At 63.3% G+C, this 57436-nt stretch carries 52 protein-coding genes and 9 tRNA genes (1 of these 61 only partly in view); 15 read left to right on the forward strand and 46 right to left on the reverse strand.

Annotation, left to right across the window (positions count from 1 at the left end; all coding sequences use genetic code 11):
• Window positions 1-66: 66 nt before the first annotated feature.
• Complete coding sequence (locus OU994_RS23405; protein ID WP_281607911.1) at window positions 67-1209, forward strand: class I SAM-dependent methyltransferase; 1143 nt, start codon at window positions 67-69, stop codon at window positions 1207-1209.
• Between the two features lie 263 nt (window positions 1210-1472).
• Window positions 1473-1549: transfer RNA gene (locus OU994_RS23410), tRNA-Met, on the forward strand.
• A 165-nt stretch (window positions 1550-1714) separates the two neighbouring features.
• Here the strand turns inward: OU994_RS23410 and OU994_RS23415 are convergent.
• From OU994_RS23415 to OU994_RS23450, 8 genes are all read right to left on the reverse strand, one after another.
• On the reverse strand, window positions 1715-2506 hold the full coding sequence (locus OU994_RS23415) for a hypothetical protein (RefSeq protein WP_281607912.1): 792 nt from the start codon (window positions 2504-2506) through the stop codon (window positions 1715-1717).
• Window positions 2507-2563: 57 nt separating this feature from the next.
• Window positions 2564-3352, reverse strand: a complete 789-nt coding sequence (locus OU994_RS23420) for a hypothetical protein (RefSeq protein ID WP_281607913.1) — start codon at window positions 3350-3352, stop codon at window positions 2564-2566.
• A gap of 208 nt (window positions 3353-3560) precedes the next feature.
• Entirely contained in the window at window positions 3561-4346 is a 786-nt protein-coding gene (locus OU994_RS23425) for a hypothetical protein (RefSeq protein WP_281607914.1), read from the reverse strand.
• 97 nt (window positions 4347-4443) lie between these two features.
• On the reverse strand, window positions 4444-5232 hold the full coding sequence (locus OU994_RS23430) for a hypothetical protein (protein ID WP_281607915.1): 789 nt from the start codon (window positions 5230-5232) through the stop codon (window positions 4444-4446).
• Window positions 5233-5383: 151 nt separating this feature from the next.
• Window positions 5384-6172 carry a hypothetical protein gene (locus OU994_RS23435; protein WP_281607916.1) on the reverse strand — a complete coding sequence of 263 codons (789 nt, stop codon included), beginning with the start codon at window positions 6170-6172 and terminating at the stop codon, window positions 5384-5386.
• 2 nt (window positions 6173-6174) lie between these two features.
• Entirely contained in the window at window positions 6175-9036 is a 2862-nt protein-coding gene (locus OU994_RS23440) for a T6SS effector BTH_I2691 family protein (RefSeq protein ID WP_281607917.1), read from the reverse strand.
• A gap of 49 nt (window positions 9037-9085) precedes the next feature.
• A complete protein-coding gene (locus OU994_RS23445; protein ID WP_281607918.1) occupies window positions 9086-9967 on the reverse strand; it encodes a DUF4123 domain-containing protein in 882 nt (293 codons plus the stop codon).
• Entirely contained in the window at window positions 9967-12789 is a 2823-nt protein-coding gene (locus OU994_RS23450; protein ID WP_281607919.1) for a type VI secretion system Vgr family protein, read from the reverse strand. The genes OU994_RS23445 and OU994_RS23450 overlap by 1 nt, the downstream gene beginning before the upstream one ends.
• Window positions 12790-13061: 272 nt before the next feature.
• Between OU994_RS23450 and OU994_RS23455 the strand changes: the two genes are divergently transcribed.
• Both OU994_RS23455 and dbpA read left to right on the forward strand, forming a co-directional pair.
• Window positions 13062-13286, forward strand: a complete 225-nt coding sequence (locus tag OU994_RS23455) for a hypothetical protein (RefSeq protein ID WP_131144837.1) — start codon at window positions 13062-13064, stop codon at window positions 13284-13286.
• A 74-nt stretch (window positions 13287-13360) separates the two neighbouring features.
• Window positions 13361-14767, forward strand: a complete 1407-nt coding sequence (dbpA, locus tag OU994_RS23460; RefSeq protein ID WP_131144836.1) for an ATP-dependent RNA helicase DbpA — start codon at window positions 13361-13363, stop codon at window positions 14765-14767.
• 10 nt (window positions 14768-14777) lie between these two features.
• Here dbpA and OU994_RS23465 read toward each other — a convergent pair whose 3' ends face one another.
• A complete protein-coding gene (locus OU994_RS23465) occupies window positions 14778-15923 on the reverse strand; it encodes an MFS transporter (RefSeq protein ID WP_281611698.1) in 1146 nt (381 codons plus the stop codon).
• 227 nt (window positions 15924-16150) lie between these two features.
• On the opposite strand from OU994_RS23465, the gene OU994_RS23470 reads away from it, so the two are divergent.
• Window positions 16151-16945, forward strand: a complete 795-nt coding sequence (locus OU994_RS23470) for a helix-turn-helix transcriptional regulator (RefSeq protein ID WP_281607920.1) — start codon at window positions 16151-16153, stop codon at window positions 16943-16945.
• Window positions 16946-17299: 354 nt separating this feature from the next.
• Here the strand turns inward: OU994_RS23470 and OU994_RS23475 are convergent, their stop codons facing one another.
• From OU994_RS23475 to gltX, 17 genes are all read right to left on the reverse strand, one after another.
• A complete protein-coding gene (locus tag OU994_RS23475) occupies window positions 17300-17875 on the reverse strand; it encodes an elongation factor P (protein ID WP_130188430.1) in 576 nt (191 codons plus the stop codon).
• A 67-nt stretch (window positions 17876-17942) separates the two neighbouring features.
• Window positions 17943-19139: an elongation factor P maturation arginine rhamnosyltransferase EarP gene (earP, locus tag OU994_RS23480; RefSeq protein WP_281607921.1), complete on the reverse strand. Its 1197-nt coding sequence runs from the start codon at window positions 19137-19139 to the stop codon at window positions 17943-17945.
• Window positions 19140-19212: 73 nt separating this feature from the next.
• Window positions 19213-19288 (reverse strand) — tRNA-Glu (locus tag OU994_RS23485).
• Between the two features lie 71 nt (window positions 19289-19359).
• A tRNA-Glu gene (locus OU994_RS23490) sits at window positions 19360-19435 on the reverse strand.
• Between the two features lie 96 nt (window positions 19436-19531).
• Window positions 19532-19837 carry a cytochrome C oxidase subunit IV family protein gene (locus tag OU994_RS23495; protein ID WP_281607922.1) on the reverse strand — a complete coding sequence of 102 codons (306 nt, stop codon included), beginning with the start codon at window positions 19835-19837 and terminating at the stop codon, window positions 19532-19534.
• Between the two features lie 9 nt (window positions 19838-19846).
• Entirely contained in the window at window positions 19847-20548 is a 702-nt protein-coding gene (locus OU994_RS23500) for a heme-copper oxidase subunit III family protein (RefSeq protein WP_281607923.1), read from the reverse strand.
• An 11-nt stretch (window positions 20549-20559) separates the two neighbouring features.
• On the reverse strand, window positions 20560-21225 hold the full coding sequence (locus OU994_RS23505) for a bb3-type cytochrome oxidase subunit III (protein WP_281607924.1): 666 nt from the start codon (window positions 21223-21225) through the stop codon (window positions 20560-20562).
• Window positions 21222-23108 (reverse strand): cytochrome c oxidase subunit I, encoded by a 1887-nt coding sequence (ctaD, locus tag OU994_RS23510; RefSeq protein WP_281607925.1) that lies wholly within the window; start codon window positions 23106-23108, stop codon window positions 21222-21224. Before ctaD ends, OU994_RS23505 begins: the two co-directional genes overlap by 4 nt.
• Before the next feature lie 136 nt (window positions 23109-23244).
• The gene (locus OU994_RS23515) at window positions 23245-24384 is read right to left on the reverse strand and encodes a cytochrome c oxidase subunit II (protein WP_281611699.1); all 1140 of its coding nucleotides are present in this window, start codon (window positions 24382-24384) and stop codon (window positions 23245-23247) included.
• 13 nt (window positions 24385-24397) lie between these two features.
• Complete coding sequence (locus OU994_RS23520) at window positions 24398-24931, reverse strand: hypothetical protein (protein WP_229420738.1); 534 nt, start codon at window positions 24929-24931, stop codon at window positions 24398-24400.
• Between the two features lie 193 nt (window positions 24932-25124).
• Window positions 25125-25200, reverse strand: a tRNA-Glu gene (locus OU994_RS23525).
• Window positions 25201-25232: 32 nt separating this feature from the next.
• Window positions 25233-25308: transfer RNA gene (locus OU994_RS23530), tRNA-Ala, on the reverse strand.
• Between the two features lie 60 nt (window positions 25309-25368).
• Window positions 25369-25444 (reverse strand) — tRNA-Glu (locus OU994_RS23535).
• A 44-nt stretch (window positions 25445-25488) separates the two neighbouring features.
• Window positions 25489-25564: transfer RNA gene (locus tag OU994_RS23540), tRNA-Ala, on the reverse strand.
• 146 nt (window positions 25565-25710) lie between these two features.
• Window positions 25711-25786: transfer RNA gene (locus OU994_RS23545), tRNA-Glu, on the reverse strand.
• Window positions 25787-25856: 70 nt separating this feature from the next.
• Window positions 25857-25932 (reverse strand) — tRNA-Ala (locus OU994_RS23550).
• 76 nt (window positions 25933-26008) lie between these two features.
• Complete coding sequence (gene gltX / locus OU994_RS23555; protein WP_281607926.1) at window positions 26009-27442, reverse strand: glutamate--tRNA ligase; 1434 nt, start codon at window positions 27440-27442, stop codon at window positions 26009-26011.
• Window positions 27443-27528: 86 nt separating this feature from the next.
• Here gltX and OU994_RS23560 point away from each other — a divergent pair, with 86 nt between their 5' ends.
• Window positions 27529-28977, forward strand: coding sequence for a serine hydrolase (locus OU994_RS23560; RefSeq protein WP_281607927.1), 1449 nt, complete (start codon window positions 27529-27531; stop codon window positions 28975-28977).
• A 73-nt stretch (window positions 28978-29050) separates the two neighbouring features.
• Here OU994_RS23560 and OU994_RS23565 read toward each other — a convergent pair whose 3' ends face one another.
• Both OU994_RS23565 and apbC read right to left on the reverse strand, forming a co-directional pair.
• The gene (locus OU994_RS23565) at window positions 29051-30103 is read right to left on the reverse strand and encodes a hypothetical protein (RefSeq protein WP_281607928.1); all 1053 of its coding nucleotides are present in this window, start codon (window positions 30101-30103) and stop codon (window positions 29051-29053) included.
• A 4-nt stretch (window positions 30104-30107) separates the two neighbouring features.
• Window positions 30108-31190 carry an iron-sulfur cluster carrier protein ApbC gene (gene apbC / locus OU994_RS23570; RefSeq protein WP_281607929.1) on the reverse strand — a complete coding sequence of 361 codons (1083 nt, stop codon included), beginning with the start codon at window positions 31188-31190 and terminating at the stop codon, window positions 30108-30110.
• 125 nt (window positions 31191-31315) lie between these two features.
• On the opposite strand from apbC, the gene metG reads away from it, so the two are divergent.
• Both metG and OU994_RS23580 read left to right on the forward strand, forming a co-directional pair.
• Entirely contained in the window at window positions 31316-33484 is a 2169-nt protein-coding gene (metG, locus tag OU994_RS23575; RefSeq protein WP_281607930.1) for a methionine--tRNA ligase, read from the forward strand.
• Between the two features lie 18 nt (window positions 33485-33502).
• Window positions 33503-33979, forward strand: a complete 477-nt coding sequence (locus OU994_RS23580; protein ID WP_281607931.1) for a GNAT family N-acetyltransferase — start codon at window positions 33503-33505, stop codon at window positions 33977-33979.
• Between the two features lie 307 nt (window positions 33980-34286).
• On the opposite strand, the gene OU994_RS23585 is transcribed toward OU994_RS23580, so the two are convergent.
• Together OU994_RS23585 and OU994_RS23590 are read right to left on the reverse strand one after the other, a co-directional pair.
• Window positions 34287-34421 carry a hypothetical protein gene (locus OU994_RS23585; protein ID WP_259772419.1) on the reverse strand — a complete coding sequence of 45 codons (135 nt, stop codon included), beginning with the start codon at window positions 34419-34421 and terminating at the stop codon, window positions 34287-34289.
• A 61-nt stretch (window positions 34422-34482) separates the two neighbouring features.
• Window positions 34483-35388, reverse strand: coding sequence for a DMT family transporter (locus tag OU994_RS23590; RefSeq protein ID WP_281611700.1), 906 nt, complete (start codon window positions 35386-35388; stop codon window positions 34483-34485).
• Between the two features lie 132 nt (window positions 35389-35520).
• Here OU994_RS23590 and OU994_RS23595 point away from each other — a divergent pair, with 132 nt between their 5' ends.
• The 3 genes from OU994_RS23595 (at window position 35521) to panC (ending at window position 37544) form a co-directional block, all read left to right on the forward strand.
• Entirely contained in the window at window positions 35521-35733 is a 213-nt protein-coding gene (locus OU994_RS23595) for a DUF3460 family protein (protein ID WP_131144823.1), read from the forward strand.
• 18 nt (window positions 35734-35751) lie between these two features.
• Entirely contained in the window at window positions 35752-36642 is an 891-nt protein-coding gene (locus tag OU994_RS23600; RefSeq protein ID WP_281607932.1) for a ScpA family protein, read from the forward strand.
• Window positions 36643-36704: 62 nt separating this feature from the next.
• Window positions 36705-37544, forward strand: coding sequence for a pantoate--beta-alanine ligase (gene panC, locus OU994_RS23605; RefSeq protein WP_131144821.1), 840 nt, complete (start codon window positions 36705-36707; stop codon window positions 37542-37544).
• 252 nt (window positions 37545-37796) lie between these two features.
• Here the strand turns inward: panC and OU994_RS23610 are convergent, their stop codons facing one another.
• The 16 genes from OU994_RS23610 to flhD form a co-directional block, all read right to left on the reverse strand.
• Entirely contained in the window at window positions 37797-39005 is a 1209-nt protein-coding gene (locus tag OU994_RS23610; RefSeq protein WP_281607933.1) for an EAL and HDOD domain-containing protein, read from the reverse strand.
• Window positions 39006-39043: 38 nt separating this feature from the next.
• Window positions 39044-39700 carry a protein phosphatase CheZ gene (gene cheZ / locus OU994_RS23615; RefSeq protein ID WP_131144819.1) on the reverse strand — a complete coding sequence of 219 codons (657 nt, stop codon included), beginning with the start codon at window positions 39698-39700 and terminating at the stop codon, window positions 39044-39046.
• 3 nt (window positions 39701-39703) lie between these two features.
• The gene (gene cheY, locus OU994_RS23620; RefSeq protein WP_131144818.1) at window positions 39704-40093 is read right to left on the reverse strand and encodes a chemotaxis response regulator CheY; all 390 of its coding nucleotides are present in this window, start codon (window positions 40091-40093) and stop codon (window positions 39704-39706) included.
• A gap of 347 nt (window positions 40094-40440) precedes the next feature.
• Window positions 40441-41511 (reverse strand): chemotaxis response regulator protein-glutamate methylesterase, encoded by a 1071-nt coding sequence (locus tag OU994_RS23625; RefSeq protein WP_131144817.1) that lies wholly within the window; start codon window positions 41509-41511, stop codon window positions 40441-40443.
• Between the two features lie 107 nt (window positions 41512-41618).
• Complete coding sequence (gene cheD / locus OU994_RS23630) at window positions 41619-42218, reverse strand: chemoreceptor glutamine deamidase CheD (RefSeq protein WP_131148944.1); 600 nt, start codon at window positions 42216-42218, stop codon at window positions 41619-41621.
• A 28-nt stretch (window positions 42219-42246) separates the two neighbouring features.
• Window positions 42247-43107, reverse strand: coding sequence for a CheR family methyltransferase (locus OU994_RS23635; protein WP_131144816.1), 861 nt, complete (start codon window positions 43105-43107; stop codon window positions 42247-42249).
• Window positions 43108-43120: 13 nt separating this feature from the next.
• Window positions 43121-44848 (reverse strand): methyl-accepting chemotaxis protein, encoded by a 1728-nt coding sequence (locus tag OU994_RS23640; RefSeq protein ID WP_281607934.1) that lies wholly within the window; start codon window positions 44846-44848, stop codon window positions 43121-43123.
• A 72-nt stretch (window positions 44849-44920) separates the two neighbouring features.
• Entirely contained in the window at window positions 44921-45403 is a 483-nt protein-coding gene (locus tag OU994_RS23645) for a chemotaxis protein CheW (protein WP_137313842.1), read from the reverse strand.
• A 143-nt stretch (window positions 45404-45546) separates the two neighbouring features.
• On the reverse strand, window positions 45547-47766 hold the full coding sequence (gene cheA / locus OU994_RS23650; RefSeq protein WP_281607935.1) for a chemotaxis protein CheA: 2220 nt from the start codon (window positions 47764-47766) through the stop codon (window positions 45547-45549).
• A 46-nt stretch (window positions 47767-47812) separates the two neighbouring features.
• Window positions 47813-48178, reverse strand: coding sequence for a response regulator (locus tag OU994_RS23655; RefSeq protein WP_131144812.1), 366 nt, complete (start codon window positions 48176-48178; stop codon window positions 47813-47815).
• An 83-nt stretch (window positions 48179-48261) separates the two neighbouring features.
• Window positions 48262-48810 (reverse strand): chemotaxis protein, encoded by a 549-nt coding sequence (locus tag OU994_RS23660; protein ID WP_131144811.1) that lies wholly within the window; start codon window positions 48808-48810, stop codon window positions 48262-48264.
• A gap of 38 nt (window positions 48811-48848) precedes the next feature.
• Window positions 48849-49799, reverse strand: a complete 951-nt coding sequence (gene motB / locus OU994_RS23665) for a flagellar motor protein MotB (protein WP_281607936.1) — start codon at window positions 49797-49799, stop codon at window positions 48849-48851.
• Window positions 49800-49970: 171 nt separating this feature from the next.
• Window positions 49971-50831: a flagellar motor stator protein MotA gene (gene motA, locus OU994_RS23670; RefSeq protein WP_281607937.1), complete on the reverse strand. Its 861-nt coding sequence runs from the start codon at window positions 50829-50831 to the stop codon at window positions 49971-49973.
• A gap of 122 nt (window positions 50832-50953) precedes the next feature.
• Window positions 50954-51631, reverse strand: coding sequence for a cyclopropane-fatty-acyl-phospholipid synthase family protein (locus OU994_RS23675; RefSeq protein WP_281607938.1), 678 nt, complete (start codon window positions 51629-51631; stop codon window positions 50954-50956).
• A 142-nt stretch (window positions 51632-51773) separates the two neighbouring features.
• Window positions 51774-52325 carry a flagellar transcriptional regulator FlhC gene (gene flhC, locus OU994_RS23680; protein ID WP_281607939.1) on the reverse strand — a complete coding sequence of 184 codons (552 nt, stop codon included), beginning with the start codon at window positions 52323-52325 and terminating at the stop codon, window positions 51774-51776.
• A 33-nt stretch (window positions 52326-52358) separates the two neighbouring features.
• On the reverse strand, window positions 52359-52676 hold the full coding sequence (gene flhD / locus OU994_RS23685; RefSeq protein ID WP_131144806.1) for a flagellar transcriptional regulator FlhD: 318 nt from the start codon (window positions 52674-52676) through the stop codon (window positions 52359-52361).
• Window positions 52677-53386: 710 nt separating this feature from the next.
• On the opposite strand from flhD, the gene kynU reads away from it, so the two are divergent.
• The 4 genes from kynU to OU994_RS23705 form a co-directional block, all read left to right on the forward strand.
• Complete coding sequence (gene kynU / locus OU994_RS23690) at window positions 53387-54631, forward strand: kynureninase (RefSeq protein WP_281607940.1); 1245 nt, start codon at window positions 53387-53389, stop codon at window positions 54629-54631.
• A gap of 11 nt (window positions 54632-54642) precedes the next feature.
• Entirely contained in the window at window positions 54643-55482 is an 840-nt protein-coding gene (kynA, locus tag OU994_RS23695) for a tryptophan 2,3-dioxygenase (RefSeq protein WP_131144804.1), read from the forward strand.
• Between the two features lie 62 nt (window positions 55483-55544).
• The gene (locus tag OU994_RS23700) at window positions 55545-56213 is read left to right on the forward strand and encodes a ribonuclease T2 (protein WP_281607941.1); all 669 of its coding nucleotides are present in this window, start codon (window positions 55545-55547) and stop codon (window positions 56211-56213) included.
• A 58-nt stretch (window positions 56214-56271) separates the two neighbouring features.
• On the forward strand, window positions 56272-57436 hold the 5' portion of the coding sequence (locus OU994_RS23705) for an ATP-binding protein (protein ID WP_281607942.1). 1070 nt of this gene lie beyond the right edge of the window; 1165 of the gene's 2235 nt are visible here — the first part of the coding sequence; it begins with the start codon at window positions 56272-56274; the stop codon falls past the right edge of the window.

The raw sequence follows: 57436 nt of genomic DNA on the forward strand, positions 1-57436 counted from the left end.
CGAAACCGCCGTGCAGGCGGTTTCGCCGTTTACCACCCAGCAGCACCTTTGCAGAACCGGACGCACATGGACAACTCCCTCCTCCACTGGACCGAACAAGGAACCGACCGTTCCGCCCGCTGGCATTCGGAGGCGGGCATGCCGCCGCCGAAGCGCGTGGTGGTTGCCGACGACACGCTGAACGCCGATACCGCCTTCCGCCTGGCCTGCGAAGGCACGGCGCTGCTGTGGCGCGGCGACTTCCAGAATGCCCGGCAACTGCTGCAGGCGCTGGCGCGCCGCGCCGATGGCAAGCAGGGCAAGCCGAAACGCAAGGCCGCCAAGGTCCCTGCCACGCCGACCGAAGCTTTCCACCTGCACCGCCAGGCGCAATCGCAGCGGGCCCGCACGCTGGCCATGCTGCTGATCCCGTTCGAACCCGGCTACACGATCCCGCTGCGCCGCGCACCGGACGTGAAACTGGCCTGCAACGAAGCCTACGGCCGCAGCGAGGATGCGTTCGTGATCTCGCTGCGCGAGCTGCTCGGCGTGATCGGGGCGCATGAATGGCGCAAGACGGGCGTGGAGATCCCGGCGATCGATGCGCGCATCCACCCGCACTACGGCGTGTTCTCGCCGGTGCGCGGCGAATACGTGCAGCTGGTGGCGGAAACCCCGTTGCCGAAGAAGACCACGGTGGCCTTCGACATCGGCGCCGGTACCGGCGTGCTGAGTGCCGTGCTGGCGCGGCGCGGCGTGCCGCGCGTGGTTGCCACCGACATGGACCGCCGCGCCCTCTCCTGCGCGCGTGACAACCTTCACAGGCTCGAACTGGACGAGCAGGTCGAACTGCTGGAAGCGGACCTGTTCCCGCCGGGCCGCGCGCCGCTGGTCGTCTGTAACCCGCCATGGCTGCCGGCACGTCCCAGCTCGTCGATCGAACACGCGCTGTATGACCTCGACAGCCGCATGCTGAAGGGTTTCCTGGGCGGCTTGAAGGATCACCTGACCGAAGGCGGCGAAGGCTGGCTGATCCTGTCCGACCTGGCTGAACACCTGGGCCTGCGGCCCCGTGAACAGCTGCTCGAGTGGATCTCGGCAGCCGGCCTGGTCGTGCTGGGCCGGCAAGACGTGAAGCCCGTGCACCCGAAGGCCGGCGACGCCGAAGACCCGCTGCACGCCGCCCGTTCGGCCGAGGTGACGTCGCTGTGGCGGCTGGGCGCGGCCTGATCCTGTTGTTTTACAACCAGCCCAGCAGCACTCCCCAGCTGCCAAGTGCTTGATTTAACTGATGTTGCCAAAATTCGGGGACAGTCCCCGAACTTAGTGCCCGAACTTAAGCAACAGTTGCGATCCAAAAAAATATTGGCGACTGCCGGAGCGCGGTACCGCCCCGTTTCCTGGCAATAATCGCATTCCTGGCCTGGCTGTTTCGGCATCGTAAAACGTGCCTTGCACAATGGGAAGTGAAGGTATATAATCCTTGCCTCAGACGCGGGGTGGAGCAGTCTGGCAGCTCGTCGGGCTCATAACCCGAAGGTCACAGGTTCAAATCCTGTCCCCGCAACCAGAATTCAGAAAAGCCTTTGATTCGTTCGCGAATCAAAGGCTTTTTGTTTTATGTGGCCATGTTGTCCGCTGCGTTATTGTCGAGCCACCTCGGCCGGGTCGTCCGCGCGGCCTGCCCGGGCGCCGGTGCGGTGTCTTCGGGGAGATTGGCTGAGTCGATGGGCGATCAACGCTCCGCCGGATCCGCCAGCTTCAGCTTGCCATCCTTCACGGCTTGCTGGTAGCAGTAGACATCGTTCAGGTTGCAAAACTGTTCGACGCCGTGCATTACTTCATGAAAATTCCGGTATTTGTAGAGGTAGCCACCGAGGTTCACGTGCTCCGGATCGGCAAAACCCAACTGGCGCAGGATTTCAGTGGTCTCATCGGCGATGCCATTCAAGTTGATACTGTCCCATATCGCGAACCATAAACACAGCGCTCCCGTCGCCAGCGTCCCCCAGCCCAGCACCCGGAGCTTTCCGATTCCGAAATCCACGTCCTGCAGGAGCACGAACGGAATCTCGAAGACCATGGCGCAGCAGAACCACCACCAGGCAACCTTGAAATTGTTCTTTCGTTCGGCTGTGCCGCCACGCACGTGGCGCAGCCACGCCAGGCCCGTGTCTTCGCTGATCATGCCGCGCGCGACCAGTACATCGTCGTGCTCCTCGACCACGGCCTTGATGTTTTTACCGACCGGCAGTTTATTGGCACCGCTGATTCCCCCCCACAGCACTTGCTGGCCCACCAGGCAGACAAAGTAATCGTCGTATTCGCCGCATCCCATGATGCCCGGCGCAGGGGGAATCGGGCCATACGATCCGGCCTGCATCGCATCGCCGCCGGCTGCCGCCGTACCGACCCGGCAATGCTTGCTGATCTTGTCGAGCAAATCGTCCCATTCGCTTGCTACAAGCAGGTCCGTGACGATACCTTCGATCACACGGGTTTCGTTATCGGACAGTTCGGTTTTCACTGTTTATGGAAGTGATGACGCTGGCAGTTCATGTTCATTGGATCGTTGCGGCCACGATCAGCGCGCAAGCTCAAGCTTGCCATCCTCGATGGCCTTCTTATAGCAGTGGATATTGGAATAGTTTGCACTTGAATCAGAACTGTTCGCTACTTTGTTGAAGTTCACGATGTCGTATTGGTAGCTGCTCAGGTTGATACATTCTGGATCAGCAAATCCCAGCTTTCGAAAAACGTCAGTCGCAGGGTTTGCCAGAGCGTTCATCGTCCCACTGGACCATAACGCGTTGCCGAAACAAAGCACGCCTGCTATAACCGTGCCCGATGCCAGGGTTTCAAGTTCGCTCATCCAAGGATTCACACCGAGGAAATATATACAGGCTGCCTCGCAGATCATGGCGAAGCAAAAGGCCCCCCAAGCCATCTTGAAATTGGCCTTGCGTTCGGCTTTGCTGCCCCATGCATGACGCACCCAGACCAAGCCCATATCCTCGCTGAGAATGCCGTGCGCAATCAGCACGTCGCCGTCCCTGGAAACAACCGCCTTGACCTTCTTGCCCACTGGAAGTTTGCTGGCGCCACCGAATGTGCCGCACATGACCTGCTTGCCAATTAGGCAGACGAAGCTCTCCGTATCTTCACCATCGTACATGGCGACCGGCGCGGCTGCCGCTAGTTGGCCATGAAATCTGTTCATCGCAGCACCGACTCCGTCCGCCGCGCTTCGCCTCCGGTGCCGGGAGTCGATCTGCGCGAGCAGATTTTCCCTGCCGAGCGCAACGTGCAGTTCGGTGAGAACTTCCTCAATGGCATACGTCCCGCTGGCAGGTACAGAAACAGGATTTTTCATGACTCGCAGCAGGTTAGGAAGATGACAGCGCTACCGTATTGCGAACCGTAGTGTTTCGCTTCACATCAATCGCTCTCGACGCCTTTCAAGGTTTTATAAATTGTTGTCGTTGGCGCGGATTGCACTTCGAAACTCCGACAACTGCGCACACATGTCGAAAAGTTCGTCAGATGGTTAAGCGAACGCACGGGCAGGCGACTCAGGCCTACTACGCAAACTTCAGCTTCCCATCTTCAATTGCCTTTTTATAGCAATGGATACTGGCATAGTTGGCGCGCATATCCGTACTATGCGTCACTTTATAACTATGTACGATGCAGTATTGATAGCTATTCAGGTTCACATGCTCAGGGTCGGCGAAACCCAGTTTGCGGAAGACTTCAGTGGCTGGATCGGCCAGCGCATTCATCGTACCGCTCGACAATAACGCGTTACCAAAGCACAGTACAGCAGCAGCAGCCGCTCCCAGAGCAATGGTTTCAAGTTCGCTGAACCCCGGATACACGTTAAGGAAGAACGTGAAGGCGGTGACCATAAGCATTACGCCGCAGAAGCAAAAAAACGCCAGCTTGAAGTTGGCCATACGCTCGGCTTTTCTACCCCACGCATGGCCGACCCAGACCAAGCCTGTGTCTTCATTGAGGATTCCGTGTGCAACCAGCACATCCCCGCGCTTCGAGACCACGGCCTTTACCTTTTTACCGACTGGCAGCTTGCTGGCGCCGCCGAATGTGCCGCACATGACTTCCTCGCCGATCAGGCATGCGAAATTCTCCGTATCTTCGCCGTCGTACATGGCGACCGACGCGGCTGCCGCGACTTGTCCATGGAATCCCCCCAGCGCGGTACCCAGTCCTGCCGCCGCGCTGCCAGCCCGGTAATGCGGGTTGATCTGCGCAAGCAGATTCTCCCTGCCGAGGGCGACGTGCAGATCGGTGAGAACTTCTTCGATGACATACGTGTCACTGGCAGGTGCAGATACAGGATTTCCCATGACTCGCCGGACGTTGTAACAGATGAAAGCGCAACCGCATTAAAGAACTCTAGCCATACAATTCTCGTGTCCGAGTTTCAGGCTTAGAGAATAAAGGTTAGGCCTGAAACTTCAATTTTCCATCCTTCAGTGCCGCCCCAAAACTGTAAATATTGGAGTGATTAGCTTCCGCATCACCAGGAAGCAAAAGCTCATCGTGCACAGTTGAATATCGGTAGCGGTTCAGATTCACGCTTTCTGGATTAGCAAAACCCAGCTCACTAAAAATCTGCGTTGCTGGATGGGCAAGCGCATTCATTGTCGAGCTATTCCAAAGTACCATGACAAGCAAGATCAGACCCATGCCGAAAAAGCTGATCGTCATCAGTTCCCAAAATTTCTCTGTCCCAAAGCCAGCAACTGCCCATCCGACGATAAACATGCACAGGAACTGGAACCAGAACCCCCACCATGCAATTTTAAGGTTGGCATTCCGCTCAGCTTTACAGCCCAATGGGTAAGTAATCCATAGCAGGCCATCGCTTTCGTACATGATTGCCCGCGCCACCCACAAGTCATCCCGCTTCTCCACAACTGCCTTGACCACCTTACCAACCGGCAATTTACTAGCGCCACCAAATGTCCCACACATCACTTGATCATTGAAGAGGCAAAGGAAGTTTTCGGTATCGTCGCCGTCGTACATGACCAGCGATGCAGCGCCGGCAACTTGCCCGTACAGATCACCCAGAGAAGCGCCGAGCCCTGTTACCACACTATGCGCTTGGAAGTTCCTGGAGACCTTTTGTAACAGATTCTCTTTTCCAATCGAAACGTGAAGGTCTGAAATTACACCTTCCACGATAAATAATTTGCCATCTTCCTCATGCGCTTCAATTTGAAACACGTTTCGTTCCACCCTCGTCGCCCTGCACATTCCTTGGCTTTTATACCTGTTCGTTGGTGCGGCTGGCACTTCGAAAATCCGCCAACAGAGCAGACCCGCTGAAAAATTCGCGGATGATTAATCGAACCAACGGGCACACGAACCAGACCTGCTACGCAAGCTTCAGCTTCCCATCTTCAATTGCCTTTTTATAACAATGGATATTGGCATAGTTGGCGCGCATATCCGGGCTATGTATTACTTTAAAGCGATGCACGATGCCGTATTGGTAGCTGTTCAAGTTCACACGCTCAGGATCGGCGAAACCTAGTTTCCGGAAGACATCAGTCGCAGGATCAGCCAGCGCGTTCATGGTGCTACTGGACCATAACGCGTTGCCAAAGCACAGTACAGCTGCCGCAACCGCTCCCAGAGCGATGGTTTCAAGCTCGCTCAGTCCGGGATAGACGTTAAGAAAGAACGTAAAGCCGGTGATACAAAGCACGACAAAGCAGAAGCACCAAAAAGCAAGCTTGAGGTTGGCCATGCGCTCGGCTTTGCTGCCCCAGGCGTGGCCGACCCAGACCAGACCTGTGTCCTCGCTGAGAATCCCGTGCGCAACGAGTACATCTCCACGCTTCGATACCACGGCCTTCACTTGCTTACCGACCGGCAGCTTGCTGGCGCCGCCGAACGTGCCACACATGACTTCCTGGCCGATCAGGCATGCGAAGTTCTCCGTATCTTCGCCGTCGTACATGGCGACAGACGCGGCTGCCGCGACTTGTCCATGGAATCCCGCCAGCGCGGTACCAAGTCCGGCCGCCGCGCTGCCAGCCCGGTAATGCGGGCTGATCTGCGCGAGCAGATTCTCTCTGCCGAGGGCGACGTGCAGATCGCTGAGAACGCCTTCGATGACGAAGGTTTCATCAGTATCGTATTGTGCGATCGGTTCCTTCATCGTTATCCTCCTGCGGCGATGGCGCGCGATGCTTTATCGAGTTCTTCGAGTTCAGCCGTGGCATTCGCAAAATTCTCATTGATGGACGTTTCCCCAAGCCAACCAGTGGTCTTTTTTTGCCGCCGAAACACCGATTTTTCGCACCAGTTTTGCAAGTCGTCGTCCTTCAAGAGGAGATAGCCTATTTCTACTGCAGTAAGCGCCAAGCCAAACCAGTTAAGGCGGGCAATATATACCAGCAGGCGTACCCGTAAAGCGGCTTTGCCGGCCAGTGACGCGGTAGCTTCCAGCATTTTGTAGCGCAGCTGGTTTTCCGCATACCTTTTGCTCACATGGTTGAGGAGCGGTTCCAGATATGAAAATGCCGCTATGAGCGTCATGAATACACTAGCGGTGCCTGTTAAAGCCCGCAAAAAGTAGATGGTGCGCATGACTGGATCTTTCTCTTTATCCATTTTACCCCAGTCGAGAATCGCACCAAAGAAACTCGCTCCAGCAGAAAGAACTCCTGCACCCAGCTTGAATCCGCCGCGTACGATGTCGGCAGACTTGTTGATCGCAGAGATGCTCTTGTATGGTTCGATCTCGCGGATAGATTTTGCGCCCGCGTAGAACATGTCGAGTACGACACTACCAACGGCCATCGCTGAACCAGCGATACCCATCAGGCTATCCGAGTCCCACTTGTTATGGGAGAGTTTCTCGCCAAGGCCGATCATTTCGATACACGCCAACACTGCGCCTATCCGCACATGGTGGTAATTGTTGGTGGGAGGATTGTTATTTCCAACTAGCTCATCCAACCTGATGTTGGCTTTGTTTTTTTCCTGTGCATCAGCTACCAGGTCACCCAGCGACGGCGCCAGCTCCTTCGGTATCGCTGCGGCGGCCTTGCCTTGTACTCTGCGCCTGGCCAGTTCCGCATTACGTTCGGCGCTCCGTCCTTTGTACCCATCTGCCAGTTTGCTTTTGTCAATCGCCAGCATCAGATCGTCGTACCGGAGTTTCTCCGCGACACTACCGAGGCGCGCATATAAAATTCCGCTCAGCCGCGCGACCAGAACTTTGTCGACAGATGTTCCTAAGCCTTTGCGGAAGACTGTGCGGGTAATCTCTGTTACTTTGTGAAAGAGAATCAGCTCGATACCATATTTCTGCCCCAATGCCTTGCTCGCGTGCTTTGGCTTATGCCAGTCCCTTATGAAGGGTGAGTCTGTCGCTTTTTTCTGGTTCCGAACCCATTCATCGAACGCCGAATCAGTACTCTTGAAGGCACTCACCAGCCCCTTAGTTGCCTTGATCATCGTGGCAGCGGTGATCTCGGACGCCGCCGTCACCTTCGTGGCTTCGACCTGGATATCCTTGTACGCCTGCCTGGCCGCATCGATGAGCTCGCGCTGGTTTTGATAGTAGCCACGCATGTACAGGTTTTTGCGATCGATGACCTTCGCCTGGACCCACTCATCGATTTTCGCTTCGCCGGCTCTGCATCCGGACAGCCCAAAACTGCAGACTGCTGACTCCATCGCGAAATCGAATCCGGAACTCTGGTTTTTTTGATCATACGCATCGAACGCATCGAGCAGGCGCTCGGCCAGGAACCACTTGAGATGATCGGGCGCCCGCTTGTTGGCTTTCTCGAACGCCGCCGTGGTGTGACTGTTCAACTTGTCCCTGAACGCCTTCATCTCGTTGGTATCAAGGCGCGATTCATATTTACTGCGCCATTTTTCGGCTCCGTTGACCTTGCCCTCTTCGATCGCCTTGCGGTAATTGACCGCGCGCGCCTTCAGGCTTTCGTCGACACTTTTTTCCACAGCCTCGGCGTCGGCGATGCGGCCTTGTGCACGCAAGGTGCGGGCTACATTACGCTGCCGCTGGAAATATTGATCGCTGCCGTGCTGATGCTGGTCGATAAAGCTCTTCGTGCTCTGCACGATGCCTTGCTCGAAGCCTGTCCTGATTTCTTCGATCGCTTCATAGACCTGCAGACGGTGCTCGTTGGTAGCACCATATTGGTCGGTCGCCCCGAGATAGTTCTGCACCCCCTCCAGCGGAGCATTACGGAAATCATTCAGTTCCTGCGTAACACCGATGTGATCCCATAAAACCAGCGTCGCAAAGCCGCTCTTCTTGATGTAGTTGAACAGCGAACCGAGGCGACCATAGTATTCACCCTTGGCGTTCGGAGGGGCGCCGGCATAAGCGTCCCGGCTGGCGGGGAACAATTGCTTCTCCATGGCGACACCGAGCGGATCGGTGAGCGCAGCGCCGCCCTTGGCGAACAGCAGATACTCGACCACTTTCTTGAACAGCTCGGGCGCCAGCAGGCTGTGCGGCTGGTCGGTCGTGCCATCGAGCCAGCCGGCCGGATTGAAGGTCTGCATCTTGCCGTCGGCGGCATAGGCGTCGGCGTTGCCCTTGTACTCGGCCAGCTTGGCCTTGGTCATGGCCGATGGCGTGAACAGCGACCAGATCCTGGTGACTTCCCGGGCATTGGGGATCGCCACCATGCTTGCGTTGACACCGCAGACGGAGCGGTCGCAACTGAATTCGGGCGTGACCTGGGGCGGCTGCTCGGGCTCGAACTGGTACAGGAATGCATCCTGGAGCACCTGGTAGGCGGTCCAGTACTTGATGCCCTGTCGTTCGATCAGCACATACAGGTAACCGGGCCGCAACAGGCGCACGCCATACTTGGCCTCGGTCAGCGCCAGGTCCGTCACACCCTTGCCGAGCGTTCCGCCCAGGGCCGGCAGCGAAGCGAGATCGCCCGGTTTGTCCGCCACGACGGCGCTGTAGCGCAGCGGGAGCCACAGCAGCCCTTTTTTGTCGCAGAACTTGCAGTCTTTCTTGTTAATCATTCAGGTACCCGCTGTCCATCATGGAACGAAGAGTGAATCGAGGGAGCAGTCACAGGGAGCGCCCGATGTGCTGCTCCAGCACGTCGGCGAGCGGAATGCCGTTGTCGACCGCGGTGCCGATGCTCGCCGCCAGGCCGGGCCGCGACCGGAAGGCATCGCCATGCGCGACGCTCCAGGCTGCGTAGGTCGCCTGGTCGGCGCTGGACGCCAGGCCGGCCGCCTGCGCAGCCTGCAATGCACGGTGGATGTCCTGCTCTGTGCCATCGTCCAGTGAATGGCCGGCTTGCCGCAGCAGGCGCACCGCCAGGTTGAAGGCTTCGATGCGGGCCAGTTCCCGCCATTGCGCGGCCGTCAGCGTTGGTGCAAACAGGCCAGGCGGGGCGGCCGCGTGATCGGCGATCCGCAAGCGGCCCGCGGGATCGACGTAGGCCCAGTGCCGTATGCCTGGAAAGATGCCGGCCAGCTGTTCGGGCGTCAGGATGCGCGCCAGGTGATGGGCGACGCGCGGATCGAAGAAGCGGAAGTAGATGTTCCCCTGCCCTTCCACGCGCAGGTTCATCGACCTGGTCAGGTGCGCCGCCAGCCTGTCCAGGGCGAGCTGGCTGAACACGAAGGCGCAGATGGGCCGGGTCTGGACGGCGGGACTACCCGCATCGGCAAGGGCCTGGGCCAGGATTTGTTCGATCAACGCGATCTCGCCAACGGGCAGGCGCACCAGCAACGGCGCCTGGTCGGGCGACTCCTCGAAGATGGGATCGGCCAGCGCGCAGCGCGGCGCCACGCTGTCGGCCAGCGCCTCGATCTCGTCCTGGAACGGAAAGCCGGCCATCCGGTCGACCAGCACGTCGCAATACTGCTGGTCGCGCAGGGTCCGGTACAGGAGTTCGTGCGGTGAACTTGGCTCGCGCATGGCGCCGGTGACAGGCGCCATCAGCGTGCCACTCCCGCCGCGCCGGACTGGGTGGCATCGGCCAGTTTCAGCGCGCATCCCTTCAATTCGCCGACCTTGAATTGCGGCGGCGCGGCCGAGGCGCTTTGCGGCCCGGCCAGCTCCTTCTTGCTGGCCATGAAGGACATCGTTCCAGGCCCATGGAGCATGATGTTGCCGCCCTCGATTTTCAGGTAGGCGCCCTGCGCCGTCAGCATCACATGCCTGGGCGCGCTGATCGCCACGCTCTTGGCGATGCTGGCAACCGTGATCAGCTTGTCGGCCGTGATGCGCGTGGCGTCCGACTGGCTTTGCGTGCTGACCTTGCCGCTGGCCGCGTGCAGCCGGATGCCGGTTTCCTGGTTCGGCTTGTCCGCGGCGCTGGCTTTGCCATAGGTGAACAGGCTGATGCCGCGCGCGACCTGGTGGAAGCTGTTGGCCTGCGATGCGAAGTTGATGTCCTGCCCCGCGGCCAGGCCGGTGGTGGCGCCGGCGGCGACGATGGCGCTGGCCGGCGTGAGCGCCGCGATGCCGGCCGGGCTGGACAGTTGCAGTTGCGGCTGGCCGTAGGCGGTCGCTTCGCCGCCGCCGCCGTGGTCGCCACCGCCGCTGCCGCTGGCGCGCTCCGCCAGCATCTTGCCCGCATGCTCGAGCTGTTCGATGGCGGGCAGCCTCGCCGGCTCGGGCTCGTCCTTCAGTTTGGCATTGTGCTTTTGCGCCGTTTCCGCCAGGGCCGTCTGCAGCGACAGGCTGGCATCGAGCTGCGTTACCGCTTCGCTCGCGTCGATATGGCTGGCGCCGCCGTGCCGGGCATCGGTCGACAGCAGCAGCCCCTGCCCGGCCCTGAGCGCGGCACTGTGTTCGGTCTTGAGCTCCGCGCCGAACCCGGCGGGATCGAGCCGCTGGTTGTCCGCCTGGTGGCGCAGGTGCCCGAGGTTCAGTTCATCCGTGCCTTCGTGCGCGGCCGCGTGGCGTTGCAGCGCGACGCGCGGTTCACCCCGGGTATCGTCGAACACCAGCTGGTTGTAGGCCCCGCCGCCGCTCTGGCTGGCGGCCATCGCCTGGGTCTTCAGGCCCGACAGCACCGCCGCATGCGCGTGCGGGCCCGCCTGGCCGGGGAACCAGGTGGGGGCATTGCCCGTCGCGGCGCCCGCGCCGGCGCCCACCCGAATGTTCTGGGCATCCGTTTCGCCGCCACCGTTGTACAGGCTGCCGATCACCACGGGGCGGTCGATATTGCCGTCGATGAAGTCGACCAGTACTTCCTGGCCGACGCGGGGCAAACCGTGGCCGCCCCAGTTGGCGCCGGCTACCGGTGCCAGCGGCGTTACCACCCGCACCCAGGTGCCCGCCAGGTCGTCGGCCGGTGCGCCGGTGTGGCCGTCCGGTGCCGGGTGCGCCAGGCGGCTGTGGCTCTGGTTGCCGCGCTGCCAGTGGAACTGCACCTTGATGCGATGGTCGCGGTCGGTATAAACCGGTGCGCCGGACGGGCCGACCACGATGGCCGTCTGCTGGCCGGCCACCTTCGGACGCGAGTGCAGCAGCGCGCCGCGCCCGTCGACCCATGGGCTGCGGTAGGGCGTGCTGGCCCGGATCGCGTCGATCCGGTTGCGGTACACCGGCCGCTCGCCCTCGGCGCGCCCCGTGGCATGCAGGCTGGTCGCCAGATCGGCCAGGCTGGCTTGCCTGACCGGGCAGGCGCCGAGCAGGCGCTCGAGCGCGTTGCTGGTGTCGGCATTCAGGTTGTTGTGGGCCAGGTGGCGCACCCGCACCACGGCGAAGCGGGCATCGTCGCCGCCATCGAACTTGCTGTGCTCGTGCAAGGTGAATGTGGTGCCGGGCGCCATGCCGCGCACGGTGCCCGCACCGACATAGGTTTCCCGGCTTGCCTGCAGCGCTTCGAGCTGGCGCGCGGCGATGCGGTCGCCGTGGGCGCTGGAAGGATAGGCGTAAGCGCCCGGCATGTCGCGGCTGGCCAGCTGCACCGGCGACGCCGCCGTGGCCGACACCGGCCGCGTGCCCAGCGTTCGGTAGTCCCAGCTGGCCACCTCGACCGCGCTGGCCTGCAGCCGCATTTCCGTGCGCCAGCGGTCCATGCTGTTGTCGCGCATCACCGCGCCGGGCTGGGTGAAGCGCACGGCGGCCTGGGCATTGGGCTGGAAGGCCCCGTTGTGGTCGGCGATCACCAGGGTATGCCGGCCCAGGCCCGGGCTGGCCGCGTCGCCTTCGTGCCCGAAGAAGTAGAACAGCCCTTCCTCGCTCATCAGCCGTTCCACGAAAGCCAGGTCGCTCTCCTGGTACTGGGTGGTGATGCTGCGCCTGGCGTACACCTCGGGATCGGCGATGTCCAGGCGCCAGGCCGGGGCCAGCGTGCCCTTGCCATCGTAGGCGGCGAACACCGTCTCGAAAATGTCGAGCACGCTCTGGTCCTGGAAGATGCGGCTGTCACGGCCCAGCCGCAGGAACGCGGTCCAGGGTTCGATGGTCAGCTTGTAGCGGGCGAAGCCGCCGTTGGAACCTACCAGTTCGGCCGCGCTGACGTGGCCATGGAAGGGACGCATGCCGCCCGGACCGCTGTCGGTGTGCAGCTCCAGCAGGGCTGGCAGGCCCAGCAGGGACTTGAGCGCGATGCCGGCGTCGAGGGAGAGCGCCGCCACTTCCAGGCGGTAGCCCCGGCTGAGTTCTTCTTCGCCGTGCAGGCTTTCGGCCAGCAGTACGTCGCTGAAGCCCGGCAGGGTCAGGCGCAGGATGCGCTGGTGCTGGGTGTACTCAGCGGCCAGGGCACGCACTGCCGAGAGCAGCGATTCAACGGAGTGTCCGGACATCGGTAGGCCGCCAGAGTTGTTTAAAACGCATTAGTATAATGCAGGCGGGCTGTTCCGCTGTCCGATACTGCCCGGTTACTTCCTCCACCACCTCCTTGCCATCTCCTGTGCGATGTCCCGACGGGCCTGGCAACGACGTCCCAGCGATGCGCCAGTTGTGAATGCCGGCCGTGGCCCCCCGCACAACTGGTTGCCGCTGTGTTACACTGCGCGCCGCTTCAGATGAAAAGCCCGACTGCCATAGCCGGGCTTTTGTTTTTGCACGCCACACGATGAGAGACAAGAAAGACAACGCGACGCTCGACCTGCCCGGCTTCGGCCCGGCCGAACCGATGGAGCCGGAGCCGAAGGCGCCGCCTGCTCCACGCGCGCGCCGCATCCCGCTCAGGCAGGAACAGCTCGAACTGCTCGAGGCAACCGATGCCAGCGGCCTGCCGGTCTGGCAGCGCGATGCGCAACTGGACGTGACCGGCCTGCCCGTCTGGCGCAAGGACTGAGTTCCCCACCGCCGTGCGGCATGCCGCCGCACCGCTCTGTTAGACTGATTTACCCTTTTGCCCACGGGCCCGCCATGACTTCCTTTGCTTCCCTGCCCCTGTCCGACGCCTTCCTCGCCAACCTTGAAACGCTGGGCTACAGCACGATGACGCCGATCCAGGCCGAGAGCCTGCCGCCCGTGCTGGAAGGCCGCGACCTGATCGCCCAGGCCCAGACCGGCAGCGGCAAGACCGCCGCCTTCGGCATTGGCCTGCTGTACACCATCAATCCGGCATGGTTCGCCACGCAGGCCCTGGTGATGTGCCCGACCCGCGAACTGGCGGACCAGGTGGCGAACGAGTTGCGCCGTCTCGGCCGCAGCATCGCCAACCTGAAGGTGCTGGTGCTGACGGGCGGCTCGCCGATGCGCCCGCAGATCGCTTCGCTGGAGCATGGCGCGCACGTCGTCGTCGGCACGCCGGGCCGCATCCGCGATCACCTGTCGCGGAAGACGCTGGACCTGTCGTCCATCCGCACGCTGGTGCTGGACGAAGCCGACCGCATGACGGACATGGGCTTCTACGACGACATCGCGGCGATCGTGAAGGAATGCCCGAAACGGCGCCAGACGCTGCTGTTCTCGGCCACCTACCCGGACGATATCCGCCACGCCACCGAAGCCTTCCTGGCCGATCCGGTGGAGGTGGTGATCGAGGCGCAGCATACGTCGCTGACGATCGAGCAGCGCTTCTATGAAATCGGCTTCGACTCGCGCGACGAAACGGTGGCGCGGCTGCTGCGGCATTTCAAGCCCGCTTCGGCGATCATCTTCTGCAACACCAAGGTGCATTGCCGCGAACTGGTCGACACGCTGCGCGCGCAGGGCTTCTCGGCGCTGGCGCTGTATGGCGAACTGGAACAGCGCGAGCGCGACGAGATCCTGGTGCTGTTCGCCAACCGCAGCTGCCAGATCCTGGTGGCCACCGACGTCGCCGCGCGCGGCCTGGACATCTCCGACCTGGAAGCGGTGATCAACGCCGACGTGTCGAAGGATGCCGAAGTGCACGTGCACCGGATCGGCCGCACCGGCCGTGCCGGCGGCAGCGGCCTGTCGCTGACGCTGTGCGCGCCGAACGAAAAGAAATGGGTCAAGCTGATCGAGGAATACCAGAACACGCCGGCCGAATGGCATGAATTGTCGGAACTGGACGAGGACGACCCCGGCCACGGCGACCCGGCGCCGATGATGACGCTGTGCATCAGCGGCGGCAAGAAGGACAAGCTGCGCGCCGGCGACGTGCTGGGCGCGCTGACGGGCGATGCGAAACTGGCCAAGGAACACGTCGGCAAGATCAACGTGACTGAATTCCAGACCTACGTGGCGATCGACCGGCGCGTGGCGTATGAAGCGTTCGACCGGCTGAGCGCGGCCAGCAAGCTGGCCGGCGACTTCGGCAGTTTCAAGGGGCGCAATTTCAAGATGCGCTTTATCGAAATCTAAGTTCCAGGTTCTAGCGTTCCATCTTCGGCAGCAGCGCGGCCATCAAACCCAGCAGTGGCAGGAACGACGCGATCCGGTACACGTACTCGATGCCGGACACGTCGGCCATGTGACCCATCGCCGCGGCGCCGATGCCGCTGACGCCGAACATCAGCCCGAAGAAGATCCCGGCGATCATGCCGACCTTGCCCGGCACCAGTTCCTGCGCGAACACGACGATCGCCGAGAACGCCGACGACATCACCAGCCCGATCACCACCGACAGCACGGCGGTCCAGGCCAGGTCCGCGTACGGCAGCGCCAGCGTGAACGGCGCGGCACCCAGGATCGACGCCCAGATCACGCGCTTGCGGCCGATGCGGTCGCCGATCGGGCCACCGGCGAACGTGCCCGCCGCCACGGCGGCCAGGAACAGGAACAGGTACATCTGCGCCGTATCGACCGATACATGGAACTTCTCGATCAGGTAGAACGTGTAGTAGCTCGACAGGCTGGCCATGTAGATGTACTTCGAGAACACCAGCATGGCAAGCACCGCCAGCGCGGCGATCACGCGCCCGCGCGGCAGCGGTGCCACGTGCTGCACGCCGGCCTTGCGCACGGCACTCTTCAGGTGGCCGCCATACCAGCGGCTGACGCCGACCAGCACTACCACGGCGACCAGCACGAGCAGCGTGAACCAGGCGATCTTGCTTTGCCCATGGCCGACGATGATGGCGGCGGCCAGCAGCGGGCCCAGCGCCGAACCGGCATTGCCGCCCACCTGGAACAGCGATTGCGCGAAGCCGAAACGCCCGCCGGAAGCCAGGCGCGCCACGCGCGATGCCTCGGGATGGAAGGTCGATGAGCCGACGCCGATCATGCCCGCCGCGAGCAGCAGCATGGCGAAGGTGTCCGCCGTGGCCAGCAGGGCGACGCCGGCCAGCGTCACGCACATGCCGATCGGCAGCAGGAAGGGCAAGGGCCGCTTGTCCGTGTACAGGCCGATCCATGGCTGCAGCAGCGAGGCGGTGCACTGGAATGTGAGCGTGATCAGGCCGACCTGCGTGAAGGTCAGCGCGAACTGGTCCTTCAGCAGCGGATAGATGGACGGCAGCACGGCCTGCACGCAATCGTTGAGCAGGTGGACGAAAGCAACGGAGAACAGGATCTGCATGACGGCGCCCTGGTGCACCGGGGTGGTGGCCGCCGGGGTGGTGGCCGAGGTGGTGGCGGTCGAGGCGGTGGCAGCCGAGGCGGTGGCAACCGAGGTGTCGGCAACAGCATTGGCGGCGCCCGAAGCGTTGGATGCGTTGGATGCGGTAATCATGGCTGGGAAATCGATGATGGATCGCCAGTGTATGATGTTCGGCTCGAAGTCATCTTCCAATTTTCGTCGCCAAAGTGACACTCACCGCTTCCACCCTCTACTGCCCGAGGTTCCTGGCCCTGCCGCGCGCGGTGACGGCCGTGCCGTCCGAGGCGCAGCATGGCGAACACGTGGTACCGCACAGCCACCCCTGGGTGCAGCTGCTGTATGCCAGCGAAGGCGTGGTGCGGGTGCGTACCGAGCTCGGCGTCTGGATCATCCCGCCCCGGCGCGCGCTGCTGATCGCGCCCGGCATCGTGCACGAGCTGACGATGCTGTCGCGCGTCAACATGCGCACGCTGTACATCGACGCGGCGGCGGGCGCCGGGCTGGTCGACGGTTGCCGCGTGCTGGAAGTGAGCGCGCTGCTACGCGAGCTGATCCTGGCGCTGTCGGCCGAACCGGTGGATTATGCCGTGCCGGGACGGGGCGAACAGCTGGCGCAGCTGATCCTGTCCGAGCTGGCGTCGATGGAGACCGTGCCGATCGCCGTGCCCTGGCCGCGCGACCGCCGGCTGCGCGCGCTGTGCACCGACATCATGGACGACCCCGGTAGCCGCCGCGCCCTCGAAGACCGCGCCCTGGACGCCGGCGCCAGCGCCCGCACGCTGATCCGGCTGTTCCCCAAGGAGACCGGCCTGCACTACCGCCAATGGGTACAACAGGTGCACCTTGCCCATGCCTTCCAAATGCTCGCGCGCGGCGACAGCGTGGGCACCATCGCGGCCAGCCTCGGCTACGCCAGCCCCAGCGCCTTCACCAGCATGTTCCGGCGCCTGCTCGGCAAGACCCCGCAGCACTACCTGACCGAATGGCGCGGACCGGGCTGACGCACGCGGTGCCACGGCTGAGCTGGTCGCGAAACAACACCGGGGACAGTCCCCATTTTTTGGAAACATTTCCTGGAAACGGGGACCGTCCCCGATCTGAGTAAATGTTTTCACAACGCTACTTTGTGCGTCGCTGCTCCGGCGGATGGAGTAAAGGTCTTGCACGTAGGCTGTCGCGCCTGCTTGTCTGACGCAACCCGACAACAAGAAGTATTGCAAACCTGGCGGGGACAGTCCCCGATTTCAGGAAACATTTCCGCAGAATGGGGACAGTCCCCGATTTCAGGAAACTTTTGGCAGGGCGAAAAAAAAACGCTGCGCGAGGCAGCGTTTTTCGGAAGCGGCGCGAATTGCTTAGTTGCGGATCACGCGCTTGTATTCGTTGGTGCGGGTGTCGATTTCGATGGAATCGTCCTGGCTCACGAACAGCGGAACCTGCACGGTGTGCTGCTTCGATTCGATCGCGTTTTCGATCTTGGCTTCTTTCAGCACGTTACCCGAGGTATTGCCCTTGACGGCCGGTTCCGAGTAAACGATCTGGCGCACGATGGTGGTCGGCAGTTCGACGGAAATCGCCTTGCCGTCATAGAACACGGCTTCGCATGCCATGCCGTCTTTCAGGTAGTTCAGCGCGTCGCCCAGGTTTTCTTCTTCGATTTCGTACTGGTTGTACTCTTCATCCATGAACACGTACAGCGGATCGGCGAAGTACGAGTAGGTCACCGGCTTCTTGTCGAGGACGACCACGTCGAACTTGTCGTCGCCGCGGAAGACGTTTTCCAGCGGGGCGTTCGTCAGAAGATTCTTCATCTTCCACTTGTAGGTGAAGCCCGTGCGGCTCGAACCGTTGACGTCGGAGCGCAGCACGATGAAGGGCTTGGCGTCAACCATGATGATGTTGCCAACACGAATTTCTTTTGCGGGTTTCATAAGAGAGAGTACCTACTAAAAATGGGTTTCACTAACCGCTCATCATATCATGTTCTCGATACGGCGCCTACCGCATGGATCGGGCGAATGCGAGGAGATTGGCCGCCAGGTCGCCATTTGCCAACAGCGCATTTTGCCAATTGGCAGAGCGGCATGCCAATTGGTCGAGACGACCGGACAAGTTTTGCCAAAGGGCCGGCCAATCCGCGTTTTGTTCGACGCCGTTGAATGCCAGCGTGAATCGCTCGAGCGCTTCGGCATGATTATCAAACTGCGCACCGGACTGCGTGCCGGCCTGCGCGCCTGACTGCGCGGCGCTATAACGCAGGAGGAAAGCCCGCAGTTTTTTATGATGCAGGTTTTCATCCTGCGGATAAATGTGCCAGGCAAATGGACGATTTGCCCACTGTGCCCGCACGAAAGAATCCTCGCCGCGCACGATATTGACATCGCAGGCCCACAGCAGGCGGTCGTACTCGGCCTGCGGCACGAACGGCAGCACCCGTACCGTCAGCATGCCACGCGTGCACACCGCGCCGCGCACCGGTTCGGTGCCGAGGAAAGCCCGCACCTCATCCTTCGCCACGCCTTCCGGCACCAGGCACGCCACCGGCGCCCCACCCTGCCGCCATGCGTCGAACAGGCTGGCCACCGGCGCATGGGGATAGCAGAACAGTGACACCTTGCAGGCCGTCTGCTCGGCAGCAGAGAGGCCGAGACCGCCGAGGAAGGCGGACAGCGCCGCGGGATCGCGCTGGAACCGGTCGCGCTCGTCCAGCAGGTCCGCCTCGCGCAGCAGGCCGCCCGTCTTGCCGGTAAAGCCGGGAAAGAAGAAATGCTTGGTGAGCGGCAGGCGCGGATGCATCGACGGCAGCATGTGGCAGCCCTCGACCCACTCCTCGGCCGTCAAGCCTTCCAGGTTCAGCCACACGGGCTTGGCCTGCCGCTGCGCCATCGCCGTCACGTAGCCGGGCGGGATATCGACCGCGAAGAATTCGATGACGATGTCGGCCACGTCTTCCGGGTAATACGTGCCTTCCTGGTCGCGCCAGTGATAGACGGAGACGCCCGCTACCTGCTGGGCAGCGAGCAGCGGATCGACTTGCGGGCAGATGCGGGCGAAACTGTCGAGGTCGTCGACCCACAGCGTGACGCCGATGCCGTGCTCGCGCACCAGCTGCCGGGCCAGGCGCCAGCAGATACCGATGTCGCCGTAGTTGTCGACGACCTTGCAGAACAGCGCCAGCGTGATGGGTTGGCTCATGGGGGAACGGTAAAAAGCAAAAAAGCCGCGATGGGCGGCTTTTACGGACGGCACTGCATGCCATGAATAATCTTGGCGTCCCCACGGGGATTCGAACCCCGGTACTCACCGTGAAAGGGTGATGTCCTAGGCCTCTAGACGATGGGGACCCTGGACGACTTTTTACGTGCTCAAATTTATTGATCGTGCACGGAAGGCTTGAAGCGATCCCGGCAAAACCTGGCGTCCCCACGGGGATTCGAACCCCGGTACTCACCGTGAAAGGGTGATGTCCTAGGCCTCTAGACGATGGGGACGTCGTAAAAGCGTGCGCGCATTATAGCACCGGGCCACATGCCGTTACAAGGGTGAAACTCGTACTGTCCGGCAACGCCAATTGCGGCATGCGTGCCCTAGCGTGGATACAGGCTGCGCAGCGAGAAGATGTAATCGGACTCGGTCGCCATCATTCCCGCCAGTACCAGCAGGGCCGTGGGAGGAATCACGACCACGCACACCAGCGCCAGCCGTTCCCAGCGCAGGTGCATGAACACGGCAACGATCAGCGCGGCCTTTGCCATCATCAGTGCCAGGATCAGCGTCCACCGCAGCAAGCCTTCCACGTGCAGCAGGTCGACCAGGTACGACAGCGCGCTGAGCACGAACAGCAATCCCCACACCTTCAGGTACAGCCCAACCGGATGTTGCTGGCCTTCCATGGCGCCTCCTTACCACAGGTAGAACAAGGCAAAGATGAAGACCCAGACCAGGTCGACGAAGTGCCAGTAGAGTCCGGCGATCTCGACGATCTCGTAGCCCTTGCGTTCGTACGCGCCGTGCGCGACGCGCCACGCGACGATGGCCAGGTAGATGACGCCGGCCGTCACGTGCATGCCGTGGAAGCCGGTGATCATGAAGAAGCTGGCGCCGAACTGGGCCGAGCCCATCGGATTACCCCACGGCCGCACGCCCTCGGCGATCAGCTTGCTCCATTCGAACGCCTGCATGCCGACGAACAGCGCGCCACAGACGGCCGTACCCGCCATCAGCGCCGCGCAGCGCCTGCGGTCGCGGCGGTAGGCGTAGTTCACGGCCATCGCCATCGTGCCGCTGCTCGAGATCAGCACGAAGGTCATGATGGCGATCAGGATCAGCGGCAGGTGTACGCCGCCGATCGTCAGCGCGAACACTTCGCTGGGGTTCGGCCACCCGGTGGTGGTGGCCATCCGCACCGACATGTAGCCGGTGAGGAAGGTGCCGAAGATGAAGGTGTCGCTGAGCAGGAAGATCCACATCATCGCCTTGCCCCAGGGGACGTGGAACATCTGCCGGTCGCCCGACAGGTCGGACGCGAGTTCGGCCGCCCTGCCGGGCCAGCCGGCGCGCGGCGGCTCCGGATCGGACGGGGCGGCTCCAGGCTGCGCGGACATGGCCTCTCCCTTCAGCGGATGGTGATGCCGACGGCCGCGCACACGTCGCGCACCAGCTCCGGCGTCAGCCCGAACAGCAGGCCGAACACGGCGCACCACAGCAGCAGCAGCGCATGCCAGTAGCGCGCGCACAGGGCCAGGCTCTCGCGCAGCCACAGGCCGTCGTCCGGCCGGCGCCGCGCCAGCACCCACGCGGCGGCGAGCATGCCGCCTGCCACGTGGACGATGTGCAAGCCCGTCAGCATGTAGAAGAAGCCGGCGGCGGGCCCCGCCGAGATGACGACCCGCTGCGCGGCCATGGCATCCCAGGCCCACAGCTGGCTGGCCACGAAGGCCGCGGACAAGGTCCAGCCCAGCAAGCCGATCCGGTGCGCCAGCCGCAGGTGCCGCCGCGATGCCGCGCGCGCCGCCAGCGGCCAGGCCACGTCGCCGGCCGCCAGCAGCGCCGTGGACAGCCACAGCTGCCATGGCACCGGCGGCAGCAGGCGCCAGTCCTCGTAGCCGATGCGCATCAGGTACGCCGCGCCGAACAGCGCGAACAGGGTGCAGACAACACCGATGAACGTCCACAAGCCCACTTCGCGGGTGCCGTACGGCGCCGGCCCGGACCCGGGCCAGTAGCCGTCCGGCTGGAACGGGCACCGCGGATCGCAGAGCCGGAGCATTTGCGTCATCATGTTCGTTGCCCTCCTTCGGTCGGGCCGGCCGGCCCCGGCATCGGCGCCCCGGCGCGCCCGGCCCTGCCATCGGACTTACCGGACTTGTCGGACTTATCGGGCTCATCGGGCTCGTCGGGTTCGTCGGGTCCCACGTCCTGCGGCAGGTAATCGCCCTCGGGGCCGCTGCGGCCATAGCCGTACGGCCCGCGATACACGACGGGCAGGCGCGCGCCCCAGTTGCCGTGGGCAGGGGGCGTCTCCGGTGTGTGCCACTCCAGGCTGCCGGCACGCCACGGATTGCCACCGGCCGGGCGGCCCCGCCGCACGCTCCACGCCAGGTTTGCCAGGAACAGCAATTGGGCGATGCCGACCACCAGCGCCGCCACGGTGATGAAGGCATTCAGCGATTGCGCCGAGGGGGGAATGAAGTTGTAGTTGTCGTAGGCGTAGTAGCGGCGCGGCATGCCGAGCAGGCCCAGGTAATGCATCGGGAAGAAGATCGCATACGCGCCCAGGAAGGTGATCCAGAAATGCAGCTGCGCCATGCCTTCGTGGTACATCCGGCCTGTTACCTTCGGGTACCAGTGATAGATGCCGCCGAACACGGCCAGCACGGGCGAAACGCCCATCACCATGTGGAAGTGGGCGACGACGAAGTACGTGTTCGACAGCGGGATGTCGACGCTGACATTGCCGAGGAACAGGCCGGTCAGCCCGCCGATCAGGAAGGTGCTGATGAAGCCGAGCGCGAACAGCATCGGCGCGGTCAGGTGGATATCGCCGCGCCACAGTGTCAGCGTCCAGTTGTACACCTTCAGCGCGGTGGGCACGGCGATCACGAGCGTGCTGACCGCGAAGAAGAAGCCGAACCATGGATGCATGCCGGACACATACATATGGTGTGCCCAGACGACGAACGACAGGGCACCGATGATCACGATCGCCCACACCATCATGCGGTAGCCGAAGATGCACTTGCGCGCGTGCACGCTGATGAGGTCGGAAATGATGCCGAAGGCGGGCAGCGCCACGATATACACCTCGGGGTGGCCGAAGAACCAGAACAGGTGCTGGAACAGCAGCGGGCTGCCGCCGCTGTAGTCCAGCTGCTGGCCCATCGACACGATCGCCGGCATGAAGAAGCTGGTGCCCAGCACGCGGTCGAGCAGCATCATCACGCCGGACACGAACAGCGCGGGGAAAGCCAGCAGCGCCAGGATCGTGGCGATGAAGATGCCCCAGACGGTGAGCGGCATGCGCATCAGGGTCATGCCGCGCGTGCGTGCCTGCAGGATCGTCGTCACGTAGTTCAGCCCGCCCATGGTGGCCGCCACGATGAAGACCAGCAGCGACGCCAGCATGACGACGATGCCGGCCTCGACACCCGGCGTGCCGGGCAGGATGGCTTGCGGCGGATACAGCGTCCACCCCGCGCCGGTGGGCCCGCCCGGCACGAAGAAGCTGGCGACCAGGATCAGCACGGCGAGCAGGTAGAACCAGAAGCTCAGCATGTTCAGGTAAGGGAACACCATGTCGCGCGCGCCCACCATCAGCGGGATCAGGTAGTTGCCGAAGCCGCCCAGGAAGATCGCCGTCAGCAGGTAGATCACCATGATCATGCCGTGCATGGTGATGTACTGGTAATAGGTGGCGGGATCGATGAACTCGAACTTGCCGGGGAAGCCCAGCTGCAGGCGCATCAGGTCGGACAGCACGATGCCGATCACGCCCACCACCAGGGCCGTGATGGTGTACTGGATGGCGATCACCTTGTGGTCCTGGCTCCACACGTAGCGGCGCAGGAAGCCCGTGGGCGCATGGTCCTCTTCCGCTTCGCCATGGGCGCCGCCGGGGAGCACGTCGCCAGCGGCGCCATGGAGTTCTTCGGTCTCGTCGGACATCCGTCCTCCCGTGCGCCTGGTTGAAAAGCCGGTGCGTGGCCCGGTGCGCTGCTCAGTACATTGCTTGGTGCATTGCTCGGTGCATTGCCTGGTATATCGCGCGGTGCATTGTTCGGTGCTATGCCCGGTGCATTGCTCAGCGCACCGTCTTGATATAGTCGACGACGGCCGCCAGCTCCGCGTCCGTCAGCCCTGCCGGCGGCATCACCGGCGGATAGCCGCGCACCACGCTGGCCTGCGGCGCATTGATCGCCTGCCGCAGGTAGGCGTCGTCCACCTTCGCCGTGACACCGCCTTCGAGCGCTTCGGTGCTGCCGTACAGGCCTTTCCACGACGGGCCGACGCCACGGCTGCCATCGACGCTGTGGCAAGCCATGCAGCCCTTCTGCTGCGCCAGCAGCTGCCCTACCTTGCCAGGCTCGGCAGGACCGCCGGGGGCGCCTGGCAGGCCGGAAGAGCCCGGAGCGCCCGATCCTCCCGCTCCGCCGGCCGTTGCGCCGGCGAAGGTGGGCTGCTGCGCCAGCCACTCGGCATACGCGGCGGGTTCGTCGATGACAACCCAGCCGCGCATGTTCGAATGGCCCACGCCGCACAACTGCGCGCACAGGACCTCGTAGCGCCCGGTACGCTCGGGCGTGAACCAGAACTGCGTGGTCATGCCGGGCACCATGTTCATCCGCGTGCGGAACTGCGGCACGTAGAAATCGTGCAGCGTGTCCTGCGCGCGCAACAGCGCCAGCGCCGGACGGTTCAGCGGAAGGTGCAGTTCCTGGCCCTGCACCAGAACGTCGTCCTGGCCATGCGCATCCCGTGGATCGATGCCGAACGGGTTGGCGCCGGTGATGAACTGCGTGCCTGCCCCGCCAAGCTTGCCATCCCGCCCGGGCAGGCGGTAATGCCACTGCCACTGCCGGCCCATCACCTCGAATACCTGCGCGCTGGCGGGCGGGTCGATCAGCTTGGCGTACACGACCAGCCCCGGCGCCAGCAAGCCGATGATGCCGGCCGTGGTGACGGCGACCAGCCACCACTCGAGCCGCGGGTTGCCATGCGCTGCCGAGGCGCGGTGGCCCGCGCGATGGCGGAAGCGCACCAGCGCATACGCGACGAACAGGTGCAGCACGACGAAGGCGACACCGGTGATCACGAAGGTCAGCCACAGCGCATCGTCCATCGCATGCCAGTTCGACGCGATCGGCGTGAGCTGCCACGGGCTGACGAAGTGGAACACCACCGCGCCGACGGCGATCAACACCAGCGTGACTGCCAGCGCGATGGCCATGTCCGCCTCAGCGCCGCCGTTCCAGCATCCGGTAGATCAGCCCCGCCATCACGCCGAACTCGATGTGCCCCAGCACGGTGACCCATCCACGCATCTCGGCGAACCACGGCAATACGCTCGTGATCACATAAAAATTGAACAGGTACAGCAGCAGCCCGAACACGATGCCGGTGGTGACGGCCATGACAACGCTGGAGTCGAGGCGGAACGGCGCCATGAGCGCGGCCAGCACGAGCCCGAAGAAGGTGCCGAGCAGGTAATGCACGGCGAGCGCGGCGACCAGCACTTCGAGGCTGTAGCCGCCCACTTGCAGCACCGACGAGCCCAGCGCCAGTGCGGCGACCAGCCGCGGCGTGCGCCACGGATCCGTGCCGATGGCGGCCGCGAACGCCAGCTCCACCAGCATCACGATGCCGCCCGCCCCGAAGCCGGCCAGTGCGCCGATCGCCCAGTCGGGTTCGCGCGCCGTCCAGCGATGCGATTGGGCGCGCATGCGGTGGAGATAGGTGTTCAGGAACGAACCGAAGCCATGCATTTCCATATGCGCCTCCCTCCAGGCATTCACGACGGGGAATGCTTTGAGTGTAGGTCGGAACCGCGCGGGAACAAGGAGAGAATTTCGAGCTGGAAGCGGAACTTTGGAAGAAGGCTGGCGGAAGGGCAAAGGAACTTCGCGATGCGCGGCGCGAAAAACAAAAAAGCCGCTCGGGGCGGCTTGATCATCGCAACTGCTTTGGCGTCCCCACGGGGATTCGAACCCCGGTACTCACCGTGAAAGGGTGATGTCCTAGGCCTCTAGACGATGGGGACCTTGGAACTTCCGTGACTGCTTGTCCGCGCGGTGGTGGAGGTAAGCGGGATCGAACCGCTGACCTCTTGCATGCCATGCAAGCGCTCTCCCAGCTGAGCTATACCCCCCTGGCACAGACAATGTACTGCTACTGCTACTTCTTTCTACTGCTGCCAGCATCAAGCTGCTGGCGTCCCCACGGGGATTCGAACCCCGGTACTCACCGTGAAAGGGTGATGTCCTAGGCCTCTAGACGATGGGGACCCTGGACTGCCCTAACCTACTTCAACTCGCTTCATCTGCGCCTCTGGTGGAGGTAAGCGGGATCGAACCGCTGACCTCTTGCATGCCATGCAAGCGCTCTCCCAGCTGAGCTATACCCCCGCTGGCACAGACAAAATAAAAGCCGCTCACGCGACTTTTGTTACCACCGCCGCGACTGGCATCACTACATGCCGCGACAGTTACAACAAACTTCGACAACAAACTTCGACAACAAACTTCGACTACCAACTTCAACTTCAAAACCTTGGCGTCCCCACGGGGATTCGAACCCCGGTACTCACCGTGAAAGGGTGATGTCCTAGGCCTCTAGACGATGGGGACCCGGAACTTCCGCGCTGCTACTTTACTACTGTTTTCTTACTACATTTACTACTACCACCCTTCGCCAAACTGGTGGAGGTAAGCGGGATCGAACCGCTGACCTCTTGCATGCCATGCAAGCGCTCTCCCAGCTGAGCTATACCCCCGTTTGCGAAGAGACAGAAGTATAGCAGCGGTTTAAGAAAACGCAAATACCCGAATGAAAGATTTCAATGCTTTCGCTTACAAATATTTGCCAACGCGTGCCAGCACGACGTCGCGGCCGAACAACTGCAGCACGGCATCGATCGCCGGCGTCTGCAGCTGGCCGGTGACGATCAGGCGCAGCGGCATGGCCAGCTGCGGCATCTTCAGGCCGTTGGCGGCCAGGACTTCCTTGATCATCGCGGCGATCGCCTCCTTGCTCCACTCGACCGTGGCGATGCGCTCGGCGAACAGCGCCAGCGCCGGCTTCACGGCATCGGTGAAGTGCTGCGCCATCAGCGCCGCATCCGGCTGCGGGTCGCGGTAGAACAGCATCGCCGCATCGGCCAGTTCGTTGACGGTGTTGGCGCGCTCCTTGAACAGCGCCAGCACGGTGGCCAGCTCGGGAGCACCGTCGAACACGGCACCCGCTTCCCGCATGCGCGGCCCGGCCAGTGCGGCCAGGCGCGCATTGTCGGCCTGCTTGATCCAGTGATTATTCAGCCACGCCAGCTTTTCATTGTTGAACTGCGCCGGCGACGCGGTCAGGTGCTCCAGGTTGAACCATTCGCAGAACTGCGCCATCGAGAACACTTCGTCGTCGCCATGGCTCCAGCCCAGGCGCGCCAGGTAATTGAGCATCGCTTCCGGCAGGAAGCCCTGGGCCGGGTATTCCATCACGCTGACGGCGCCGTGGCGCTTCGACAGCTTCTGGCCGTCCGAGCCGAGGATCATCGGCAGGTGGCCGTATTCCGGCAACTGGGCACCGATCGCGCGCAGGATGTTGATCTGGCGCGGCGTGTTGTTCACGTGGTCGTCGCCGCGCAGCACGTGGGTGATGCGCATGTCCCAGTCATCCACCGCCACGCAGAAGTTGTACGTGGGCGTGCCGTCGGTGCGGGCGATGACCAGGTCGTCGAGCTCCTTGTTGGAGATCGTGATCGGCCCCTTCACTACGTCGTGCCACGTGACGTCGCCGTCGAGCGGATTCTTGAAGCGCACCACCGGCTTGCGGCCTTCCGGGATGGCGGGCAGCGCCTTGCCTTCTTCCGGGCGCCAGGTGCCGTCGTAGCGGGGCTTTTCGCCCGCGGCGCGGAAGCGTTCGCGCATCGCCTCCACTTCTTCCGGCGTGCAATAGCAGTGGTAGGCGGTGCCCGCCTCCAGCATCTGGCCGATCACTTCGCGGTAGCGGTCCATCCGCTGCATCTGGTAGAACGGCCCTTCGTCATGGTCCAGGCCCAGCCACTGCATGCCGTCGATGATCGCCTGCACGGCTTCCGGCGTGGAGCGTTCCAGGTCGGTATCCTCTATGCGCAGCACGAAGGTGCCGCCGAAGTGACGCGCATAGGCCCACGAGTACAGTGCCGTGCGGGCGCCACCCAGGTGGAGGAAGCCGGTCGGGCTGGGCGCAAAACGGGTACGGACCGGGTTGGCGGGCGGGTTGGCTGGAATCTTTGCTGGAGCAGTGGTCATTTCAGTCTGAGGCGTTGGATATAAAGGGGCTATTTTAACTCGCATCTGACTTATACTCGGACGTCCCCCGACTTCCGGAGCCGCCCTTGAAGCACCCATCGCGCCTGCCACTCCTGCCCCTTCTCCCTCTCCTGTTCTGCGCGCTGCCCGCGACGGCCGCCACCGACCCTGGCCTGGCGGCGCGCATCGCCGCCGTGGAAAGCGGTCTGCAGCCGGCCGTCGTGATCGCCGGGGCCGCGCCGGTGCAGCGCCGGCTGGCCGATGAAATGGCCCGCCTCGGCGTGCCGGGTGCCAGCATCGCCGTGATCCATGCCGGCGAAATCGAATGGGCCAAGGGATATGGCGTGGTGACGCCGGGCGGCGCCCCCGTCACGCCGGGCACGCTGTTCCAGGCCGGCTCGATCAGCAAGCCGGTCGCCGCGCTGGCCGCGCTGAAGCTGGTGGAAGGGGGCACGCTGGCGCTGGACGCCAACATCAATGGCTACAGCCAGTGGTGGAAGCTGCCGAACAAGGTCGACAATTCTCCTGTCACGCTGCGCCAGCTGCTGTCGCACACGGCCGGCACCACTGTGCACGGCTTCCCCGGCTACGCGGCGGGTGCGAAGGTGCCGACGCTGGTGCAACTGCTCAACGGCGCCGCGCCGGCCAATACGCGCGGCGTGCATGTGGCCACCAAACCGGGCACGAAGTGGCGCTATTCCGGCGGCGGGTACGAAGTCATCCAGTACGTGATCGGCGAACGCACCAAGTCCGGATTCGCCCAGGTGGCGCAGGATACGGTGCTGAAACCGCTGGCGATGAACGACAGCACGTTTGCGCAACCGCTGCCACCCGCGCTGCTGGCACGCGCCGCCCTGCCCCATGACGGCAGTGGCAAGCCGATCGCCGGCGGCCCGCACACCTATCCGGAACTGGCGGCGGCCGGCCTGTGGTCCACGCCGTCCGACCTGGCGAAACTGGCGATCGAGGTCAGGCTGTCGGCGGCGGGGCAATCGAACAAGGTGCTGTCGCAATCGATGACGCAGCTGATGCTGGCGCCGGTGCTGGACGACTTCGGCCTGGGCTGGCGCATCGACGGCACCGGCCAGGCGCAATCGTTCAGCCACGGCGGCGCCAACGCGGGGTACCAGAATACGTTGATCGCCTACACGGAACGGGGCGACGGGGTAGCCGTGATGACCAACGGCGACCGGGGCGGCGAACTGGCGGGCGCCCTCGTGCGCGCGGTGGCCAGCGCCTACAACTGGCCGACCCAGCGGGCCAAGGTGCGCACGGCGATCGCCACGCCCGCCGCGGCCCTGGCGGCGCTGCCCGGCAAGTACGTGATCGAAGGCCTGGGCGACTTCACGATCGCCCGCAGTGGCGACGGGCTGACCGTCGCGCTGCGCGAAGGCGCCGCGGAACCGCTCCATGCGGCACCGGACGGGGCCTGGTTCGTCACGTCGATGGATGCCGAACTGCGTTTCGCCGCCACCAATGACCGCGGGCGCGTTACCGCGCCGGGACTCGATACGGCGTTTGCAAAAGCGAAGTGATGTAGAAGGGTGAAGCAGCAAGGCCACGCAGGCGGCCGGGCGCCGCCTGCGTGGCGAAGACATCCCGCGGCCGTCACTTGCCCAGCGGCGCGCCCGTGTACTTGAGGACGATGCCTTTCGGCCCGACGGCCCAGCCGGCCGACGGCGAAGCGAAGCCGACGGTGTTGACCGGCGTGCGGTCCAGCACTTTCCAGCTCTTGCCGGCATCGCCGGAGTAACCGGAACCGGCCAGGCCCGCCGCCACGAACGTGTCGGCGGCGCCGCGCACCGGCACCACCACCGACATGTAGCCGGCCGGCAGTACCTGCACGGGCGTCCAGCTGGCACCGCCATCCTCGCTGCGGGCGCCGTTTACGCCCGCCAGCGCGACTTCCTTGTAGTCGCCACCCGCCGCGATGCCCACCTGCGCATCGCGGAACCCTACGGAAAACAGGCCGCGGGCCGGCGCGCCGGCAGCCACCGGCACCGCGGCGGCCTGCCAGGTCCGCCCGCCATCCTTCGAGTGGAACACGCGCGGGTTTTGCGCGCCGCCGGTGGCGAACCAGGCATCGCCGCTGCCGGCCACGGTCAGGCACGTACCGCTGGCCGCGAAGGCACCCTCGTCGGGCAGCGCGCGCAAGCCCGTCTCGTCGGTTACCGGCTGCCACGTGGCGCCGCCGTCGTGCGTGACGCGCACCTGGAAGCGGCCATCGACCGGATCGCCGAACAGGATGCCGCGGCGCGCATCCCAGAACGCGATCGCGTCCCAGAAGCCGCGCGGCTCGGGATTGGTGATGGCCAGCTGCCACGTTGCGCCACCATCGGCCGTGCGGTAGATGCGCGACGCGTCACCGGGGCCGGCGCTCATCACGATCGCCGTATCGGCATCGATCGCGTGGATGTCGCGGAAGTCCAGCTTCTCCGCCCCCGGCACCACCATCACGCTCCACGTACCGCCATCGACGGTGCGCAACACGGTGCCCTTCGCGCCGCTGGCCCAGGCCACCGTGGTGCTGACGACCGACAGGCCGCGCAGCTCCGCCTGCGTGCCGCTGGCTTGCGGCTGCCAGGCGGCCGATTGCGCGAATGCCGGCGCGGCCGCTGTCACGGCGGCAAGCAGGGCGGCGAGAACGGTGGCGTGCCTCATCCGCTTAGTCGTTCTTCACGACGATGGTGGGGAACTTGCTGCTCATGTCCTTGGCCTTTTCCGCCACGCGGATCGCCACCTTGCGGGCGATTTCCCGGTAGATGCCGGCCACCGCGCCATCCGGGTCGGCCACCACCGTGGGCTTGCCCGAATCGGTCTGCTCGCGGATCGACATCTTCAGCGGCAGCTTGCCCAGGAAGTCCACCTTGAAATCCTGGGTCATCTTCTCGCCGCCGCCGGCGCCGAAGATTTCCTCGACATGGCCGCAATTCGAGCAGATGTGCGTGCTCATGTTTTCCACCACGCCCAGGATCGGGATGCCGACCTTCTCGAACATCTTCAGGCCTTTGCGGGCATCCAGCAGCGCGATGTCCTGCGGCGTGGTGACGATCACCGCGCCCGTCACCGGTACCTTCTGGGACAGCGTCAGCTGGATGTCGCCGGTGCCCGGCGGCATGTCGATGACGAGGTAGTCGAGGTCGCGCCAGTTGGTCTGGTCCAGCAGCTGCTGCAGCGCCTGCGTGACCATCGGGCCGCGCCACACCATCGGCTCGTCCGGATCGATCAGGAAGCCGATCGACGACACCTGCACGCCGTGGTTTTCCATCGGCTCCATCGACTTGCCATCCTTGGTGATCGGGCGGCCCGACACACCCAGCATCATCGGCTGCGACGGACCATAGATATCGGCATCGAGCACGCCGACCGTGGCGCCCTCGGCGGCCAGGGCCAGCGCCAGGTTGACGGCGGTGGTCGACTTGCCGACGCCGCCCTTGCCGGAAGCGACGGCGATGATGTTCTTGACATTGGGCAGCGGCTTCAGGCCGCGCTGCACCGTGTGGGCGATGATCTTGCTGTAGACATTCAGGCTGACCGGCAGGCCGAAGGCTTGCAGTGCTTCCAGCACGCTGGCGCGGATCGGCTCGATCTGGGTTTTCGCCGGATAACCCAGCTCGATATCCAGGCTGATCTGGCCATTGTCCACTTTCAGGTTGCGGACCGACTTGGTGGCGATGAAATCCCTGGCGGTGTTGGGATCGACCACCCGGGACAGGGCTGCCTTGACGTCTTCGACTGTGATGCTCATGTAAATCTCCGTGATTGAAGCGGAAGTCTAGCGCAAATCGGCTGGGGACATGAGGTCAAGCAAGCCCGCACGCCGCCGCATGGGCTGGTAAAATGGTCCTTTTATATCATTTCTTCGCGCTGACCATGACTCGCAAGCTGTTCGTCACCACCGCCCTGCCCTACGCAAACGCCGCCTTCCATATCGGCCACATGATGGAATATATCCAGGCCGACATCTGGGTCCGTTTCCAGCGAATGCAGCGCGATGTGGTGGAAGGTGAATTCCGGCCGCGCGAAGTACATTTCGTCGGCGCCGACGATACCCACGGCACGCCGATCATGATCGCCGCCGAAAAGGAAGGCATCACGCCGCAGGAATTCGTGGCCAAGATCGCCGCCGGCCGCGCCCAGTACCTGGACGGTTTCCATATCGCCTTCGATAACTGGTATTCCACCGATTCGCCGGAAAACGTCGAGCTGTCGCAGGGGATCTACCGCAAGCTGCGCGACAATGGCCTGATCCAGACGAAAACCGTCGACCGCTTCTTCGACCCGGTCAAGGGCATGTTCCTGGCGGACCGCAACATCAAGGGGGAATGCCCGAAATGCGGCGCGAAGGACCAGTATGGCGACAATTGCGAAGTATGCGGCGCCGCCTACCAGCCGACCGACCTGGTGAATCCGTATTCCGTGTTCACCAACGCCACGCCCGTATTGAAGCCTTCCGAACAATATTTCTTCAAGCTGTCCGACCCGCGCTGCTTTGAATTCCTGCGCGACTGGCTCAATACCCCGGGCCGGCTGCAGCCGGAAATGGTGAACAAGGTATCGGAATGGCTGGGCGAAGCCGGCGAAAAGCTGGCCGACTGGGATATTTCCCGCGACGCGCCCTATTTCGGCATCCCGATTCCCGACGCGCCGGGCAAGTTCTTCTATGTGTGGCTGGACGCGCCGGTCGGCTACCTGGCGTCGCTGAAGAATTACTTCAGCAAGACAGGCATCGATTACGACGCCTTCCTGCGCGACCCGGCCGCCGAGCAGATCCACTTCATCGGCAAGGATATCGTCTCGTTCCACCTGCTGTTCTGGCCGGCGATGCTGAAATTCGCCGACCACCCGGTGATCGACAACCTGAAAGTCAATGTGCACGGTCACCTGACCGTGAACAATGAAAAAATGTCCAAGTCGCGCGGCACCGGCATTTCGCCGCTGCGCTACCTGAACCTGGGCATGAATCCGGAATGGCTGCGTTATTACATCGCCTTCAAGCTCAATTCCAAGGTGGAAGACCTGGACTTCACGGGCGAGGATTTCGTTGCCCGCGTCAATTCGGACCTGATCGGCAAGTATGTCAATATCGCCAGCCGGTGCGCCGGTTTCATTGCCAAGAAATTCGATGGCAAGCTGTCGGCCCAGTTGTCCGATACCTCGCTGGGCTGGATCAAGCGCGCACTGACGGATGCCGAAGGCCATGTCCGCGCCGATTCGATCGCGCTGAGCTACGAGAGCCGCGAATTCGGCAAGGCGCTGCGCGAGATCATGGAAATCGCCGACGTGACGAACCAGTACGTCGATGAAAACAAGCCCTGGGTGCTGGCCAAGGATGAAACGAAGCTGGCCGAACTGCACGACGTCTGCACGACGGCGCTGATCCTGTTCCGCCAGCTGACCATCCTGCTGTCGCCGGTGCTGCCGGGCGTGGCGGCGAAGGTGCAGGCGTTCCTGAACGATGCCAGCCTGACCTGGGCCGATACGGGCGTGGAAGCGGCCTCGTCGGCCATGCTGGGCCGCACCATCGGCGCCTACAGCCACCTGATGACCCGGGTGGATGCCAAGATGATCGACGAGCTGTTCGATGCGCCGAAGCCGGCCGCCGTGGCCGCTCCCGTTGCCTCCGCCGCCGCGCCGGCCGCGACTTCGGCACCGGCTGCCGATGCGGGCTCCGCCACCGGTATCGAGGAATTGGCGCCGGAAATCAAGATCGACGATTTCATGAAGATCGACTTGCGGATCGCGAAGATCGTTAACTGCGAACACGTGGAAGGTTCCGAGAAACTGCTGCGCCTCACCTTGGACGTGGGCGAAGGCCGCCACCGCAATATTTTCTCCGGCATCAAGTCGATGTACCAGCCGGCCGATCTCGTCGGTAAATTGACGGTGTTGGTGGCGAACCTGGCGCCGCGCAAGATGGGGAAATTCGGCGTTTCCGAAGGCATGGTATTGGCCGCATCCGCCACGGATGAAAAAGCCAATCCGGGCATTTATATCCTCAACCCATGGCCGGGCGCCGAGCCGGGCATGCGCATCCGATAACAGGGATTCTCGTCAACGATGAAATTTGTCGTCCGGACTGCCTTTGATGACGACGCACCGATAATTGCCGGCCTCACGCGCAATGCGTGGGCCGGTAAAGTCAGCGTCACTTCCAGTGGCCACCGGGAAACCGCCGTCCTCGTCGCAGAACACCTGCGCCAGGGCGGCGGTTTTCTTTTATTGAACGAAAAAGAGCCGATCGGTTCGGTACGCTGGCTGCCCCACGAGACCGAAACGGATTGCTGGGAAATATTAAGGATGGGCATATTGCCGGATTACTGCGGCAATAACCTGTCCCAGCATTTACTGGAAGCCGTGATTCACCACGGCATCGACAGCGGCATCGGCGAATTGCGCCTCGCGGTGCGCAGCGATCAGCGCAAGCTGGTCGACTTTTATTCCGCCTTTTCCTTTGAACTTGCCGAAGAGCTGGAATACTCCCACGCCAACCCTCTTGAACCAGCCCCGCTGGTCATGCGCCGCACCCTCCGTTGATAGCTGTGTTTCGGTGACAGCCGCCCGGCTGTTTCGCCGACCTCATGCCAATTTTCAGCATAATCGGGCCAAAAAGTGGCGCGAATTGAACATTCTGGCGTTGCTTCTATTGCGACCTTATCAACATTTCCAAAAAAAGGGGACAGTCCCCGAGTCCTGGAAACTTTTCCTGAAGACGGGGACAGACCCGTTTTTGGAAATGTTTCCTCAGATCGGGGTCTGACCCCGGTTTTTGGAAAATGTTTTCGGAAGGAATGCCGGTCAAACATGGCAAATGTTTTTGCCGCGAAATGAAAAAAGCCGGCGCTCAGGGCCGGCTATCTTGCTGGGTTTGCTCCGCAATGGGTTTGGGCGGTTTCGGCGGTGTCGACTGGTCGCATGCGGCAAGGCAGGCGAGCAATATCGATTGCACCGCGGCGATGGCGGCGAGCTTCTTGAACATGGTGCCTCCGCATGCGTGGGGAGGAAGCCAAGATAACAGGTCTATATCGAGCCGGGCGCACTCATGATGCGCGGCGTGATGACACGACAATACCGCCGACGATCAATACGAATGCCATGCCGTGGTAAATGTGCGGCGCCTCGCCGAGAAATGCGGACGACATCAGCGCGGCGAACAGCGGGGTCAGGTTACTGAAGAATGCGCCAATTGCCGGGCCAGCCTGTTGCACACCTGCCCCCCAGCAGCGGAATGCGATGATTGCCGGGCCAATGGCCACATACACCAGTGCGGCGAGCAATGTGCCATTCCAGTGGATGACCGCATCCGTGAATGCCCATTCACCGGCCGCGAATAAACCGGACCATGCGACGCCGAATCCCACCTGGGCCACCAGGAACGACGCCCAGTTACTCTTCAATTCGGCCGGTTCCGAAGTCCGTATCAGCAGCCAGCTATACAGGGACCAGGCGATCGTCGCCAGGATCATGAACAGGTCGCCCGCCACCAGGCGCAATTCCATCAAATGGTGCCATTCACCCCGCGCCAATACGACCAATACGCCGCCGATCGACAGCACGGCGCCGATCATCTGCTTGCGCGATACGCTGGCGCCAAAGAACAGCCAGCCGGTTGCCATCATCCACACGGGCATGCCGGCCGCGACCAGTGTGACGTTGATCGGCGTGCTGGTTTGCAGCGCCAGGTACTGGAGCGCGTTATACATACCGACGCCAAGCAGCCCCAGCAAGGCGTAGCGGCGCCAGTGCCGCCACAGTCCACTATCGCGGCCGAACACCGGCCCCGCCAGCGGCAGCAGGATTCCCAGCGCGAGCAGCCAGCGCAGGAAGTTCAGCGTCATCGGCGGCACGAGGTCGTGTACGAGCCGTCCCACGATGGCGTTGCCGGCCCACAGCAGGGGCGCGAGTGTGAGAAGGCCGGCGGTGCGGAGTGTCAGGCGTGAATTCATTGCAGGAAAGAATACCCGATCCGGCAAGCCGTTGCAGCGAAGCCAGAAATGCGGACAAGACATTCCGGAAATTCCCTTCAGCATGCCGCAGCGCGGTAGAATAGCCGCTGGTTTTCACCCTTCTTTCACGATATGAAACTCCTGTTCAAACAACACCGCGGTTACGAGTCCGATCACACCCAGTTCATCAAGGCTCTCAAGGAAAAGAACCCGAGCATCGAAGCGGGCCAGCAGCAGGGCCGTTCCCTGCTGTGGGACAAGGAACCCACTTCGCTGGACGAGCAATCCCGCCAGCGCGCTTCCCGCATCGCACAACAGCCTTACGTCTACCAGAACAAGCTCTGATCCTTCGGGACGGCACGCATGCTGCCACAGGATGCGGCGGACGGCACGCAAGACAGCGTGACCGCCGCAGTGCCGGATGCGCCCCCCGCGGCGCTGCCGGCCGGGAACAGCGCCACGGCTCCTGCCGAAGGCGCTGCTTTCGCGCGTCTGTACGGCGAGCCGCTGCTCAAGCTGCCCAACGACCTGTACATCCCGCCCGACGCGCTGGAAATCTTCCTCGACGCTTTCGAAGGTCCGCTCGACCTGTTGCTGTACCTGATCCGCCGCCAGAATTTCAATATCCTGGATATCCCGATGGCCCAGGTCACGCTGCAGTATTTGAAGTATGTCGAGCAGATCCGGCTGTCGAACCTGGAGCTGGCGGCCGAGTACCTGCTGATGGCGGCCATGCTCATCGAGATCAAGTCGCGCATGCTGCTGCCGCAGCGCCCGCACGACATCGAGCTCGAAGCCGAGGATCCCCGCGCGGAACTGGTGCGCCGCCTGCTGGAGTACGAGCAGATCAAGCTGGCCGCCTACGATTTGAACACGCTGCCGCAGGTCGACCGCGACTTCGTCCGCACGCAGATCTTCATCGAGCAGAGCCTGGCGCCAGCCTGGCCCGACGTCAGCCCGGCGGACTTGCAGGCGGCCTGGCGCGGCCTGATGAAACGGGCCACGCTGAAGCAGCATCACCGGATTTCGCGCGAAGAATTGTCGGTGCGCGAGCACATGACGAACATCCTGCGCCGCCTGCAATCGCAGCGTTTCGTCGAGTTTGCCGACCTGTTCGATCCGGGCGCCGGCGTGCCGGTCCTGGTCGTCAATTTCGTGGCGATGCTGGAACTGGCGAAGGAAACCCTGATCGAGATTACCCAGGCCGAACCGTTTGCCCCGATCTACGTGCGTCTCGCGTATTCTCCGGCATGAAGCACCGGAATACCCGGCGCGGCTGCGTGTCCCGAATTTTCGTCTGAACCAAGAAGAATATTATGAAAATCATTTCCTCCATCGAAGAACTGCGTGACCAGCTCTCGGGCCAGTTGCGCACCGCGTTCGTACCCACGATGGGCAACCTGCATGAAGGCCACCTGTCGCTGATGCGGCTGGCGCGCAAGCATGGCGACCCCGTCGTGGCATCGATCTTCGTGAACCGCCTGCAATTCGGTCCGAACGAGGATTTCGACAAATACCCCCGCACCTTCCAGGCCGACGTGGAAAAGCTGGAAAAGGAAGGCGTGTACGTGCTGTTCGCGCCGACCGAAAAGGATCTGTATCCGGAACCGCAGGAATACCGCGTGCAGCCGCCGGATGGCCTGGGCAATATCCTCGAAGGCGAATTCCGCCCGGGGTTTTTCAACGGTGTATGCACGGTGGTGACGAAGCTGTTCTCGTGCGTGCAGCCGAAGGTGGCCGTGTTCGGCAAGAAGGATTACCAGCAGTTGATGATCGTTCGGAACATGTCGCGCCAGTTCGCGCTGCCGACGCAGATCATCGGCGCCGAAACGTTCCGCGCGGAAGATGGCCTGGCGCTGTCGTCGCGCAATATGTACCTGTCCGCCGCCGAGCGCGCCGAAGCGCCGGCGCTGTACAACGCGCTCAATTTCGTCGCCAATGAAATGCGCGCGGGCCACCTGGACGTGTTCCAGCTCGAGCACAAGGCAATGGACGAGCTGGCCGCGCGCGGCTGGAAGCCGGACTACATCAGCATCCGCAAGCGCGCCGACCTGCAACCGCCGAACGCCGGCGACCTGGCGCAGGGCGAACCGCTGGTGGTGCTGGCCGCTGCGAAGCTGGGCACCACGCGCCTGATCGACAACCTGGAAATCTGACGCACGGTCCATCTTCCGCGACGCGGCTGTTTCAAAAAAATCGGTGACAGGCTCCATTTTCCGGGAAACATTTCCTGGAAATCGGAGCCTGTCACCGTTTTTACAGAAACATTTCCTGGAAATCGGAGCCTGTCACCGGTTTTCGGGAAACATTGCAGGGAAAATGGTGACTGTCACCGTTTTTCGGGAAACATTGCAGAAAAAATGGTGACTGTCACCGTTTTTGGTGGCGCGGTTTTCGCCTTCGGATGTTCAGCCCGTGACGTTCTGCGTCCACGCCAGCGCCGACAGGTGGGCCTTGTTGACTTCTTCGGGCGTCAGCTGCAGCGAGGCGGCCAGCGAAGCGACGAGGCTGGAGTTGAGCTCGCACGCCTCGGCCAGCGCCAGGTACGGGCCGAACCGGCCGCCCCGCTCCAGCAGCGCGGTGACGATTTCCGCGGACAGCGGCACCGCCTCCAGCACTTCCTTCATGGGAATCCCCAGCAGCCGGTCCAGCAGGGAGAACATGCCGGCAACGAAGATGTTCTCGGCATCGGCACGGCCCAGCGCGGCCAGGCCCAGCAGTTCGGCCAGGCGGCCGCGCACCACGGCCGTTTCCAGCAGCACCGGCGAATAGCCGCTCGTGCTGGCGGTAGCGAGCAGCAGCGTCAGCCAGCGGTACAGGGGCTGGTAGCCCAGCAGCGCGATGGCTTGCCGGAGCGACTGGATTTCCCGGCCGGCACCGAAGCCGGCCGAGTTGATGTAGCGCAGCAGCTTGTACGACAGCGCGGCATCGCGCTTCAGCACGCTCTCGATCTTCGGCACGTCGGCATTGGCCTGCACCATCTGCATCAGCTGCAGGATGGTGGTCTGTGCCGGGTTCATGCCCTTGACGTCGGTTCCCGGCCGCGGTGTCAGGTGCAGCTTGCCGACGAAGGCATCGATGCCCAGCGCGGCGCAGGCATCGAAGTCCGCCCAGGTGGCCACGGGCCGGCCGACCATCCGCACCGACGACTGCTTCAGCGCCGCATAGGCACGCGCCTGGGCGGCCACGTCGGCCCCCGTGAAGCGCACTTCGACGTACGACGCGATCATCGGCAGCCGGTTGCCGGCACGCGCCAGGTCACAGTTGCGCAGGAGGATGCCGACATTGCCGGCGCGTAGCGCGCGCACGGCGGCCAGCGTATCGGGATTGGCCAGTTCGGCGGTGCGGATCGACAGGACGGTGTGCTGCGGCGGCAGGTCGTGCAGCGCATCCGTGGACAGCATGCCGGGTACCGCCTGCAGGAACAGCGTCTTGTCGCGCAGCAGCCAGCCCCGCTCGGCATCGTTGACGTGGACGGCGACGAAGCCGACCAGGTCTTCCAGCTCGGCCAGCGTGGGCGCCGCGCTGGCATCGAGCTGCCACGCGAGTTCATAGCCGACCACGCGCTGCTGCGGGTCGAGCAAGGGCTCGCGAACGAGGAAATGCGTCTGGTGCATGGGAATGGGGAAAAGCGAGCCGCGTGGCCCGCCCGGGATCAGAAGCCGAGGCTGTCGAGCAGGTCGTCGACCTGGCTCTGGTCGGCCACCACGCCGTCTTTCGCCTTGTCGATCTGCGGACCGTTGAGGAGGCCGGTGTCGAGCTCCTTCTTCAATTGCTCGGGTGCGAAGTCGATCAGCGTCTGGACCAGCTGTTTTTCGAGGTTTTGCGCGATGGCGGTCACGCGCTTGATCACCTGGCCGGTCAAGTCCTGGAAGTCCTGCGCCATCATGATGTCCATCAGGTGGCCCTTGGTGGCCCCGGTGGCTTCGGTGGTGGCGGCCAGGCTCGCGATGGTACGCTGCGCCAGGGCGCGCCACTCGGCGCTGTCGTTCCCGTCATTGCCCTGGCCATCCAGCAGGGCCTGCCAGGCACCGGACAATTCCTTGGCATCGCTGCAGATGCGGTCCTGCAACGGGCCGGCTTCGTCGGTGGCATTGAGGACTTTCTGGGCGGCGTCCTCGGAAAGGCGCGCCACGTAGTCGAGACGATCGCGGGCGTCGGGGATATCCTCGGCCGCCTTCTCGATCAGCTTGTCCAGGCCCAGCCCGCGCAGGTTCTCGTGCAGCGCACGGGTCATGTGACCGATGCGCGCCAGGAACTCTTCATGCGGATCCGCGCCGTTGACGACGGCACCGCCGGCTTGCTCAACCATGGATCAGGCTCCGAGTTTTTCGAAGATCTTGTTCAGCTTTTCATCCAGCGTGGCCGCCGTGAAAGGCTTGACGACGTAGCCATTGGCGCCGGCCTGGGCCGCCGCGATGATGTTTTCCTTCTTGGCTTCGGCGGTCACCATCAGCACCGGCAGCTTGGCCAGCGCGGGATCGGCACGGATGTTCTGCAGCATGGTCAGGCCATCCATGTTCGGCATGTTCCAGTCGGACACGACGAAGTCGAACTGTTCCGAGCGCAGCTTGGCCAGGGCCATCACGCCGTCCTCGGCTTCGTCCACATTGGCATAACCCAGTTCTTTCAACAGATTCCGGACGATGCGGCGCATCGTCGAGAAGTCGTCTACTACCAGAAATTTCATCTTTGGATCAGCCATGAATTGCTCCGTTGTTTCTCTACGCGGTTATAAATAATGAGTGTCGGTTTGGGTCGCGCCACCAGCATCTTTGAAGGATAGCATTTAAGTTGCCTCTAGGGAATGAAGCACACCCTAATTGCCCCTGAAAAAACCACATCCGTATCTATCACGCCAATATCGCATCCATATTGCGCAAGGTTCGCGCCGGGATTGCGCAAATCCGCATGAAACCTGCGCCGAATTTGCCCAGATCCCGCGCCGGATCCGGCCCAGTTCCACCTGCTCACGGCCATCATGCCCGGCCAGTATCCACCGGGAGGGCCGATGAGCCCTGTTCTTTATGTTCTTTATGTTCTTTATGTTCTTTACACTCGCAAGGCACGCATGCCGTGCTGCGCCAGGTAGCCCAGCACCATGCCCGGCAGCGCCTGCAACGCGCCGACCTCATGGGTGGCGCCGACCGCGATCGCCTCGCGCGGCATGCCGAACACCACGCAACTGGCTTCGTCCTGCGCAAAATTATACGCCCCGGCTCCCTTCATCTCCAGCATGCCAGCCGCGCCATCCTTGCCCATGCCGGTCAGGATCACGCCCACCGCGTTCTTGCCGGCGTGCTGCGCGGCCGAGCGGAACAGCACATCCACCGAGGGCCGGTGCCGGTTCACCGGCTCGCCGTTGTCGAGCTTGGTCATGTAGTTCGCGCCGGAACGCGCCAGCAGCAGGTGCGAGTGGCCGGGCGCGATATAGGCATGGCCCGGCAGCACGCGCTCGTTGCCTTGCGCTTCCTGCACCGAGATCTTGCACAGCGAATCCAGGCGCTTCGCGAACGAGCGCGTAAACCCTTCCGGCATGTGCTGCGTGATCAGGATCCCCGGGCAGTCGGACGGCATCTGCATCAGGAATTCGCGGATCGCTTCGGTGCCGCCGGTCGACGCACCGACGATGATCAGTTTTTCGGACGACATCAGCGGATTGCGTAATTGTGGCAGGGGTGCGTGCCCTTCGGCGCCCGCTTGGGGCAGCGTGCGCGCCCGGATGCGGGCCTTGGCGGCGCCACGGATCTTGTCGGCGATCAGGTCGGCATACTCGCGCATGCCGGTCTGGATCGAGATCTTCGGCTTCTGCACGAAGTCCACGGCGCCCAGTTCCAGCGCGCGCATCGTGATCTCCGAGCCGCGCTCGGTCAGCGACGACACCATCACCACCGGCATCGGCCGCAGGCGCATCAGCTTTTCAAGGAAATCCAGGCCATCCATCTTCGGCATTTCCACGTCGAGCGTGAGCACGTGCGGATTGGTTTGCTTGATCAGCTCGCGCGCGACCAGCGGATCGGGCGCCGTACCGACCACTTCCATGTCCGGCTGGCTGTTGATAATTTCCGTCATCACGCTGCGGATCAGCGCGGAATCGTCGACGACGACGACCTTGATTTTCATAAATACCTCGAAGTACCTTGTATCACAGCGTCATGTAGTACAGCGTCACGTATCACAGCGTCACGTATCACGGCGTCGTGTGACGTGGCAGCCAGAAAGGGGGCCAGTCAGAACAACTCGATTTCGCCGGCGACCGGCTGCTTCTTCAGGCGGCTGGCGTACTCGATTTCGCGCTTGGCCAGCGTATCGTTATGCGATTGCATCAGCTTCTTCACCAGCACCTTGCCGCTGCGGGGGAAGAAATACACCTTGCGCGGGTAGATGTCGTTCAAGTCCTCGGCCACCACGCGAATGCGCTCGTTGCGCAGGAAGGTCTGCACGAATGCCGCGTTGCGCTCGCCCACGTTCATGGCGGTGAAACCCTTCAGCACCGCGCCGCCGCCGAACACCTTGGCTTCCAGGTTGTCGCGCCGGGCGCCCGATTTCAGCAGGCTGTTGATCAGGATTTCCATCGCATAGGTGCCATAGCGGGCCGACGCGGACACGGGGCTGTTCGCATCCGCGCCGCCATCGGGCAGCATGAAGTGGTTCATGCCGCCCAGGCCGGACACGCGGTCGCGGATGCAGGCCGAGACGCACGATCCCAGCACGGTCACGATCAGCATGTCCTTCTGCGTGAAGTAGTATTCGCCCGGCAGGATCTTCGCCGCCTCGCAGTCGAACGTTCGGTCGTAGTAGACGTTGGTGGCGATGTGTTCATTGTCCATCATGTGTCTTTCAATTGCGCTCGCGCCCTCAAGCCCGCTGCTGCACGGCGACCCGCGCGGCATTGTCCAGCTCATACACGGTCTTGCCGCGCAGCTTCAGGGAGTCCGACACATACAGGAAATTCTCGGAGTGCCCGGCGAACAGCAGGCCGTCGGGTTTCATCAGGGGCACGAAGCGCGACAGGATCTTGCGCTGCGTGGCCTTGTCGAAGTAAATCATCACATTGCGGCAGAAGATCACGTCGAACGGTCCACGGATGTCCCACCGCTCTTCCAGCAGGTTCAGCGGACGATACGTGATCAGCTGGCGCAGTTCCGGGCGGGCCCGCACCATGCCTGCCTTGTCGCCCTTCCCTTTCAGGAAGAAGCGGCGTTGCTGCTCGGCCGTCAGCTTCTCGATCCGTTCGATCGGATAGATGCCGTTGGCGGCCGTGGCCAGCACGTTGGTGTCGATATCGGTGGCGATGATGTGCACCGGCGGCGTCAGCGTGTTCAGCGCCTCGCACACGGTGATCGCGATCGAGTACGGTTCCTCGCCCGTGGAACTGGCCGAGCACCAGATGTTGAGCGTTTCACCCTTGTGCTTCTTCACGTGCTCGGCCAGCAATGGGAAATGATGCGCCTCGCGGAAGAACGACGTCAGGTTCGTCGTCAGCGCGTTGGTGAACGATTCCCATTCGGTGGGCATGCGCCCCGCTTCCAGGTCGTCCAGGTACTTGGCGAACGACGTGATGCCGGTCGCCCGCAGCCGGCGCGCCAGGCGCGAGTAGACCATCTCCTGCTTGCTGTCGGCCAGCGAAATGCCGGCCCGCTTGTAGATCAGTCCACGCACGCGCTCGAAGTCGCGGCCGTTGAAGTCGAATTCCTTGACGGTATCTCTGGACATCATCGCTCCCGGGGGCTCAGAACTCTTCCCAGTCGTCGCCTGCCGGCGTGGCAGCGGTCTTCTTCGCTGCCGGCGAGGCCACGGCCACCTTGCCCGCCGGTTTCGGAGCCGCCTTGGCGGCGGGGAGCACGGCCGGCTTCACGGCCGGCTTGAAGGCTGGCTTGGTGCTGGCCACCGCCGGGAGCGCCGCGGTTGCTTCGCCGCCCAGCTTGAAGATCGCCACCGCCTCGGCCAGGCGCTGCGCCTGGTCCTGCATGCTCTCGGCCGCGGCAGCCGCCTGTTCCACCAGCGCCGCGTTCTGCTGCGTCATGTCGTCCATCTGCGCGATCGACACGTTGACTTCCTCGATGCCCTGGCTCTGTTCCTGCGTGGCGGCGGTGATCTCGCCCATGATGTCGGCCACCTGGCGGATCGACGTGACGATCAGCCCCATGGTCTGTCCCGCTTCGTCGACCAGCTTGCCGCCGGCATCGACCTTGGTCACGGAATCGTCGATCAGCGCCTTGATTTCCTTGGCCGCGCTGGCCGAACGCTGGGCCAGGTTGCGCACTTCCGACGCCACCACCGCGAAACCGCGGCCCTGTTCGCCGGCGCGTGCCGCTTCCACCGCGGCGTTCAGGGCCAGGATGTTGGTCTGGAAGGCGATGCCATCGATGACGCCGATGATGTCGACGATCTTCGACGAACTGGCCTTGATCGAGCCCATCGTGTCGACCACCTGCGATACCACCTGGCCGCCCTTTTCCGCCACCGACGACGCGGTGACGGCCAGCTGGTTGGCCTGCCGCGCGTTGTCGGCGTTCTGCTTCACGGTCGACGTCAGCGTGCCCATCGACGAAGCGGTCTCGCCCAGCGAATTGGCCTGGGTTTCGGTGCGCGCCGACAGGTCGGCGTTGCCCGAGGCGATTTCCTGCGAGGCCAGCGCGATGGTCTCGGTACCGCTGCGCACCTGGCCCACGGTCTTCACCAGGCTGTCGTTCATGTCCTTCAGTGCCTGCAGCAGTTCGCTGGTTTCATCCTTGCCCTCGACCACCACGCGCGAGGTCAGCTCGCCGGCGGCGACGCGCTGCGCCACCTCGACGGCGCCGGCCAGCGGCACGGTGATCGAGCGGGTCGTGAAGACCGCGCACACCACGCCGACGGCCACGCCCAGCGCGCCCAGCAGCAGCGTCAGCATCAGCACGCGGTTATCCGCTTCCACCGAGCGTTCCTGCAGCGTCTTCATGGCCGCATGCTGGAGGTCCACCAGGCGGTTCAGCGCTTCCAGCGCGCGCGTGTTCAGCGGGTCGATGCGGCCCGAGATGATCTTCGTCGCGCCTTCGGCATTGAAGGCCATCACCTGCGCCATCGCATCCTTGAACGCCGCGTCGACATCCTTGTCCAGCGCCGCCAGGTCGACCAGCACCTTCTTTTCGGCGTCGTCCAGGCCCAGCTTTTCCAGCTTGCCCAGCGCTTCCGCATAGCGCGCCTGCTGCGCCTTGACCTTGGCTTCTTCCTTCTGCATCAGCTCGACGTCGGACTGCAGGCCGATGTTGCGCATGGCGATGCCCGATTCCAGCATCGCCGCCTTCATCGCGATGGCCGCGCGGCTCTTGGCGCTGGTCAGTTCCAGCCCCTCGTTCAGCTGCGACTTGTTGCGGTGATTCAGTCCGTTGGCGGTCAGCACCAGCGCCACCAGGATCAGCAGGATAATGCCGAATCCGATGCCGAGGCGCGTGCCGATCTTGAAGTTCCGTACGTTCATGTCAATACCCGTTTCCGATAGGTGCGGTACGCCCTCTGCCGGAGCTGGCCGCTGTGTGTCATTCGATGCCGTTTATGCGGCGGTCTTGTCCATCAGGCCCATCTCGGGGCTCGACATCAGCTTGTCGATGTCCATCAGGATCAGCATCCGTTCGCCGACGGTACCCAGGCCGATCATGTACTCGGACGAGAACACGGTGCCCATTTCCGGCGACGGCTTGATCTGGTCCGGTTCCAGCGTGGTCACGTCGGACACGCTGTCCACCACCATGCCCACCACGCGGCCATTGATGTTCAGGATGATCACCACGGTGAACTGGTCGTACACCGGCTCGCCCAGGCGGAACTTGATGCGCATGTCCACCACCGGGATGATGATGCCGCGCAGGTTGATCACGCCCTTGATGAATTCCGGCGCGTTGGCGATGCGGGTCACCGCTTCGTAGCCGCGGATCTCCTGCACCTTCAGGATGTCGATGCCGTATTCTTCCTTGCCCAACGTGAAGGCCAGGAACTCGTGGCCCGCGATGTCGGCATGCTGGTTTGCGTCTGCCATGTTGTGTCCTTTGCTATTCATGATGTTCAATTCGGTAGTTCAATTCGGGTAGTTCAATTCGGGTGGTTCTGGTTCGGCCCGTTCGGTTCAGCGCGTTCGATTCACTCCGCACTGGCCGGGTCCGGGCCCTCGGCCTGGTTCGCTCAGCCCAACTCGCTCAGCGTGGCTTCGCCGACCAGCTGGCGCGACGAGCGGATCAGCGCGGCCACGTCCAGGATCAGTGCCACCCCGCCGTCGCCGAGAATGGTGGCGCCGGAGATGCCGGCCACCTTGCGGTAATTCGATTCCAGGTTCTTCACCACCACCTGCTGCTGGCCGACCAGTTCGTCGACGAACAGGCACGCCTTCCTGCCTTCGGTTTCCAGGATCACCAGGATCCCTTCCCACGGTTCGGAGAAGCGCGGCGCGATGCCGAACATCTGGTACAGCGGGATCAGCGGCAGGTATTCGCCGCGCACCTTGACGACGCGGCCCTTGCCGGTGATCTCGCGCACGTCCTTCCGCTCGGGCTGCAGCGACTCGACCACGAAGCCCAGCGGCAGGATGTACACCTCCTCGCCCACGCGGATCGACATGCCGTCGAGGATCGCCAGCGTCAGCGGCAGCGAGATCGAGATCGTGGTGCCGAAACCTTTCGCCGAGCGGATATCGACCGTGCCGCCCATCGCCGTGATGTTGCGCTTGACGACATCCATGCCCACGCCGCGGCCGGACACGTCGGTCACCTGCTCGGCGGTCGAGAAGCCCGGCGCGAAGATCAGCTGCCACACCTCGGCATCGGGCATCGTGTCCGACACCGGCAGGCCGTTCTGCTTCGCCTTGGCCAGGATGCGATCGCGGTTCAGGCCACCGCCATCGTCCGATACCTCGATGATGATGTTGCCGCCCTGGTGCGACGCCGACAGGAACAGCCGGCCCGCGTCGGCCTTGCCGGCGGCGCGCCGCACGTCGGGCATCTCGATGCCATGGTCGATGCTGTTGCGCACCAGGTGCGTCAGCGGGTCGACGATGCGCTCGATCAGGCCCTTGTCCAGTTCCGTGGCCGCGCCGTTGGTGATGAAGTCCACTTTCTTGCCCAGCTTGTGGGCCAGGTCGCGCACCATGCGCGGGAAGCGCGAGAACACAAAGTCCATCGGCATCATGCGGATCGACATCACCGCTTCCTGCAGGTCGCGGGTGTTGCGCGTCAGCTGGCCCACCGAGGCCAGCAGCTTCTCGTGCACCATCGGGTCCAGCGCATCGACGCGCTGCTCGATCATGGCCTGCGTGATCACCAGCTCGCCCACCAGGTTGATCAGCTGGTCGACCTTTTCGATGGACACGCGGATCGACGACGATTCGGCGCCGGGGGCCTGCGCGACGGCGGAAGCGGCTTTCTCCACTTCCTTCTTCAGTGCCTTGCGGTCCTCGGCGGCCTGCTCGGCCGGTGGCGTGTCCTTGATGCCCGCGGCGGCGCGGATCTGCTCGACCGGCTGGAAGAAGCCGTAGCCGCGCGCGTCTTCGCTGCCGCTCGCGGCGCTGGCACGGATCTCTTCCAGGGGCTGGAAGAAACCGTAGCCTTCGCCGGATTGCGTCGCCGTCTTTTCCGCGGACGTCAGGGGCTCGAAGAACCCGTAGCCGAGATCGTCCTCGACTTCCTTGCGGGCGGCCTGCTCCAGCGCCGCCTGCTCGTCCGTCAGTGGCGGCAGCTCGACAATGTGCATGTCTTCCGTGTTCAGCACGAACGAGCAGATCGCCACGATGTCGTCCAGGCTTTCATGCGTGGTGACGACCATCGCGTTGCGGTCGTTGTCGATCGGCGCGACGACCACGTGGGCCAGCAGGCCCAGCTCGGCCGCCAGCGCCGTCACTTCGCGGTGCGCCATCTTCGGCAGCTCGAGGCGCCAGCGGCGTCCGCCGCTGTGGTCGACCGTCTCGCTTTCCGTGACGGCGCCCTGGAAGGCCGGCGCCACGTGGGCGATCGCTTCCACCTGCACGTCCTGCGCCAGGTGCTGCAGCATCATCCGCACGTCGCCGACGGCATCCTGGTCGACCGGGGTACCCAGCCGGTGGCCGTCGAGCTGCATCTTCAGCGCATCCTTGGCGGCCAGGAAGGCGTCGACATGGTCGAGCGTGAGCGCCATCTCGCCCTTGCGGATCCGGTCCAGCAGGGTCTCGAGAATGTGCGTGACTTCGGTCATGTCGGTCAGGCCGAACGTGCCGGCGCCGCCCTTCACCGAGTGGGCGGTGCGGAAGATCGCGTTCAGGTCTTCCTCGGTCGGCGCGTCGATGTCGACCGCCAGCAGCAGCCGCTCCATTTCAGCCAGCAGTTCCTCGGCCTCGTCGAAGAAGACCTGGAAGAACTGGCTTATATCGATGGTCATGGCGCTACTCCGCGAATGCTGTTTGCCAGGCTTGCGGCACGCATGATCAGCCGATGACCTTCTTGACCACCTCGATCAGGCGCTGCGGATCGAACGGCTTGACCAGCCAGCCGTTGGCACCGGCCGCGCGGCCCTTGGCCTTCATCTCGTCGGACGACTCGGTGGTCAGCATCAGGATCGGCGTCTTGGCGTAGGCGGGTAGTTCGCGCAGGCTCTTGATGAGCTGCAAGCCATCCATCTTCGGCATGTTCTGGTCGGTCAGCACCAGGTCCACGGCGCCCTGCTTGGCTTTTTCCAGGCCGTCCACGCCGTCGACGGCTTCCACCACCTGGTAGCCGGCGGCCTTCAGGCTGAACGCCACCATCTGGCGCAGGGAGCTGGAATCGTCAACCGCAAGAATCGTTTTAGCCATGTTGTTATCTCACTTATCTACTATTGCTGAATGGCGGCGCTTGGTGGCCCGCTGTGGTTTATCTGGTTGTGCAGGCGTCGTGCTCAGAACAGCTCGATGTCGCCGCTCTCGAGGTGCTTCTGGCTGACGGCCTTGCGCAGCACGTTGCGCAATTCCAGGCTCTGGATCGCCAGCGCCATGCTGACCTTGCCCAGCAGCTCGACCATCTCGTCGTTGTCGCTGTCCGGGTTCATCTCGGCGCCATGGGCGCCCAGCGTGGCGAGGAACTCGCGCAGGCCCGTCACGCGCTTCAGCGTGCGGTCGATCAGCTGGCTCGTCATGTCCTGGAACTGCATGCTGGTGATCGCCGCGTTGACATACGTGCCGACCTGGTCGTTCATGGCCTCGAGCTTTTCCTTGGCGTCGAGCGAAGGCGTGCCGCCGTCGAGCAGCAGGCGGATCGTGCCTTGCTGGTCATTCACGGCCGAGTGGATCGCCATGAAGTTCTGCGACAGCTTCTCGATGGCTTCTTCCAGCAGCAGGTTGGTCTGCAGCAGGTCGGTCTCCACCTCCGTCAGGTGCCGCTTGCCGTGGTCCGACACACCGGACAGCAGGCGCTTCACGTGGGAGCCGAGGATTTTTTTTCTGTTCATGTAAATCTCGCGTTGACGCTTCTTGCGTGGTTTGCTTCTTATTGCCGTGCCAGCGGCACCGGCGGTGCTGGTTCCTGCGTCGCTTCCTGCGCCGCCCCGTCGCCGGTACCGATCTCCAGCTTGCCGGCATCGCGCATCAGGCCCTCTTCGGTTTTCTTGTTCATCACGATGATGCTGATGCGCCGGTTGATCGGATTGAACGGATCCTTGCGGTCCAGGTTCACGGCCGATCCCAGGCCAACCACGCGCATCACCTTATTGTCCTGCATCCCGCCCTGAACGAGCGCGCGCCGCGACGCATTGGCGCGGTCGGCCGACAGTTCCCAGTTGCTGTAGCCGTTTTCCGAGAAATACGGCGTGGCATCGGTATGGCCGGACAGGCCGATCTTGTTCGGCACGTCGTTCAGGATCGGACCGATCTCCTGCAGGATCTCGCGGGTATAGCCGGCCAGCTCGGCCTTCGCGCTGGGGAACATGGGCCGGTTCTGCTCATCCACGATCTGGATCCGCAAGCCTTCGCTGGTGAAGTCGAGCAACAGCTGGTTCTTGAACTTCTGCAGCGCGGGCGAATTCTCGATCTTCTGCTGCAGGCGCTCCTTCAGCCCCTGCAGTCGCTGCGTTTCTTCCCGTTCCATGGCCTGTTTCGCGGCCGTCAGGTTGAAGGTCTTCTTGGTCGTCGCGGGGTCGTCGCCGCCCTTCACCTGGCCATCCTTGCGCGTCAGGTCCTTGCCGCCCCCGGGGATCACGGACGAGCTGTCGCCGCTGCCCGAACCGCCCTGCATGGCCACCTTCAGCGGCGTCTTGAAGAATTCCGAAATCCCGTTCAAGTCGCCCTTGGTGGTCGAACCCAGCAGCCACATCAGCAGGAAAAACGCCATCATCGCCGTCACGAAGTCGGCATACGCGATCTTCCACGCGCCGCCGTGGTGACCGCCGCCGCCCTTCTTGATGCGCTTGACGATAATGGGCCGCAGGCCTTCATCAGCCATGATGCTTACTCCACTGCAAGTTGATCTTGCCTACCATGGACCTCGGGAAACCGTAATGAGCGACGTCAGACCTGGTTGAGGCACGCAGTCGTACTTTAGTACGACCGGTCCGCCGGTGCGGAGTACCGCAGACCAGCGTATGGCGCCGCGCAATAGGTTTATCGAGATCCATTACTTGGACTTGGATTTCTTGATGTGATCTTCCAGCTCGGCGAACGTGGGGCGCTCGGTCGAGTACAGGACCTTGCGGCCGAATTCGACCGCGAGCGCCGGCGCGTAGCCGTTCAGGCTGGCCAGCAGCGTGACTTTCACGCACTGGAACATCTTGGACGATTCTTCCAGTTTCTGCTCCAGCAGGCTGGCCAGCGGGCCGACGAAACCGTAGGCCAGCAGGATACCGAGGAAGGTACCGACCAGCGCCTTGGCGATCAGCAGGCCCAGCTCGGAAGGCGGCATGCCCACCGATTCCATCGTGTGCACCACGCCCATCACCGCCGCCACGATACCGAAGGCCGGCAGGCCATCGCCCAGCTTGGCGATCACGTGCGCCGGCACCGCACCCTCGTGGTGGTGGGTTTCCAGTTCGTTGTCCATCAGGTTTTCGATCTGGAACGCATCCATATTGCCGGACACCATCAGGCGCAGGTAATCGGTCATGAATTCCACGATATGGTGGTCCTCCAGCACCGACGGGTACTTGGAGAACAGCGGGCTCTGTTCCGGCGTCTCGATATCGCCTTCGATCGACATCAGGCCTTCCTTGCGCACCTTCGACAGGATGTCGAACAGCAGCGACATCAGGTCCATGTACAGTTCCTTCGTGTACCGCGAGCCCTTGAGCAGCGTGGGCAACGCGGCCAGCGTGGCCTTGAGGGACTTGTTGTTGTTGCCGACGAAAAGGGCACCCAGGGCAGCGCCGCCGATCATCACCAGTTCCAACGGCTGGAACAGGATCGCGATGTGTCCGCCAGACATTACGTAGCCGCCGAACACGCTGGCGCAGACCACGATATAACCGATAATTAATAGCAAGCCTGCAAACTCCTATGAAGTAGTGGGGCAACCGGATACCACGGCAAAACACGGGCGCCGCAAAATAATTCCACAGGGAACTACAATAGCGTGAGAAAGCCCGCCTCGCAAGGGAAAGCCAATCAAAACGCCCAAACAAATAGTGGTGGAGCCCCCTCTGTGGTAAAGATGGTCTTGTCCGGCTTGAAACCCGGGATATTAAATTCGTAACTCACTAACAGACTGCCAACTTTCATTTCCCGGCGCGCCTTGTCAAATAAGCCCGACATTACCGCCGGTGATAAATAAGCAAACACCAGGTCGTAGTCGCCGAAATGAATCTTTTCATAATCGCCGCGGATGAACCGGGCCCGGCTGCCGCTTATTCTGGCACGCCACGTCGAATATAAATACGGCACCGGCGCCAGCTCGATGCCGGCGCATTCGGCATCCGGGCGGACCCGCGCCAGGTGCAGCGTGAATCCGCCCAGCCCGCTCCCGACATCGATCACGCGCACGCCGGGGCGCGCCGGCAGCAAGGCTTCGACAGCATGCCAGACCGCCGGCCTGGACGGAAAATACGGTACCTGGGTGCGGAACGTGGACCAATACCAGCCCAGCAGCACGATGAACACGGCGAGGAACAGGATCGGCGGCAGGCGCAGTGCCAGTGCCGCCAGCAGCGCGACCGGGAACAGCAGTTCGATGATGCGCCACCACGGCGCCAGGCCGATCTTCCACGTGATCAGCATGGCGATGGCGCCCTGCAGCACGGCGGCTTCCAGCAGGCTCAGGCCGTGGCCGAACGCGTCGAGCGCCACGCCCAGCGCGGCGGTGGGCAGCAGTGCGACCAGCTGCACGAGCAATGCGCGCACGGCGGGCAATTGAAAAAGCCGGGGTGGCGTCATGCGCCACCCCGGCTTTCGGTAACGGAAATCTTGCAGCGGGAACGCTGTGGGCCGGTCACGCGGCGACAGCCTCTTCTCGGGATTTGCGGGTCTTGCCGGCCCGCGACGGCATGTGGCACAGGCCGCAATGGTAGTCGCCGTTCAAGTCCATGCCGTTGACGATGAACTTGCCCTGGCATTTCTTGCAAGCTTTTAACTCCAGCATGCGGCTGCCGAAGAAGCGGACCAGGGTCCACGCCCGCGTCAGCGACAGCAGCGGCTCTTCGCCGGGCGCCGGCGGCATTTGCTCCAGGTACAGCTGGTAGGCTTTCATCACGGCGTGGATGCCGCTGGCACCGGCGTGCCGGACCAGGAAATCGTGGATGTTGATGAACAGGGATGCGTGGATGTTCGGCTGCCAGGTCAGGAACCAGTCGGTCGAGAATGGCAGCATGCCTTTCGGCGGCGACACGCCCTTCAGCTCCTTGTACAGCTTCAGCAGGCGTTCGCGCGACAGCGACACCTCGGATTCCAGCAGCTGCAACCGTGCGCCCAGGTTGATCAGCTCGATCGCGAGCCCGATTTCCTGTGCTTCGCTGACGACGCTCTTTTTGCCCGCATTGCTCATGTTCCGCTCCCCGTATTGATCTTAGTGTACCGCTCAGGCGATTTCTTCGACGCCCTGTCCCGCCATCAGGATCGCCGCGTGCGACTGGGCCAGCGAACGGTCCTTGTTGTAGTTGGTAAGCATGCCGAGGATCGCGCTGTCGTCGAAGCGGAAGCGGGCCAGCATCATGTTGCCGCCTGCCAGCTTCAGGATCTGGGCGTTGCTCATGCCTTCGATCAGGTCGGCGATGTCAGCCGAGATGCCGAGGCGGAAGATGGCGGTGACCTTGTCCGCGCGGATCATCTGCTGGGCCAGCATCAGATAAGAGAGGTTCGCATCGCGGATCTCGGCCATCATGTCGTTCGCAGTCATTGTGTGCTCCTCAAAGCGTTTCCGTTGAGACACATTCTGCGGTAGGGCCCCGTGCACGAGAAGAGGCAGCTGTCTGTATTTGAGGTAGGGAAATGGCGATCGCGCCCTGTCAGCGTTTGTCTGACAAACGCAGGGCGATCAGAGCGGCGCGCCAGTGCTGGCGCGGCTTTGCGGGTGATGGTGGCGGACAGGAAATCGTCTTTATCTCGCCGTAATGCAGATGTGCGACTGACGCTTTTTAGCGACATCTAAACCGGTAACGGCTGCCGTTCTGAAAACTTTAGGGTGATCAGCAAAAAATTTTAAGATTTTTTGCTGTCATCCAATGCAACGAACAGAGGGGCTTTCCCGGGCATCTGGATGGGGTAACGGCGGGGGTGGCGGGAACTTTAGGGTGATTTTGAAAAAAATCCGGTTTTTTTTACACCATCTTTCGATGCCATTCATTCAACTGACATCTATTTACCTGCCATTTAATTAACTGACATTTATTCAACTGACTTTCATGCAACTGTTACCGACGCAATTGCCATCTCATCAACTCCGTAATAACCATGCGGTTTTGATAACGGATTATTTCTCAACCAGTTCCCGCTAACTGTCCCGTTATCAACGGCGCAAGACGATATCCGCCGGGGCGGATGATGCCTGGATGACATCCCCGCCATGCTACACTCCCGCCTTCTTCCGACAAGCGCCCCGGAGCCCTCATGCATTCCTCCCGTACCGATTGCCTCGCCCGCGATGCCGCCGACCCGCTGGCCCCATTGCGCGACGCTTTCGCGCTGCCGGCCGGCGTGATCTACCTGGACGGCAATTCGCTGGGCGCGCGCCCGAAAGCCGCGGCCGCGCGCGCCGCCGAGGTCATCGAGCTGGAATGGGGCAACGACCTGATCACGAGCTGGAACACGGCCGGGTGGTTCGACATGCCGAAGCGGCTGGGCGACAGGCTGGCGCCGCTGCTCGGCGCGCAAGCGGGCGAGGTCGCCGTCACGGACACCACGTCGATCAACCTGTTCAAGGCACTGGCCGGCGCGCTGGCGATCCAGGCGGCGGATCCGCGCCGGGTGGCGATCGTGACCGAACGCAGCAACTTCCCCACCGATATCTACATGGCCGAGGGCTTGTCCGCCTGGCTGGCACGGGGGCACACGGTGCGCCTGGTCGACAGTCCGGGCGAAATCCCGGCCGCGCTGGGCGACGACACGGCCGTGCTGCTGCTGACGCACGTGAACTACCGCACCGGCCACATGCACGACATGGCCGCGCTGACCGCCCTGGCCCACCAGCATGGGGCGCTGGCGGTATGGGACCTGGCCCACTCGGCCGGCGCGGTGCCCGTCGACCTGCATGGCGCGCAGGCCGACTTCGCGGTCGGCTGCACTTATAAATACCTGAACGGAGGCCCCGGCGCACCGGCGTTCATCTGGGTGCCCGCACGCCACCAGGGGGCATTCACGCAGCCGCTGTCCGGCTGGTGGGGCCATGCCACGCCGTTCGCGAGGGCGCCCTCGTTCGCGCCCTGCGCGGGCATCGGCCGCGCGCTGTGCGGCACCCAGCCGGTGGTGTCGCTGGCGCTGGTGGAGTGCGGGCTGGACGTGTTCGCACAAACCGACATGGCGGCGTTGCGCGCCAAGTCGCTGGCGCTGACCGACCTGTTCATCGCCCTGGTCGAGGAACACTGCGCCGGCCACCCGCTCGAACTGGTGACCCCGCGCGAGCATGCGCGGCGCGGCAGCCATGTCAGCTTCACCCATCCGCACGGCTACGCGGTGATGCAGGCGCTGATCGCGCGCGGCGTGATCGGCGACTACCGGGAACCGCACATCATGCGCTTCGGCTTCACGCCGCTGTATACGAGCTTCACGGAAGTGTGGGATGCGGTGGCTATCCTGAAACGCATCCTCGACGACGCCACCTACGACGTCACCGCCGCTCGCGGCGCGGTAACCTGAAGGACCCCGGCATGGACCAAGACAACAAGGACGCGCAGTGGCACGGCGCGCAGATGGATTTCTCGAAGTCGATGAGCTACGGCGACTATCTCGGCCTGGAACAGATCCTCAGCGCGCAGCACCCGCTGTCGCCGAACCACAATGAACTGCTGTTCATCGTGCAGCACCAGACCAGCGAGCTGTGGATGAAGCTGATGCTGCACGAGATGCATGCGGTGCGCGAGCACATCCGCCGCGACGACCTGCCGCCCGCCTTCAAGATGCTGGCACGCGTGGCGCGCATCATGGACCAGCTGGTGCACGCCTGGGACGTGCTGGCCACCATGACGCCGCCAGAGTACACGGCGATCCGCCCCTACCTGGGCGCCTCGTCCGGCTTCCAGTCCTACCAGTACCGCGAGATCGAGTTCATCCTGGGGAACAAGAATGCGCAACTGCTGGCCGTGCACGAACCGGTACCGGCCACCCACGCGATCCTGCACCGCGCGCTGCACGAACCGTCGGTGTACGACGAGGCGATCCGCCTGCTGGCGCGGCATGGCCTGCCGGTATCGGGCGCCCGCCTGGCCGCCGACCCCACGCTGCCCACCGTGGCGGACGATTCCGTCAAGGCGGCCTGGCTGGAGGTGTACCGCGATCCGGCGCGCCATTGGGCCCTGTATGAGCTGGCCGAGAAACTGGTCGACCTGGAAACGGCCTTCCGCTTCTGGCGCTTCCGGCACGTGACGACCGTCGAGCGCATCATCGGCTTCAAGACGGGCACCGGCGGCACGGCCGGCGTCAGCTACCTCCGCAAGATGCTCGACGTGGTGCTGTTCCCGGAACTGTTCGCGCTGCGCACGGAACTTTAACAATAAGCTGTGCCGGGCATCTGCCCGCACCGGAACCTGTCATGAGCTGGAGTCAACCAACAATGAAACACGCAATCCCCCGCGCCCTGCTGCTGGCCGCTGCCCTGCTGTGCGGCGGCGCGCAGGCGGCAAAGAACAAGAGCGTGGGCGAACCGGGCGAATTCGATTACTACGCGCTGGCGCTGTCCTGGTCACCGTCCTATTGCGCCACCAACGGCGGGCGCGACCCGAACCAGTGCGGCAGCGGCCGCCGGCTCGGTTTCGTGCTGCACGGCCTGTGGCCGCAATACGAGAACGGCTATCCGCAGAACTGCTCGCGGGACCCGCTGCCCGATCACCTGCGCCGCAAGTACGAAGGCATCTATCCATCGCCGAAGCTGATCGGCCACGAATGGAAGAAGCACGGCACCTGCTCCGGCCTGGGTCCCGAACAGTACCTGGCGCTGTCGGCCAGGCTGAAGGATGGCGTGGTGGTGCCCCCGGCATTCAGGGCGCCGGACCAGCCGGTGCGCGTGACGACCGCCCAGTTCAAGGACGCCTTCCGGGCCGCCAACCCGCGCCTGGCCGAGAATGCGATCGTGCCCTTCTGCGGCGGCGCCGGGCGCTTCCTGCGCGAGATCCGGGTCTGCTACCGCAAGGATGGCGCCTCGCGCAGTTGCGGGCAGGCTGAAATCAGGCTTTCGCAGAAAAGCTGCGGACAGGAGTCGTTCCTGTTGCAGAGCGTCCGCTGACCAGAAACCGTAGCGTGACCTTGCGCAACAGTAGCCGTTTGCCGGTAAAATTCTGTCCATGACACAGGCGAGCCCCCCGATAGACCTCAGCAGTTGCGAGCGCGAAGCGATCCGCACGCCGGGCAGCATCCAGCCGCACGGCTGCGTGCTGGCGCTGTCGCCGCAGGGTATCGTCGTGCAAGTGAGTGACAACATCGAGCACTGGCTCGGATTGTCCCCGGCTGCCGCGCTGGGGCGCCCGCTGCATGAAGTGATCGATGCCGGGGCGGCGGCCCGGCTGGCACCGGAGTTGCCGGCGGCCAGCGAACGGCCGTCGTTCGCCAGCACCGTGCGGCTCGCCGACCGCGTTTTCGACGTGCTGGTGCACCGCTACGACGAATTGCTGATGCTCGAGTTCGAGGCCGTGCAACGCGCCGGCGCCGCGGATTTTCGCCACCTGTACCCGCTGGTCGGCAATTTCCTGCTGCAATTGAACGATACCGATACGGTCGAAACAATGAGCGCCAGGGCGGCCGACGAAATTCGCGGCATCACCGGTTTCAACCGGGTGCTCGTCTACCGGTTCGACGCCGAAGGCCACGGCCACGTGCTAGCCGAAAGCAACGACGGGCACCTGCCCTCCTACCTCGGCCAGCGCTTTCCCGCGTCCGACATTCCCCCGCAGGCCAGGGAACTGTATGCGTCGAACCGCATCCGGCTGATCCAGGATGCCAACTACACGCCTTCCCGGCTGCTGCCACCGGACAATCCGCTGACGGGTGCGCCGAACGACCTGTCGTTCGCGGCGCTGCGCAGCGTGTCGCCGGTGCACCTGCAGTACATGCGCAACATGGGCACGCTGGCATCGATGTCGGTATCGCTGATGGTCAAGGGCCAGCTGTGGGGGCTGATTTCCTGCCATAACGCGGCGCCGTGCCATATCACGTTCGACAAGCGCACGGCCTGCGAACAGCTGGGCCAGATCCTGGCGCTGCGCGTGGAAAGCCGGGAAGTGCGCGACGAACTGCAGTTCCGCCTCGACGTGCGGCGCATCATGGTGTCGGCGCTGGGCGGCCTCACGCAGGGCGCCAACTTCATCGAGAACATGGGCAACGTGTTCCCCGAACTGCTGCATTTCGCGCGGGCCGGCGGCGCGGCCATCATCGTCGATGACCGCATCGTCAGCTACGGCGACACGCCGGATGAGGCGCAACTGCGCGAGCTGATCGCATGGCTGCAGTCGA

This window comes from Pseudoduganella sp. SL102 (assembly GCF_027856995.1).
GTDB classification, from domain to species: Bacteria; Pseudomonadota; Gammaproteobacteria; order Burkholderiales; family Burkholderiaceae_D; genus Rugamonas; species Rugamonas albidiflava.

Excerpts from the sequence above, each read along its gene's own strand:
- OU994_RS23405 (WP_281607911.1), top strand. The coding sequence starts at position 67 with ATGGACAACTCCCTCCTCCACTGGACCGAACAAGGAACCGACCGTTCC.
- OU994_RS23420 (WP_281607913.1), bottom strand. The coding sequence starts at position 3,352 with ATGAAAAATCCTGTTTCTGTACCTGCCAGCGGGACGTATGCCATTGAG.
- OU994_RS23425 (WP_281607914.1), bottom strand. The coding sequence starts at position 4,346 with ATGGGAAATCCTGTATCTGCACCTGCCAGTGACACGTATGTCATCGAA.
- OU994_RS23435 (WP_281607916.1), bottom strand. The coding sequence starts at position 6,172 with ATGAAGGAACCGATCGCACAATACGATACTGATGAAACCTTCGTCATC.
- OU994_RS23440 (WP_281607917.1), bottom strand. The coding sequence starts at position 9,036 with ATGATTAACAAGAAAGACTGCAAGTTCTGCGACAAAAAAGGGCTGCTG.
- OU994_RS23445 (WP_281607918.1), bottom strand. The coding sequence starts at position 9,967 with ATGGCGCCTGTCACCGGCGCCATGCGCGAGCCAAGTTCACCGCACGAA.
- OU994_RS23450 (WP_281607919.1), bottom strand. The coding sequence starts at position 12,789 with ATGTCCGGACACTCCGTTGAATCGCTGCTCTCGGCAGTGCGTGCCCTG.
- OU994_RS23455 (WP_131144837.1), top strand. The coding sequence starts at position 13,062 with ATGAGAGACAAGAAAGACAACGCGACGCTCGACCTGCCCGGCTTCGGC.
- dbpA (WP_131144836.1), top strand. The coding sequence starts at position 13,361 with ATGACTTCCTTTGCTTCCCTGCCCCTGTCCGACGCCTTCCTCGCCAAC.
- OU994_RS23465 (WP_281611698.1), bottom strand. The coding sequence starts at position 15,923 with ATGCAGATCCTGTTCTCCGTTGCTTTCGTCCACCTGCTCAACGATTGC.
- OU994_RS23475 (WP_130188430.1), bottom strand. The coding sequence starts at position 17,875 with ATGAAACCCGCAAAAGAAATTCGTGTTGGCAACATCATCATGGTTGAC.
- earP (WP_281607921.1), bottom strand. The coding sequence starts at position 19,139 with ATGAGCCAACCCATCACGCTGGCGCTGTTCTGCAAGGTCGTCGACAAC.
- OU994_RS23495 (WP_281607922.1), bottom strand. The coding sequence starts at position 19,837 with ATGGAAGGCCAGCAACATCCGGTTGGGCTGTACCTGAAGGTGTGGGGA.
- OU994_RS23500 (WP_281607923.1), bottom strand. The coding sequence starts at position 20,548 with ATGTCCGCGCAGCCTGGAGCCGCCCCGTCCGATCCGGAGCCGCCGCGC.
- OU994_RS23505 (WP_281607924.1), bottom strand. The coding sequence starts at position 21,225 with ATGATGACGCAAATGCTCCGGCTCTGCGATCCGCGGTGCCCGTTCCAG.
- ctaD (WP_281607925.1), bottom strand. The coding sequence starts at position 23,108 with ATGTCCGACGAGACCGAAGAACTCCATGGCGCCGCTGGCGACGTGCTC.
- OU994_RS23520 (WP_229420738.1), bottom strand. The coding sequence starts at position 24,931 with ATGGAAATGCATGGCTTCGGTTCGTTCCTGAACACCTATCTCCACCGC.
- gltX (WP_281607926.1), bottom strand. The coding sequence starts at position 27,442 with ATGACCACTGCTCCAGCAAAGATTCCAGCCAACCCGCCCGCCAACCCG.
- OU994_RS23565 (WP_281607928.1), bottom strand. The coding sequence starts at position 30,103 with ATGAGGCACGCCACCGTTCTCGCCGCCCTGCTTGCCGCCGTGACAGCG.
- apbC (WP_281607929.1), bottom strand. The coding sequence starts at position 31,190 with ATGAGCATCACAGTCGAAGACGTCAAGGCAGCCCTGTCCCGGGTGGTC.
- metG (WP_281607930.1), top strand. The coding sequence starts at position 31,316 with ATGACTCGCAAGCTGTTCGTCACCACCGCCCTGCCCTACGCAAACGCC.
- OU994_RS23580 (WP_281607931.1), top strand. The coding sequence starts at position 33,503 with ATGAAATTTGTCGTCCGGACTGCCTTTGATGACGACGCACCGATAATT.
- OU994_RS23585 (WP_259772419.1), bottom strand. The coding sequence starts at position 34,421 with ATGTTCAAGAAGCTCGCCGCCATCGCCGCGGTGCAATCGATATTGCTC.
- OU994_RS23590 (WP_281611700.1), bottom strand. The coding sequence starts at position 35,388 with ATGAATTCACGCCTGACACTCCGCACCGCCGGCCTTCTCACACTCGCG.
- OU994_RS23595 (WP_131144823.1), top strand. The coding sequence starts at position 35,521 with ATGAAACTCCTGTTCAAACAACACCGCGGTTACGAGTCCGATCACACC.
- OU994_RS23600 (WP_281607932.1), top strand. The coding sequence starts at position 35,752 with ATGCTGCCACAGGATGCGGCGGACGGCACGCAAGACAGCGTGACCGCC.
- panC (WP_131144821.1), top strand. The coding sequence starts at position 36,705 with ATGAAAATCATTTCCTCCATCGAAGAACTGCGTGACCAGCTCTCGGGC.
- OU994_RS23610 (WP_281607933.1), bottom strand. The coding sequence starts at position 39,005 with ATGCACCAGACGCATTTCCTCGTTCGCGAGCCCTTGCTCGACCCGCAG.
- cheZ (WP_131144819.1), bottom strand. The coding sequence starts at position 39,700 with ATGGTTGAGCAAGCCGGCGGTGCCGTCGTCAACGGCGCGGATCCGCAT.
- cheY (WP_131144818.1), bottom strand. The coding sequence starts at position 40,093 with ATGGCTGATCCAAAGATGAAATTTCTGGTAGTAGACGACTTCTCGACG.
- OU994_RS23625 (WP_131144817.1), bottom strand. The coding sequence starts at position 41,511 with ATGAAAATCAAGGTCGTCGTCGTCGACGATTCCGCGCTGATCCGCAGC.
- cheD (WP_131148944.1), bottom strand. The coding sequence starts at position 42,218 with ATGGACAATGAACACATCGCCACCAACGTCTACTACGACCGAACGTTC.
- OU994_RS23635 (WP_131144816.1), bottom strand. The coding sequence starts at position 43,107 with ATGATGTCCAGAGATACCGTCAAGGAATTCGACTTCAACGGCCGCGAC.
- OU994_RS23640 (WP_281607934.1), bottom strand. The coding sequence starts at position 44,848 with ATGAACGTACGGAACTTCAAGATCGGCACGCGCCTCGGCATCGGATTC.
- OU994_RS23645 (WP_137313842.1), bottom strand. The coding sequence starts at position 45,403 with ATGGCAGACGCAAACCAGCATGCCGACATCGCGGGCCACGAGTTCCTG.
- cheA (WP_281607935.1), bottom strand. The coding sequence starts at position 47,766 with ATGACCATCGATATAAGCCAGTTCTTCCAGGTCTTCTTCGACGAGGCC.
- OU994_RS23655 (WP_131144812.1), bottom strand. The coding sequence starts at position 48,178 with ATGGCTAAAACGATTCTTGCGGTTGACGATTCCAGCTCCCTGCGCCAG.
- OU994_RS23660 (WP_131144811.1), bottom strand. The coding sequence starts at position 48,810 with ATGAACAGAAAAAAAATCCTCGGCTCCCACGTGAAGCGCCTGCTGTCC.
- motB (WP_281607936.1), bottom strand. The coding sequence starts at position 49,799 with ATGGCTGATGAAGGCCTGCGGCCCATTATCGTCAAGCGCATCAAGAAG.
- flhC (WP_281607939.1), bottom strand. The coding sequence starts at position 52,325 with ATGAGCAATGCGGGCAAAAAGAGCGTCGTCAGCGAAGCACAGGAAATC.
- flhD (WP_131144806.1), bottom strand. The coding sequence starts at position 52,676 with ATGACTGCGAACGACATGATGGCCGAGATCCGCGATGCGAACCTCTCT.
- kynU (WP_281607940.1), top strand. The coding sequence starts at position 53,387 with ATGCATTCCTCCCGTACCGATTGCCTCGCCCGCGATGCCGCCGACCCG.
- kynA (WP_131144804.1), top strand. The coding sequence starts at position 54,643 with ATGGACCAAGACAACAAGGACGCGCAGTGGCACGGCGCGCAGATGGAT.
- OU994_RS23700 (WP_281607941.1), top strand. The coding sequence starts at position 55,545 with ATGAAACACGCAATCCCCCGCGCCCTGCTGCTGGCCGCTGCCCTGCTG.